Genomic DNA, 57,671 nt, shown 5'->3' with positions numbered 1-57,671 from the left:
GCCACGACGGCGTGCGCATCGAAACCGAGACCGATGACGAGCAAATCGGTGCCCACTTCCTGCACCTGCTGCACGGCAAGGCGCCTTCTGCCCTGCACGCCCGGGTCATGGATGTGTCCCTCATCCTCTACGCAGAGCACGAGTTCAATGCCTCTACCTTTACCGCCCGCGTCTGCGCCTCAACCCTGTCTGATATGCACTCTTGCGTAACCGGTGCCATCGGCTCACTGCGTGGCCCACTGCACGGCGGCGCCAACGAAGCGGCCATGGAACTGATTCAGGACATGCGCGACGAGCAGCACGCCCGCGACGTACTGGCCGGTATGCTGGAGCGCAAAGAGAAGATCATGGGCTTTGGTCACGCCATCTACCGCGAGTCCGACCCTCGTAACGCCATCATCAAAGAGTGGTCTGAAAAGCTCGCCAAGGAATACGGCGACGACCGTCTGTACCGTGTTTCCGTGGCCTGTGAAGCCTTCATGTGGGAACAGAAGAAGCTCTTCTGTAACGCCGACTTCTTCCATGCCAGCGCCTATCACTTCATGGGCATCCCCACCAAGCTGTTCACCCCCATCTTCGTATGTTCACGGGTCAGCGGCTGGACTGCCCACGTGATGGAGCAGCGCAGCAACAACCGCATCATCCGCCCAAGCGCCGATTATGTGGGTGTGGAACTGCGCAGCGTGACCCCAATCAGCGAGCGCGGCTGATAACAGCGGGGCCGACGAGCAGTCGGCCCCAATAACGCCCGCCGCACAAAAACAACAGCCACTCACTATTCGCGCCCCTTTGCCTGTCTGGAACGCCGTTATGAACACTCAATTCCGCAAGCCGCTGCCCGGTACCAATTTAAGCTTCTTCGACACCCGCGAGGCGGTGGATGCCATCGCCCCCGGCGCCTTCGACAAACTGCCCTACACCGCCAAGGTGCTGGCCGAAAACCTGCTGCGCAAGGCCGAGCCTGCGCGCTTGAACGACTTTTTAAGCCAGCTGATTTTCCGCAAGCAGGACCTCGACTTCCCCTGGTTTCCGGCTCGCGTGGTATGCCACGACATTCTCGGCCAAACGGCCCTGGTTGACCTTGCCGGTCTGCGTGATGCCATTGCAGCCAAGGGCGGCGACCCGGCCAAGGTGAACCCTGTGGTGCCAACCCAGTTGATTGTGGACCACTCGCTGGCGGTGGAGCACGGCGGCTTTGAAAAAGACGCCTTTGAGAAAAACCGCGCCATCGAAGACAGACGCAACGACGATCGCTTCCACTTTATCAACTGGACCAAAAAGGCCTTCCGCAATGTGGACGTGATTCCACCGGGCAACGGCATCATGCACCAGATAAACCTGGAAAAGATGTCACCTGTGATCCAGGTGCGTGACGGCATCGCCTTCCCCGACACCTGTGTCGGCACCGACAGCCACACCCCCCACGTGGATGCCCTCGGCGTTATCGCCATCGGCGTGGGTGGCCTTGAGGCCGAAAACGTGATGCTGGGCCGCGCCTCCTGGATGCGCCTGCCGGATATCGTCGGCGTTGAGCTTACCGGCAAACCAAATCCAGGCATTACCGCCACCGACGTGGTGCTGGCGCTGACCGAATTTTTACGTAAAGAGCGGGTGGTGGGTGCCTACCTTGAGTTCTTTGGCGAAGGCGCCAAGGCGCTGACTCTGGGTGACCGCGCCACCATCTCCAACATGACCCCCGAATATGGCGCCACCGCCGCCATGTTCTATATCGACGAGCAAACTATCGACTATCTGCGTCTCACAGGCCGCGACGAGCAGCAGGTGCAGCTGGTTGAAAACTATGCCAAAACCACAGGCCTGTGGGCGGATGCCATGACAGGTGCCGACTATGGCCGGGTACTGACGTTTGACCTCTCCAGCGTGGTGCGCAACATGGCGGGGCCTTCCAACCCCCATGCCCGTTTGGCCACCAGCGATCTGGCCGCCAAGGGTATTGCCGCCGACTGGCAGGAAGAAGCAGGCAAGATGCCCGATGGCGCTGTGATCATCGCCGCCATCACCAGCTGTACCAACACCAGTAACCCCCGTAACGTGATTGCCGCGGGTCTGATTGCCCGCAACGCAGTGCAAAAAGGTCTGGTGCGCAAGCCCTGGGTGAAAACCTCACTGGCCCCCGGCTCCAAGGCGGTTGAGCTGTACCTGAAAGAAGCAGGTCTGCTGCCGTACCTTGAACAGCTAGGCTTCGGTATCGTGGCCTTTGCCTGCACCACCTGTAACGGCATGAGCGGCGCGTTGGACCCAGTCATCCAGCAGGAAATCATCGACCGGGATCTGTACGCCACCGCCGTGCTCTCAGGCAACCGTAACTTCGACGGCCGTATTCACCCCTATGCCAAGCAGGCGTTTCTGGCTTCGCCGCCTTTGGTGGTGGCCTACGCCATCGCGGGCACAGTGCGCTTCGATATCGAAAAAGATGTGCTCGGCAAAGATGCCGATGGCAACGCGGTAACCCTTAAAGACCTGTGGCCAGAAGATGCGGAAATCGATGCCATCATCAAGTCATCGGTGAAGCCTGAGCAGTTTCGCGCTGTCTACGACCCCATGTTTAATCTCGCCGTGGAATACGGCACCGAGAAGCCACTTTACGACTGGCGCCCACAGAGCACCTACATCCGCCGCCCGCCTTACTGGGAAGGCGCCCTTGCCGGTGAGCGGACTTTAAGCGGTATGCGGCCACTGGCGGTGCTGGGTGACAACATCACCACCGACCACCTGTCACCCTCCAACGCCATTCTGGCAAGCTCCGCCGCCGGTGAGTATCTGGCCAAAATGGGCCTGCCGGAGGAAGATTTTAACTCCTACGCCACCCACAGGGGCGATCACCTGACAGCCCAGCGCGCCACCTTCGCCAACCCCAAGCTCTTTAACGAGATGGTGAAAGACGCAGACGGCAAGGTGAAGCAGGGCTCACTCGCTCGCCTCGAGCCCGAGGGCAAGGTGCTGCGTATGTGGGAAACCATTGAAACCTACATGGAGCGCAAGCAGCCGCTGATCATAGTGGCCGGTAAGGACTATGGTCAGGGCTCCAGCCGTGACTGGGCCGCCAAGGGCGTGCGCTTGGCTGGTGTTGAAGTGATTGTGGCCGAAGGCTTCGAGCGTATTCACCGCACCAACCTGGTGGGCATGGGCGTGTTGCCGCTGGAGTTTATGCCGGGTGAAACCCGCATGACCTACGGCATCGACGGCACCGAGACCTTCGATGTGAAGGGCGAACGCACCCCGGGTGCAAGCCTGACCCTATTGGTGCATAAGACAAATGGCCAAACCCTGGAAGTGCCGGTGAAGTGTCGCCTGGATACCGCCGAAGAAGTGTCCATTTACGAAGCAGGAGGAGTTCTGCAACGCTTCGCCCAGGACTTTTTGGCTAATTCATAACACGGCCTGTTGCACCCAGGGCTTTGTTGGCCGTGCTCATGTAGGGTTCCCTACACTGCGCGCGGCGGCCTCGCCCCAATCGTTTTTGGGAGATTAAAATGTTTAAACCACAAATCCGCATTCCTGCCACCTATATGCGTGGCGGAACCTCCAAAGGGGTGTTTTTCCGCCTCGACGATTTGCCTGAGGCGGCACAGGTGCCGGGAGCAGAGCGTGATGCGCTGCTGCTGCGGGTGATTGGCAGCCCCGACCCTTACGGCAAGCACACCGACGGTATGGGCGGCGCTACTTCGAGTACCAGCAAGTGCGTGATCATGAATAAAAGCAGCGTGCCCGGCCACGATGTGGATTACCTCTATGGTCAGGTGTCCATCGACACCGCCTTCGTCGACTGGAGCGGCAACTGCGGCAACCTGTCCACCGCCGCCGGTGCCTTTGCCATTCACGCGGGCTTGATTGACGCTTCGCGGGTGCCTGAAAACGGCATCTGTGAAGTGCGGATTTGGCAGGCCAATATCGGCAAAACCATTATCGCCCATGTACCTGTGACTAACGGCGAAGTGCAGGAAACAGGTGACTTCGAGCTCGATGGAGTGACCTTTCCGGCCGCCGAAATCGTGCTGGAGTTTGTTGACCCGGCGGATGGCTCTTCTCAGGACGGTGGCGAAGACGGCGGCGCCATGTTCCCAACCGGCAATCTGGTGGACGAGCTGGACGTGCCCACCGAGGTGCACTTAAGCGGCAAAATTCAGGCGACCCTGATCAATGCCGGGATCCCAACCATTTTTGTCAATGCCGAAGACCTTGGCTATCGCGGCGACGAGCTGCAGGAAGCCATCAACGGCAACCCCGCGGCCCTTGCCATGTTCGAGCAGCTGCGCGCCCACGGCGCCATCAGGATGGGGCTTATCAAGAGCCTCGATGAGGCCAAGACCCGCCAGCACACCCCCAAGGTGGCCTTTGTAGCCAGGCCCATGACCCATGTGGTGTCGAGCGGCAAGACGGTTGAAGCGGATGACGTCGACCTCCTGGTTCGGGCGCTGTCCATGGGCAAGCTGCACCACGCCATGATGGGCACAGCCGCTGTGGCCATAGGCACGGCGGCCGCTATTCCCGGCACCCTGGTGAATCTTGCCGCCGGTGGCGGTGAGCGGCAGGCGGTACGTTTCGGCCACCCATCCGGCACCTTGCGCGTAGGCGCCGAAGCCAAACAAGTAGACGGCCAGTGGACTGTCACCAAGGCCATCATGAGCCGCTCGGCGCGCATCCTGATGGAAGGCACAGTACGGGTGCCCCAGGACTGATGCTGCAACTTAAGCCAGCAGTACTGATTACCGGCTCCGGCCGGGGCATAGGGGCTGCCACCGCAAGGCGCCTGGCTCAACTGGGCTGGCGCATTTGCCTTAACTACCGCAGCGACAGCGCTTCTGCCGAGGCGCTGACCAAGGAGCTTTCGGCCATCACCGAGGTGATTTGTGTACAGGCCGATGTGGCCGATGAGGCGCAGGTGCTGGCTCTCTTTGGTCGAATCGATGAGGCATTCGGTGGCCTCACCCATCTGGTGAATAACGCTGGTATTTTGCTGCCGCAGATGCCGCTGCTGCAGATGGATGCAGAGCGCATCAATCGGGTGCTCAGCACCAATGTCACCTCGCAGTTTCTCTGTGCCCGTGAGGCGGCAAAGAGGATGTTAACGCTGGATAAGGACGTAAATCGCGCCATCGTCAATGTGTCCTCCGGCGCGGCGCGCACCGGCAGCCCGAACGAGTATGTAGACTATGCCGCCAGCAAGGGCGCCATCGACACCTTTACCAAGGGGCTGTCTATTGAGCTTGCCCCCGCCGGTATTCGGGTTAATGGCGTGCGCCCCGGGCTTATCCATACCGACATCCATGCCGATGGCGGTGAGCCCGGCAGAGTGACCCGATTGCAAAGCCTCATTCCCCTTGGCCGGGGCGGCGAAGCCGACGAAGTGGCCAGTGCCATCGTCTGGCTGCTCAGTAATGATGCCAGCTTTGTCAGCGGCAGCATTATTGATGTAACCGGAGGCCTGTAGCTTGTTTGAAGCCTTATCCTTGCTTGCATTTGGGATATTTTCGCAGGCCCAGGGAATGCCCCAGCTGAGTCAATAGCAAATATTTCATCGAGGCATGGCAGCGCTGAAATACCTCATTCAATTCGGTTTTTGAAGGCTCCGCTTATTCCCTTCCGGCGGGGCCTTTTTTCTTTTTATCGTTTTACGTTACAAGCAAATTGACACCCCCGACCCGGGCGCTAGAATCTAACCACTTACAACAAAAAAACAACACTCATACCCTGTGAGGAACATAAGGGCATTCAGGCAGCAGCGAAGAATGCCGAATAATAATCCTGGCCGGAAAGACGCAGCTCACTGCGCACAGGCCTTCCCTTGCAAGATTGGAGAAGCATGTTTCGAGCACTTTTTGGCTCCTTGTCGATTCTGATCCTGGGTCTTTGCCTGTCTGTGGCAAGAGCCGATCACGGCAGTTATCACTACCATAACACTCTGGAATTTCAGCATTTCAGCAGCAGCGACGGGCTTAATCAGAACACCATCACCAGCCTGTATACCGACAAAGCCGGTATGCTGTGGATTGGCACCCAGGACGGGCTGCACTATTTTAACGGCCAGGAATTTGGCCTGTTCCTCCCCAACCCCAACGATGACACCAGCATCTCAGAAGGCTACCTCACCGACATAGTGCAGGATCCGGAAGGCTTTCTGTGGGTCGCCACCTACACCCAGGGCATCAACCGCCTCGATCTGAAAACCGGTAAATTCACCCGCTTTGGCAGCGAGTCCGGCCTAGCTGAGCTGAGGGTGACCCAGCTGGCTGTCATTGGCGACAGCCTGTGGATTGGCACCGAAAAGGGCCTGTTCGCCATGCAGCGTAAAAGCGGCCAGATACGTCCAATTCCACTGGGAAATGCTCTGCATCCGAGGATCACCGCCCTTGGTAATGTGGCCGATGAATACCTGCTTGTTGGCACCCGCGAGCACGGCACCTATGCGGTCAGCAGCAACAATATCGTCCGGCTGAAATTACCTGCAGATCAGCCGGTGAACCGCATCCGCAGCCTCAATGGCAACGCCTATCTGGCCATTGGCAAAAGCCTGTGGCGTTACGAGCTGGACACCCACATTGCCCGCGAACTTTGGCAAAGCGAACCCCAGAGCTTTTTCCAGGGCGATCTGCGCGACTTTACCCTTGCCTCCGACACCGAAATCTGGGCCATTGCCCCCGGCGCCGGTCTGATTGAGTTGAAAAACACCGACCGCTGGCATGCCCGCTACCACAGAAACGATTCCCGCAGTTTCCGCGATGTCAGCGACAACAACCTGATGAGTATTCTGCTGGACCCCAACGGCGTACTCTGGCTTGGCGGCAGCTATTCGGGGCTGGATAAAATCAATATTCAGCGGCAGTACTTCGAGCATCTGTTCGACAACAACATTGCTTTACCCAAGCAAATCAATATGGTGCGTGCGATTCACCAAACCCCCGATGGTACCCTGTGGATAGGTACCGAAGGTGCCGGGGTGAAAACCTTAAATCCCTATGAGGATGGCTACCATTATCGCAACGACCTCTTTGCCAACGCTCTGGGAGTGGCGCAGGAATCATTCTCACTGGTGGTGCGGGACATCCAGGCCGACGATAGCGGCACCCTCTGGTTCGCCAGCAACTTTGGTCTTGGCAAGCTGGCGCAGGATGGCAGCTTCTCGCTGTTTCAGCCTGAAAAGCTGCATGGCCAGGGACGCTCCCTCGCCTTCGACGGCCGCGGCAATATCTGGATGGGCTCAGATGAAGGCCTGTACAACATGCCGCTGAACGGCGACAAGTTGCAGACCTTCCACCTGGAAGCCCTGCTCGATGGCCGCCTGCCACTAAGCCAAATTCTGGTGCTCAGATTTATCGATGACTGGCTGTGGATTGGCACCCTCGATGGCCTTATGCGCCTCAATCCGGTCAGCGGCGCTATCGAAACCTTCACCCACCTCGCCAACGATACCAACAGCCTCGGCAATAACCGGGTGCGCGATATCTATCAGGCCGCCAACGGCGATATCTGGGTCGGCACCCACGGCGGGATCAGCATTTTCAGTCACAGCAAAAATGGCTGGAAGATAAGCCATTTGAACGCCGAGCAGGGCGTGCCCAGCGACACAGTTTACGCCATCCTCGAAGATAAGCTGGGTCAGTTCTGGTTTTCAAGCAACGCCGGGATCAGCCGCTACATTCCCGGAGAAGAGCGGGTGGTCACCTTCAATAAGTTTGAAGGCTTACAGGAGCAGGAATACAACGGCGGCGTCAAACTCGCCGGAAAAGACGGCTACTTCTGGTTTGGCGGCATCAACGGCATTACCCGCTTCCGCCCCGAGCACATTCCCAAGGTGCGTCACGAACCGGCCATGGCCCTGACCAGCTACAGCATCGGCGGTAAACGCACCCGGGTTTTGGACCTCAGCGCGCCACCGGAAGTGAACATGGAATATGACGACAAGGTCGTCAGCTTCGAGGTCACCTCACTGGATTTCTCCTACCCGGGCGAAGACAGGTTTGCCTTCTTCCTGCAAGGGTTTGATAACCAATGGCGCAGCGCCCAGGCCCTGTCGCACATCACCTACACCAACCTGAGCCCCGGCAGCTACCTGCTGCGGGTGCGTCACGGCCTCAATGCCAATCCACTGGGGCATCAGGTAATGACCATCGCCCTCAACGTCAACGCGCCCTTCTATCGTACCGCCCCGGCCTACGTGGTCTATGCGGTGTTGCTGCTGGGGATCCTTGGCTGGTTCTGGCGCGAGCGTCAGACCAAAAAGGCCCAGCGACTGGAGTTTGAAACCAGCATCCGTACCTCGGAAGAGCGGCTGAAACTGGCACTGTGGGCCTCCGGCGATGGCATGTGGGACTGGAATATCCCCAGCGGTAAGGTGTTCCGCACCCGCATGCATCCCCATATGGAGCAGCAGGTCGACGGCCCTGTGCTGTTTGAAAAAATCCATACCGAAGACAAAGCCAAGGTGCTGCAGGCGGTGGATAAACACATCGACGGCGAGCGCGCCTTCTATGAGGCCGAATACCGCATTGAGGAAACCCCCGGACAGTGGATTTGGGTGCTGGACCGCGGCAAGGTGGTAGAGCGCGATAAAGACGGCAATCCGCTGCGGATGGTGGGCACCCACAAGGACATCACCAACCGCAAGAACATCGAAAACGAGCTCAGACTCTCGGCCCAGGTGCTGGCCAGCATGAACGAAGCCGTAGTGGTGGGCAGCCTGGATTATCGGGTGGCCTCGGTGAACCCGGCCTTTACCCTCATCACAGGTTTTACTCCGCAGCAGGTGGAAGGCAAACACTTCCTGTTCCTCGCTCACGATCGCGACCAAAGATTGCTGTACGAAGCCATTGAGCAGCAACTGCTGCGCAGCAAACACTGGGCGGGCGAGCTGAAAATCCGCACCCGGGATCAGCGCGCCATTCTGATTTGGCTCGAGATCAATCAGGTGCTGGACACCAAGTCAGAGGCGAGCCACTTTGTGGCGGTGTTTACCGATATCACCGACCGCAAAAAGGCCGAAGAAGACCTGCGCCAGCTGGCCTCATTCGACCCCCTGACCCAACTGCCCAACCGCACCCTGTTCCAGGACCGTCTGGGCCACGCTCTGGCGCAGGCACACAGGGCCGAGAGCATGGTGGCGCTGCTGTTTTTGGATCTCGACCGCTTTAAGCACATCAACGACTCCATGGGCCATCACATCGGTGACTTGCTGCTGAAATCCGTGGCCCACCGGCTGCAAAATTGTGTCCGCGAAGGCGATACGGTTGCGCGCCTTGGTGGCGATGAGTTCACCATCATTCTCGAAGGGGTGCACAAAACCAAGGCCGCCACCGTGATAGCCGAAAAGCTTATCCGCGCCTTCCAAACGCCCTTTATTCTGGAAGATCAGGTACTCACCATCTCGCCTTCCATCGGCATCAGTCTGTATCCATTGGACGCCGAAGACAGTGCCTCGCTGATCAAGTTTGCCGATACCGCCATGTATCACGCCAAGTCGCTGGGCAGAAACAACTTCCAGTTCTACACCTCACGCCTGAACGAATACGCCATGCGCCATGTGCAACTGGAAGCAGGGCTGAAACAGGCCATCGGCCGCCGCGAACTGAGCCTGGCTTTCCAACCCAAGTTCAGGGTCAGCGATGGCCGCATCACCGGCTTTGAAGCCCTGCTGCGCTGGCACAGTGGTGAGCTGGGGCCCATCTCCCCGGCGGAGTTTATCCCCCTTGCCGAAGAGATTGGCGTGATTAATCAGCTCGGGCACTGGGTCGTCAACGAAGCCTGCAGCCATATGGCCAATTGGGCCCAGCAAGGCTTCGATAACCTGCATGTAGCGGTCAATCTGTCGGCACGTCAGCTCAAGGCGGATATTCTGTCCACCATCGAAGTGGCGCTGGCGGTGGCGGGACTGCCCGCCAAATGCCTGGAGCTTGAACTGACCGAGTCGATGATCATGAAGAGCCCGCAGGAATCGGTGGCGGTGCTGCAACGGCTCAAGGCGCTCGGGGTGTCATTGGCGGTGGATGATTTCGGCACCGGCTACTCGAGTCTGGCGTACCTGAAGCGCTTCCCGCTGGATACCCTGAAGATTGACCGAGAGTTTGTGCGCGACATCAGCACAGACCCCGACGATGCCGCCATCACAGGCGCGATTATCGCTCTGGCGCACAGCCTCGAGCTGAATGTGGTGGCAGAAGGGGTAGAAAACGAAGCGCAGCTCGAGCACCTGCGCCGCCACGGCTGTGATGAAGTACAGGGCTTTATGCTCGGCAAACCTATGTCAGCCAGCGAGGCGCTGGCGCTGCTGAGGGAGAAAGCCACCTCAGAACAGCCCTGAAGATAAAAATCAAGCAACAAAAAAGGCTCCTGCGGGAGCCTTTTTGATGCCAGATTGGCAGTGGGTTTTGCTTAGCCGCGGTGCTCGACTTTGCGAACCCAACCTTCGGGGGCGGGGCGCAGGCCTTTTTGCATCTCGGTATACACCTTGTAGATGTGACGGATACGGTCGCCTACCAGCCCGTCACCCACGGTGACGATGCGGCCATCTTCGAAGATGTAAGAGCCAACCGGCGATACCACAGCGGCAGTACCAAAACCACCGGCTTCAACGATTTCACCGGCTTCGATATCGGCAATAAAGTCGCTCAGCTTCACGGTTTCCTGACGCACTTCGCAGCCCAGTTCTTCACCCAGCGCCAGAATCGACTCTGAGGTGATGGAGCGCAAAATGGTGTCGGTGAACTCAGGAATAATCAGGGTGCCATCTTTGCGGATATGGAAGTGGTTCATGGCGCCCACTTCTTCGATGTACTGATTGGTTGCATCCAGATACAGCACCTGGGCTGCGCCATGCTCGGCGGCAGCCTTACCGGCACGCAAGGATGCGGCATAGTTACCGGCGGCCTTGGAAGCCCCTGTGCCACCGGATACGGCCCGGTGAAACTGAGTGGTGATCAACAGGCGAATGGCATTGAGGTTTTTGCCATAGTAGGCACCGCTTGGGCTCAATACCACACAGAAGGTGTACTGGTTCGCCGGGCTTACCGACAGGCGGTCTTCAGTGGCAAATACAAAGGGGCGGATATAAAGACAGGCGCCTTCCTGACGTGGAAACCACAGACGGTCCACATCAATCAGGGCGTTGATGGCCTCAAGCTGCACGGCTTCCGGAATATTCGGAATACAGACAATGTCAGCCGAGCGATTGAGACGCTGGGCGTTTTTGTCCAGACGGAAGGTGTAAATTTCACCGTCGTCATGCATAAAGGCTTTGGCGCCTTCAAAGATAGACTGGCCATAATGCAGCGACATGGCGCCGGGCATCATTTCGAAGGGACCGTAGGGCAAAATACGGGCGTTCTGCCACTGGCCATCCTTGTAGTCCATCATAAACATATGGTCGGTTCTAAGCTTGCCGAATCCCACGTCTCCCTGAGGTTCAAAGGGCTCAGTGCGGCGCTCCGATGCGGGTTTTAAATTGTACTTTATATCCATTGCATACCACCTTGATGACTGACCTTGCAGACTAGGGAGCAGCAGAGATAAAGTCAATAGCGGCGCAAATTCCAACAAAAAGATGCTGTAAACCGTTAAGGAAACTCCATGAAACAACCGCTCAAAGGCCTGCGGGTACTGGATCTCTCCCGGGTGCTGGCCGGTCCCTGGTGCAGCCAGTTGCTGGCCGATATGGGTGCCGAGGTCATCAAGATTGAACATCCGGACGGCGGCGACGATACCCGCCACTGGGGGCCGCCCTATGCCGGGGGCCACACAGAGGGGGATGCAGCCTACTTCCTGGCCGCCAACCGTGGTAAAAAATCCCTACTGCTGGATTTGAAAAATCCTCATGATGTGGCACAAATTCAAAAGCTTGCCCGCCACAGCGACATACTGCTGGAAAACTTCAAAGTGGGTGGGCTGGCAAAATACGGCCTGGATTATGGCAGTCTCAAGGCGATGACCCCCCGACTGGTGTATTGCTCAATCACCGGCTTTGGCCAGAGCGGCCCGGACGCGCCCCGGGCTGGCTACGACTTTATGATCCAGGCCATGGGCGGGCTGATGAGCCTCACCGGCGCGGCTGATGTTGATGGCGGCGAGCCGATGAAAACCGGCGTGGCTATTACCGACCTCTTTACCGGGCTTTATGCCGCCAACGCCATTCTGGCCGCCATAGTGGCGCGCCAGTCCTCAGGCCTTGGCTGCCATATCGATATGGCGCTGTTTGATGTGCAGCTCGCCATGCTCGCCAATCAGGCGCAAAACTTCCTCGCCGCTGGCACCAATCCGCCCCGGCTTGGCAACGCCCACCCCAATATTGTGCCCTATCAGGCCTTTGCCTGCGCCGATGGCCACCTGATTTTAGCGGTGGGCAACGATGGCCAGTTTGCCCGCTTCTGCGAATTGGCAGGATTACAGGAGTTGCCCAGTGACAGCCGCTTCGCCACCAATGCCGGGCGGATCAGCCACCGCGAGACGCTGCTTCCGCTGATAAAGGCCGCCATGCTGAGCAAAACCAAGGGCGAGTGGCTTACGCTTTTAAACGGCGCCGGGGTGCCCGCCGGGCCGATAAACAATGTCGCCGAAGCGCTCGATGAGCCCCAGGCCAAACATCGGCAGATGCAAATTGTGCGCGACTTTAACGGCGAAAGGCTGCCCTTTGTGGGCAGCCCGCTGAGAATGGATGGTGAGGCGCTTAACTCGCCGCTGCCACCGCCACGGCTTGGGGAACATCAGGCCGAACTGCTGGCCTGGCTCGATACCCTCGAATAACCTTGAATCAGGCGTTAACGATTGAGCCTAGCAGCCTGTCTGCGGCCTCGCAGGCAGGCACCCAGCGCCAACAGGGCCAGCGCACCGGCGCCCAGGCTGCCGCCGCCATCCACCTCAATCACCACATCCTGTTCGCGGTCATAGTTGGCGCTCTCCAGCGGCAGGGCGTACAAATCATCGGTATCGTCCGAGCTGATGGTAGCCACCACGTCGCTGTAACCCACTTCATAGAGATCAATCAGCACATCGTAGTGGTCGGTGCCATAGCCGTCGGCCAGAGTGGTCACCACCTCGTAGTCGTCCAGCTCGTTGGCGCCGCGAATATAAAAGGTCTCGGTGGTGAAGTAACGCACCCAGTCGCCGCCATTGCGGCTCAAATACAGCTCGGCATAAACGGGCACAGACTCATCGGGATAGTTGGAATACACGTCCGCATCAAAGGTCACCGAAAAGCTGCGGTGAAAGCCATCGTAGTCCCTGTCTTCAAACAGGCGGGCAAAGGCATCGTAGAAGCTGAAGTCATGGTAAACGCCATAGCTTTGCTGACGACTGCGCTGCAGTTTGGAGGTTTTTTGTTTTTGCGCCGCCACCTGCTCGCGGGTTTTGGGCTCGGCGGCCACGGCCTGAATTTGCTGAACCCGAGTCTTAAGCTCGCTGGCCACAGTTTCATCCACATAGCGACTGCTGTCTGGCTTATCACTGAGCTGAGTCCCCACGGCGGCAATCTTCGGCGTCCCAATGGGCGTACCAGTCACCTCGTCTGAGGCATAAGCCGAGCCGCTCGCCAGCACTGTGGCTGCCACCAGGGCCTTAATGCTGAAACAAGAAACTGTGCCTTGGAATAATGTCTTCATAGTCGCGTCCTCGTACTGACTTGTTGAAGCCATTAAATCCGCTTCGCCATGAACGCTTCCTGAACGCTGTTTTTTACCCCTTTCAGCCAATGTTCAGCCGCTAACCGCTATCAATATGCCAACGGATTTCCAGAGGCGCCCCCGGATGGCACAAAGCATCCTGCGAGTTAAGTCGCTGTTCGCACTTTCCTTTCACGCGGGGGATCTTTTACACTGGCACCATTGATACGCAGAGATAAAAGACATGAAATACCGGATCTTGCTGACAATATTGCTTGGTGCCTGTTTGCAACTGGCGGCGCCGGGTACTGCCATGGCACAGGCCTATGCCCAGATGAACAATCAGGGGCAGCAGGGGCTTAAGGTTACCAGTGGCGATCAGGCCGCCGGCATGGCCGCAGGCCGCTACCCGGGGCGGGTACTCAAAGTCAGCCGCAGCCAGGTGGGCGGCAACCCGGGTTATCGGGTTAAGATGGTCAGCAACGACGGCAAGGTCTTTTACGTATCTGTGGATGCCCGTACCGGACGGGTTGGGAGAGACTGACAATGCGCCTGTTACTGGTTGAAGACGATGCGGCCCTGGCCGCCAATCTGGGGGATCACCTCAGAGAAAACCTCTACAGCGTGGATCTGGCCGCCGACGGCGAGCTGGGGCTGTTTCAGGGGCTGGAATACGACTACGACGCCGCCATTATTGACGTGGGCCTGCCCAAGCTCGATGGCATCAGCCTGGTGACCAAACTGCGCGCCGAGGGTCGCGAGTTCCCTATTCTTATCCTCACCGCCCGCGACAGCTGGGAAGACAAGGTCGAAGGGCTGGATGCCGGTGCCGATGACTACCTCACCAAACCGTTTCACCCACGGGAGCTGGCCTCGCGCTTAAAGGCACTGATTCGCCGCAGCGCAGGTAAAGCAAGCCCCATCATAGAAAACGGCCCTGTTACCCTCAATACCGCCAGCGGCGAAGTATTGCTTAACGGCGCACGGGTCAGCCTGTCGGCCTCCGAGTTCCGGCTGCTGCAATTTTTGATGATGCACCGCGGCGAGGTACAGTCCAAAACCGTGCTCACCGAGCATATTTACGATCAGGACTTTGACCTCGACTCCAACGTGATTGAAGTCTTTATCCGCCGGCTGCGTAAAAAGCTCGACCCGGACAACCAGCTCGGGCTGATTGAAACCCTGCGCGGTCAGGGCTACCGGCTGAACCTGCTCAGCTGATGTCAGATTCAGCCTCTATATCAAAGCCTGCGTCAAAATCTGCGCCCGAGCCGAGGCCTACCTCAGGCGTTATCGACCGCTTATCGCTGAAGACGCGCCTCTTCGTCAGTGCCGCCATTCTGGTGGCCCTGCTGCTGCCCGCCCTTGGCATAGCCCTGTTTCAGGCGTTCGAGCGTCAGGCGCTGGCGGGCAGTCGCGACGAGCTTGGCGCCCTGATTTACTCGGTGCTGGCACAAACCGACGTGATAGACGGCAAGCTGGAAATGCCGCCTTTCCTGAGTGAACCCCAATTCAATGTCGACGGCTCAGGTCTGTATGCCGAGGTGCGCTCAGGCGATGGTGACGTGCTGTGGCGCTCCGGCTCCCTGATTGGCCACGGCGCCATCGATAAGCTGCCCAGCCCAGCCCCCGGCGCCGATGCCAAGGTGTTTGGCGAAACCCGGCTTAACGACGAGCCGCTGTTCGTGATGAGCTTTACCGCCCTGTACGAGAGCAAGGGCGTGGATGTGCCCTTAAGCATTCATATTCTTAAATCCCAGCAGCGCTACCGCGAGGCGCTCACCGAGTTTGAATCCAGCCTGTGGCGTTATCTGCTGCTGGCGCTGGCGCTGCTCGCCGTGGTGCTGGGGCTGTGGCTGCGCTGGACCTTAAAGCCGCTGTCACGGTTCGAGGCCGAACTTAAGGCCGTCGAACACGGCGACAAGGAGCGCATCGATGATAATTACCCGGCGGAACTTGGGCCGCTGGTGCATCAGCTCAATTCGCTGTTAACCACTGAGCAAAACCAGCGCAAGCGTTATCGCAATGCCCTCTCTGACCTGGCTCACAGCCTGAAAACCCCGCTGGCGGTGCTGCAAAGCCAACCGGGGCTGGATGAAGCCGTGATGGAGCAGGTCGACAGCATCAGCCACAGCATCAGCCATCAGCTGAAACGGGCCCAGAGCGCCGGCGCCGCCTCCTGGCACCAGGGGGTAGAAATACTGCCCCAGGCCGAACGCTTAAGTCGCACCTTAAGCAAAATCCATGGCGACAAGGGCATCGACTTCGAGCTTAAACTCACTCCCGAGCTGGTATTCAAGGGCGATAAGGGTGATTTAACCGAGCTTTTGGGCAATCTTCTGGATAACGCCTGCAAGGCCGCCCGCTCACGGGTGTGTTTATCCGCCGCCAAGCAAGATGGCAGGCTGCGGCTTATCGTAGAGGATGATGGCCCCGGAGTGGATGAGTCGATGCGGGATAAGATTTTTGAGCGCGGTATTCGCGCCGATACCTACGACAAGGGCCATGGGATTGGCCTTGCCATAGTGCAGGATCTGACCGATGCCTATCAGGGACGCTTGCTGCTTGGACGCAGTGATTTGCTCGGCGGCGCGAGGTTTGAAGTGTCATTTCCTCAATGATGTGAGGATCGTATGCAGGAGGCCGCTAGACTTAGCGACGGGAAGTTTTTGAAGTCGTTTTTCAAACGACGAAAGTGAGTTTGTTGCTCTTCGAGCAACGAGAGATGAAAGTCGCTTTGCAAGCGACACAAATCGAAGCCTTCCAGGCTTCACCGGGGCAAGGTGCTTTGCTCGTCCAAAGCCCCTTGCAACCCAAAGGACGCCCCAAACAGTGCCGAAATCCCCTCGGGTTTATGGAGTTGGTCTTGCTACTGGTTCGGACTCACATCCCTGTTCGACCGAACCAGCCTCGACGTCCTTGTCTCGACTACGCGCCCAATTCCAACACCCTCAGCGGCACCGAAGGGGGAATGAAAGTAAGGTGCCATCCGCAAGTGAAGTGTCCTAAGTGTCCGGACTTTTCGTCAGGGGCACCTCACAAGTGAACTAAGCGCATGGCCAAGCCCGAGCACTTTGTCAAAACATCAGCTCAGAGCAACACCATTTAAGTCATTCATCAGCAAACACACCGACAGGGTGACAGGCAAGGCGTGCATCGGATGGCTATCCGAGGGCTAAAAACACTTAGCATCTGTGGCAGCGTCCATATATGTCTTTGTTATTTTACTATCTTCACTTTTACATCAAAACTCAACTTCATAGTATGTACGAGATGATTTAAATAACTCGGATTTTTTATCTAATCGCGCAACAGCATCAACTGAAACAGTCTTAAAAATTTTAAAATTAGCTACTATTTTAGCAGTCTCAATTATATTTCGCTGAGCATCTGTGCTCACGTCCAACTTAAATGTACTAGCTTGATTCCCTCTATCAAAACATCCTTTGACAAATTGAACTAACATATCATCATGCTGAAGCCACTTAGACTTTCTTAATAATTCCTTATCAGGAGAACTGAAGCTGGCAACAAACCTATTAAACTTACTTTCATTACCACCTTTAAAAGTAAACTCAACTGTTTTATTACCAGACTCCAACAAAAAATCTGACGCGTTTTTATCTAAACTAGCACCGTTACCTTTAGCACCTAATGAACACTCGACTGTTGAAGATCGAGTCTCAGAACTTGAGTCACTTCTATAAATCTTTACCTTTTTGGCACCTGCAATTCTTGCCACATTCACCAACTCAGAGTCCTGACTTATTACAAATGAATCCTCAAATAATTCGTCGATTGAAATCAGCTCTTTTATATCGGATTTAATATGTGCAGGATGACATATTAAAACATCATCATTGGTTAAATTTTCAAGTATAAAATTCTTATTACTTCTGTGTACGTACTCTATCGAAGGGGTGTTCTTGATGCTATGTGAATCCGTAATTTTATAAATTTCTTGATCTGGAAGCCCATTCAGCATCAACTGGGTTCTAAACCAAAATGCCTTTTCACCATAAGTAAACTCTGCGTCAGCACGTATCACACTCATTATTATGGGACTAATTAAATCTTTCACCTTTTGTTTAGAAGAGTCTTCTAATGCATCCCAACGATTGTGAAGTTTTCTAAAGTCGATGTATTCATTCTTTTTATCTTTAAGGCTGCTCCTTATGCTAACAAGGTCTTCTGTTTCTTTATAAACTTCCAGTAACCTATCAATTTCAAGATCAATTTCTTTACGTTCCTCATCACAAAAGTTTCCATCAGAGTATGCCGCAACTGCAGTTAGACACACTATGAATTCATACTCTTTCTTTTGAAGCTTAGTGATTTCAGGTTTTTCAGGCTTTTCATTATTCTCACCCCCCTCAATATCAGCGACTGCTTTACCACCTTTGTTTAAGATGGCACTCGTCACGGCGCCGAAAGCAATACCGGCAACTATAAATGGCAATGGCATATTTAAATCTCCCTTTATAACTAACTATTTCCTTAAGAACGTCAATAATATCTCATGGTTTGCAGCTCTTCGCTGCTTGAGACCTTTGCTTTGGCATTTTTGGCATTCACTAAAATGCTCATGCGGCATCCTGAGATCACTTTTAGGAGCAAGAGTATAAGTCCAACCACACTTTTCACAATAGTAAGTCACAGGCTTCGGTTTGCACGGCATAAATATTAAATTTCCTATCAGTTAGAATAAATAACTCCGTTTCACTTTGACGACTATCTTGAACAACGACTATAAAGACACCCAAAATTATCTCACGACCGAAGCAGTCTTGACGTCCTTGTCTCGGCTACGCGCCCAATTCCAACACCCTCAGCGGCACCGAAGGGGGAAAGAAAGTAAGGTGCAATCTGCAACTGAAGTTTTATTGCTGTTCTGACTTTTCTGCAAGAGCACCTTGCTAGTGCACTAAGCGCATGGCCAAGCCCGATCGCATTGCTAAAACATCAGATCAGAGCACCACCATTTAAGTCATTCATCAGCAAACACACCGACAGGGTGACAGGCAAGGCGTGCATCGGATGGCTATCCGAGGGCTAAAAACAGCTTGCATCTGTGGGAGCGTCCATATATGTCTTGACTCTTATTTTGTCACTTTACTCAATATTCGTAGATCCTATCGAAACTATTACGCTCAATATAATCAGTCAAATCCTCGTCAACATAAGAATCGGTATACAGCTCATCGACCAGATCAAGTTTTGCAGTCTCAACTATCATTGACTCAATAATTTTACGTCTATTTGGGGCAGTATGTTTAGCCATTTCTTTAAAGGTTATTTCGGAACCTCTAATGGAACCGAATTTTTGATATACCTCATTAATCAAAAATTCAATATCATTCTCTTGGGCGTACAAACACAGCGTACCACGCCACCAATCAGAATCAGTGAGTTCAGATATTTCTATTCCTCTATTATAAGTTAACTCCTTCGCAGCGAGATGTTCCTGGAATCTAAAATGACCAAATGACAGCCTATGAGTATATCGATCTAAAATCAAAATATTACATGGATCAATTAAGTCATTTACTATCGATTCTATTAGTTCTTCACTATACCTTGATTTGTACTCCTTAGAAAGTGAGTTAACAATCTCTATCTTACTTAACTCTCTCACTCTTCTTTTATGCATTAGATAAGCCAAACGACTGGCTACTTTTCTTAGTAACTCTCCAGAGTTGGTTTGCCTTTCAATATTTTTTACTTTGTCATATTCACCAGTCAACAAGTTTAATCTCTTGTCATATATTTCAGTCTCAGAAGATGGTGCATCAACCCCTTTTTCCACAAGACTACATGTAATGGTAAGCATAAGCGGCGTCTTAACATATTCGTATAGATTCTTACTGTAAATGCTAGTAAGCAACTCATCAGCCAGATTCACATCAGTGGCAAACCATCCTCTCACAAACCGATTAATCTGCTCAGCAGAGAATGGTAAAAGTGTAATCCCTAAGAAATTAATTTTATTCAAATAGCTCACACAATCTCTACTTGAAACAATTAACTGCGAGTTTTTATGTTTCTCTTTAAAATTATTAATACTCTCAAAAAATTTAGGGATCGTATTATATATTTCGTCAACCCCATCAAGAATCAGTGTAAACTTATCACTATTCTCAATTAAGTCTACAAGCTCTGAAATATTACCTGAATTAACTTCAACTTTCATTGTTGCTAGAATTAGCCTATATACTAACTCAGAAGGATTAACGTGATTTTCACCATTATCATTTACTGAATGAATGATTAATGGAGATTCACTTATAGAACTTACAAGCCTATTTAGTTGAACTAATATTATAGATGAGTCAGCGCCACTAATAGATGAATCGTAATAAGCTTCAAGAGTTGTCGTTTTACCTACCCCAGCAGCTCCATATACAGCAATATCATGCCCTGTTGCAAAGACGTCTAGAGGTGAAATAGATACTCGATCCTTTGCTTTAACATGATTTACTCTTTTTATCAGTTTGGCTAAACTAGGAGTTCGTAATACGTATAAAAAGCTTAAGGTTTTTTCCGTTTCCGTTAAAAAATTTTTTGTTTGTATAAAATTATATTCTTTTTTATTGATTGCTTCTACACTAAGCCTATAGGAATCTTTTTTCATCCTAATGCTTTCGGATAACTCAACCGCATTTGCCTTAACTATATAACTTGGACTTATTAGAATTATTTTAGCTAACTCCTTAGCTCTCTCTTCATAAAATCTAATTTCTTCTGACAGACCTTTTATATTTGACAAATTCAACATTAGATTTTTATGATGATTAGGATTAATGCTAAATAGATTTTGAGAGATATTCATAATATCGTAGGTAATCGATTCCGAGTATTCAGATCTTAAATCCTGTAACATCTCGCTAATAGTCTTTAAATCGCTTACAACGTCACCTTTACTTGAAATAATAATTTTTGAATTTAAAGAAATGGTATCTTTAAATATATTTGAAAGCTGATTTTTTAGCGAGACCAAATTATCAACAATCTCTCTCTCCTCAATAATCAGCCTTTGATTATTTTCAGAAAGATAACTTTTTTGCTTTATTTCAAACTCAGACTCAATTGCCTCTATACTTTTATGAAGAATATAAATCCCGTGTTCTTCATCTAACTTTATTACTATCTTCCTTAACTCAATCCACTCATCTTGTGAAAGCTCTATTTCCGTATCCTTTAGCTCAACTTCTAAATGCATTAGAATATTACTATCTAAAGAACCAACAAAAAAGCTAAGATCACTATAAAACTGCTTTACATCAACATTTTTCCTAACTGATTTAAGGGCATTTAGAAGATCCTGATTGCCATTTGTAACTCGTATTTTATTCGTTATCTTATCTTTTATCGAATTTAGTTTATCTAATAGGGTGGGGCAGTAATGTCTAATACTATCAATAATATCAGAACCATCCATGACATGGATCGGTATATTTACGGAGTTAGTGAACTGGCCAGACAGTTCATCATGAAATCTTTGAGTGATAATGTTGGGTGTTGTGATGTATATTTCCGTTGGCATCAGTTTTTTATTATCTAATGCAGAGAAAAATCCGACATCACAACTTTGTCTTATTTGATGCCCTAAATCTGAGATTTCTCTAGTACCCGCCCTATGTTGATTCTTAATTTTTTTTGATTGGATATAAATGACCTTTGGAAGTTTATGTGGTGGAATTCTGATCGTTGCAATCGCGTCCCTTCCTCTTTCAAATGGTCCTCCATTAAACTCTACTCTTTGATAACCCATAGACTCAAAAAGAGGGATAACTATTTCCTTGGTAAAATCGTCTTCCTTGAACGACTCCATTTTCTTAATATAGTGGCTTATTTCGTATTCCATGTTGCACCTTTTAACTTAACCTTTCGCAAAAAGAGTGACGACACCCATAACTATTTCCTTCAACACAGTACCCAAAGGTTTCGCTTTCTATTTTCTCCGCGTGAAGGTCTGCGGGAAACGCTAGTGAGATGAAACTGTTCATCTCACTGTCTGACGACACACTTATTCCCCTTCGAAGCCGCTTTGGGTGTTTGGCTGGGTGAAACGAGCGAGCCGAGACAGGGGCGAGTGTCGCATCGCGACAAGCTAACGAGCGCGAGGCAGGATAGCCGAGCCGGGAGTGAAGCATAGGGATATGCTTCGTCGAGGCAGCGTCAGTCGAATCATGGATGAGCGTCTGACGCGGTGGTCGTTTTCAGCCCAAAAGGCCAAAGTGCTCGGCGTCGTCTGGGGTCGCAGGGGGATTGGATAAGGGGGCCTGTCGAAACGGTCCCCTTTCCCCGGGTGTGGGTCGGCGACCCACTACTTTCGCCAAACGCAGTTTGGCCATTTGGAAGCACCAGCTTGCGTGAGCGGCGGCAGATTTGGCATTCCACCAAAAGCCCTGTGTTGGCGCTAAACACCCAACATTCAGGAAGGCTACCGCACCGGCACTCGCAGCCTTATTACGTTCCCAACCAACAGATTTTGTTTAAAAATTAACTTTACTACGCTAACAGTCTGGGCTGAATCAAACCTTGGGCTGGTTCATGTTTTGTGCGATGAGGGAAAAGCTGAAGGGGGAGCTGGCTTGTCGCCTAACTGGCGCTTGCGTCGCGAACGCTTGGCTGGCGCTGTCCCTGCTTTGCTGGCCGTGCATTGAAGGCGTGGCTGAGCGGTTCTTCCCTGATCTGCATACTTGTACTGCTGATGAGCAGCCGCGGTGGCCGCTGGCGCTCCTTTATTTAGCACCTGCTGAATTAACGCCTGTAATTCATCATCTTAGGGTTAAAAAAGCCTTGTCAGCAACAAGTTGGACAAGCGTACCGTAAACAAATCAACTGGGCAACAAACGCATCCTTAATCAGTGCGGCACAAGGCGTGGTGGCTGCGGTAAAAAATACCCCACAGCGCTCTGGCCGGATGCGCTGTGGCTACATACTAGCTGGCTCAGTTGTTGTGTTTTACCAGCGCGGCCAGGATCTCGGGGACCCGTTCTTCAAAGCTTAGGCGGGCAATCTCTTCGTCTGATTTGCCTGGCGAATTACGGAAGATGATGTTTGAGCGCACCATAATATCCTCCAGCACTTCGAGCTTAAATATCGTCCTGTCTTTATTGATATAGTAGGTGGTCGGAAACTCCGTGGCACGCAAGCCATTGATGATATAACCAAGATCATCGTCAGCCGTGTCTACTTCGTCTTTATTGAAGTAGACCAGCTTAGCCTGTTTGGCGTACTGAAATGGCGTACATTCTTTTTCCGACTTTGCCCTGTAGAGCTTTGATGAACACATTGGGGATATTTCCCGCTCCCGATTGGTCAAAAATATAAAGTCTATTTTGTCACTGTACTGTGCCACCATCGCATTCAGATGCTCCCGCTCATATATCGAGTGGCTGTATTCATTTGACAGGATCTGAATGACCAATGGACGTTCGAGATTTTGCAAAGCAATCTGACCGCCTTCGCTGTCAACAAAGGACATGGCAGGCAAGACTTGCTGCTGAAGGCTTTTGTCCAGGCAGATGCGTACTGGATTTTCAAAAAAAAGTATCCCGCCCTTCTGTCTGGCGACTTCCCGGGCTTCCTTTATACATTGGGTGATTTTTTGGGAGTACTCAGGCTCATTACTGCTGCAGCCCGTCAAAGATAACGCCCAGGCAAATACAAGCACGCAGCTTACGGTGATGTTTTTCATTTTAACTCTCAGTTTGAAGCGATTCAGGTAAAGCGGCCCCTTAAGGCCGCTTTACCCAGCCGATTGTTCTAGTTAGTGCTATCGCTGAAGCAGCCTTGATAGTCGCAATAATTCAACCTGTTGTGTTTTACAACTATGGCTTCGAGCATGCGCTTATTGGCCTCTATACGTTCAATCTTACGGGGCTGAAGGTAAACCAACTCGTTATAACGGCTTTTCAGGTTTTGCAGTTCGATTTGAAGGTCGGCACGCTGCTGATTGGTCAGCTCGGTGCGTTTCAGTTTTTCTTCGGTAGAAGCAATGGAGCTTTCAGTAGCGGACGCTTTACTGCGGTTGTCTTCCAGCTCTTTAATATCGTCATCAACCGCTTTCTGGGCCTTGTAGTATTCAGTGCCAGCCTGATATCCCTTAAAGAATGCCGTTTCATCCAGCTTCCACTCTTTACAGCTTTGCTGGTAATAACCGCCCTCTTTGCCAAACTTGTAACCACTGATGCTGGTACAAAATTCCTGAGTGCCCTGGTAATGGCCGCTGGTGTAATCCGCTTTTGGAGGAATGACCCCGCCCAGCTCTTTACATTCCTGGGCGTAATAGTCATATCGTTTCAGTGAGAATCCTGCTTTGGCTTCGCCATAGCCCTGTTCCTTCCAATCTGTGTTGGCGCAATCTTCAACCGATAAAGATGAACAGCCAGTGAGTAGAGATACCAGGGTTAGCGCCATTATTTTTTTATGCATTGCCATTCCTTACGCAATTTTTAAGCCTGAACCTTTTGGGCCAAACAGATACAAACAAGACCCAATAAAAACACAAAATAGCCTCAGACTATACACATTTACATCTAAGCAAACCTTAAACAACCCAGATTTTGTGCTAAAAAAGCAGCAAATAAGCATCAAATAAGCATCAAACATTAGGCACATTACCGAACATTGCCCCCAGATCCGCTCGGCCTTGCCGCAGGAACACCACCGAGTCTGAGGGGCACACTTTGGTTATCCGCCATCAAAGCCGCTTTGGGCGCGGCACACTCAGCGCCAGTTGGCTCCAGTTGATGATTTGCGTGGGCCAGTTAGCGGCGGTGGATAAGCGTAACAACCCAGGCCGCGACGGCGCATCCAAGCAGCACCCAACCAAGGTGCTCCACTACCCCGGCCAGTGCCAGACCAGCGCCAATAAGCAGGTAGTACAGCAGGCCAAGCAGGGCTCCAGCACTGCCTGCATACAGCTTATAGTCACTCAGGGCCATACTCAGCACATTGGGAATAGCCACCCCGAATGCCATCACCACCAGGCACATAGGCAGCACAAACCAGACATTGCCCTGCAGCAGGAACAGGGAAGCCGCACCCAACAGCAGCAGGGTAGCCGCCACCACAAGCCGTCGCTGCAGACCGACCTCATTGGCAATCAGCCTGCTATTGAGATAACTGCCGACGCAGGATCCCAGCCCCAGCAGCAGACCGCTGTAACCGAACTGCTCTGGGGTCAACCCCAGCCGGGCAAAGGCAAATCCGCCCAATTGGTAATAGCTGAACAAGCCGATGTTATAGATGGCGACCAGCAGCGCCGAGCGCCAGATGTGCCAGTCGGCAAGCATTCGCTTTGCCAGCGCCGATAAAGGAAACGACTGCTTCGCGCCCTGGATCCGGGTAGCAGTTTCGGGCAACGTCTCCGGTAAAAAACGCACACAGCAGCCCAGCAGCACCCACGCCATGATAAACAGCAGTGAAAACACAGCGCCATGGCCACCAAGCTGCACCAATTGGCCACCGGTAAACATACCTATGACGGGACTCAGGGCGATACCAAGCCCCATCAGGCTGAATACCTTGCCAAGGGATCCACCGTCAAAGCTGTCACGCAGCATGGTCTGGGTGACTATTGAGCCAACCGCAATGCCAAAGGCACTGCAGGCTCTGGCCAGCATCAGCACGCCAAAGCTGTCGGTTTGCATCGCCACCAGCGCCGCTAAACCATATATGCCCAGCCCCAATAACATGGTCGGCCGTCGGCCCCAGAGATCGGCCACTATGCCCCATACCGCTACCCCAAGGGCAAAGGCAATAAAGTAAATCGACAGGGTTTGTGCTGCCCTGGCATCAGAAACAGCAAACGCCTGCGAAATAGAGGCTAACGCCGGGCTGTAGAGGGTTTCCACTATCTGGGGAAACATCAACAGCAGTAGCATCAGCCACAATGAAGGTTTGGTTTTCATCTGTGGCTCCCACGCAAAAAATCACTGGCGGGCAGTGTAGAACCGAATCACAATATCCAATTAACGACATTAAGACTAAAAACATCAAAATAGGGACATAATGGCTTTTTTGCAGCAAGGTATGGCCTTCGACGTCGATGCCTTTTCGGCCAGTGTCATCGGCATCGCAGCCAATGTCGGCCGGCACGATTCGGGCTTACATCAGCACAATCGGGGGCAACTCTTGTATGCGCCGCAGGGCTGCATGAGCTTTGAGCTGGAACAAGCCATCTGCATTCTGCCGCCCACCAAGGCGGTGTGGATCCCTCCGCATACGCCTCACCGTGCCGTGATGACCAATGTGGTTGCCTACCGCTCGCTGTACTTTGATTGCAGTCGATTCAGTACCCCAACCGAACTCACCATGGTGGACGTTAACCCACTGTTGAAGGCGCTGATAGATAAGATGGCACACTGGCTCTGGGACACCCCCGAGGCGCAAATGAACCATAGCTGCGCCCTATTCTGGGAGGAGTTTTATGCAGCTACAAGCCATTCGTTTAGACTGGCAATCCCCAGCGATCGCCGCTTCCACGGCTTTCATCAAGAGCTGCTTACCCCCGACTTTTTACCGCCGGACATAGGCACACTGGCGCAGACGATAGGTGCCAGCGCCAAAACGGTCACCCGCCTGTTCAGGGCAGATACCGGCATGTCGTATCAGGAATGGCGCCAGCAGTGGCGCCTGCTCAAGGCCATCGAATTATTGTCCAGCCCCCTTCCGGTGACTGAGGTTGGCTTTCGGCTGGGCTTCTCATCCGACAGCGCTTTTATAGCCTTCTTCAAGCAGCACACAGGCCAGACACCTCGAAGCTTTATCCACGGCTAGCCGCCTGGGTGCCGCGCTCGGCAGCTGAACCTGAATATCCGCGTGGCGGGCCTGAGGCCCTTCGGCTCAAAACTCATTTTAGATAAGCAAACGACAGAACAGTTTCTGTCGTTTGCCTTGCGGCCGTTTTCACCCTTCAGCCTTCGTTCATCTTCACCCCTGTAGCCTGTGATCAAACTGGCGTTGTGCCGGTATGAAACAGTCAAGGAGGCCCTATGAACAGGTCTATCAGAATACAACTTGTGTCGGCCCTGATGTGTTTGCCCCTGTTTTCCGGCTGCACCTCGGTGGCTCAGGCCGAGCCGAGTGAATACAGCAGCAGTATCCGCGCCGAGCGCTTCAGCGAAGCTGAGCTGGCACGGCTGCTGGCGCCAATTGCCCTCTACCCCGACACCCTGCTGACCCATATCCTGATTGCCTCCAGCTATCCGCTGGAAGTGGTGGAAGCAAGCCGCTGGCGCGAGAAAAATCGCAAGCTCAGCGACAAAAAGCTGATGGATAAGGCCGAGAAGCAGGGCTGGGACCCCAGCGTCACAGCGCTGATTGCCTTCCCCAATGTGCTCGAGCGCATGAGCGATGACCTTAACTGGACCCGGGACCTGGGAGACGCCTTTCTCGCCGATGAAGAAGCTGTGCTCGATAGCATTCAAATGCTGCGCCGCGAGGCCGACCGCGCCGGTAACCTCGATGGCGGCGACAATCTGGTAGTGAAACGCCAGCCCACCCAAATCATCATCGAGTCGCCCAGCCCTGAAATCATCTATGTGCCTTACTACGACCCCCGCGTGGTGTATGGTCACTGGCGCTGGAACCGCTATCCACCTGTGTACTGGGCGCCCTTCCCCGGCTATGCCCACTACCATCGTCATTTCGGCTGGCACTCGGGGGTGAGTATTTCGTTTAACTTTTACTTTTCCAATTTCCATTGGTACGACAGACACGTGATTGTGCATCACCACCATCACTATCGTCGTCCGCCGGAGCCCAGATACGCCATCAGCCACGGTGCCCAGCGCTGGCGCCATGACCCCGGCCATCGCCGCGGTGTGGCCTATCGCAGTGCCGATATTCGCCAGCGTTACCATGTAAACGCCCCAAGTCGTATCGAGCGTGATCATCAGCGCAAACAGGAGTTTAGCCGCCACAGCCGCGAGTTCGCCCACAATGACCGCAAGGCCGAGGTGCGCAGCCGCGAGTTCAGTCGCGAGCTCAATAACAGCCGCGAACGCGACTTCAAGGCCCGTATGGAGCGCAGTGAAAACCGCCTTCAGGCCGATGGTCGCAACCGTGAGCCCATGCTCAGCCGTGAGCGCACCGAGCAAAGCCGTGAGCGAATTGACAACCGCGAGCGCAGCCTTCAGCGCAGTGAACAAAGCCGAGAGCGACTGGAACAGCGCAGTCAGCCACAGCAGCGCGAACTGCAAAACCGCGAGCGCCAGCGCACCGAACCACGGCAACAGATAGAAACAAGGCAGCGCCCCGAGCCACGGCAACAGGTCGAGCCTAGGGAGCGGCAGCAACGTGAACCTCAGCCCCGCGAACGGGCACAGCCACAGCGCGAGCGTCACAACGAGCATCCCCGCGAGCGTCACCTGTAACGGCTTCAACATACTGAAGCCCCCTATCGAGGCAGAGCAGGTTTTGATAGCCGCCAAAGGCAAATAAAAAAGCCGGTCACTGACCGGCTTTTTTAACTCTAAGGCTCAGGCTTATTTACAGTTACGGCCCTTGCAGGTACCGCCGGTGTTACCACCGCCACTGTTGTTACCATCACAGCCGTAGGTGGTCAGGTAATCCACGGCGTCTTTGGCCTTCACCAGACCATAGCCGTAGGAATCATCACGACCGGCTGCGCCCAGATCTTCCGCTGTGGCACGCAGGGCCGAACGGATTTGGGTGTTGGAACACTGGGGGAAGTGACTCCACACCAGCGCCGCCACACCGGCTACGTGTGGGGTAGCCATGGAGGTACCGTCGAAGTAGGCGTAGTTACCGGCGCCAATGTTCACGCTGGCATTACTGCCAACCTGCGCCAGCATGGCGGCGCCGTCAACATCGCTCACGCCCACGGATGGGATAGAGGTCACCACATCGCCCATGGTGCCGTTCAGGGCGCCGGCGACATTGTTGTAGATGATGGCCGCAACACCACCACCGTTTTCACAGGCCTGCACCTTCTCGGCAAAAGAGATCACGCCGCGCTGGATGAGACACACCTGGCCGTTGGCGTTACAGGCAGATTCGCCTGTGCCACAGTCAGCCAGCATGCCGGAAGCATTGCCGGTGGGTGAGCCTTCCATACCAATGGCTTCATAACCTGTGCCGCCCACGTTGGTGGTGGCCACCAGCGCAGTGCCGGTAGGAACAGAAGAAAGCACGCCTACGCCCGGGCCAGAGAGTTCAACCTGGCTGGTCTTTTGCGAGAAGTCGGCAACCAGCTTGTTGCTGTCGATAGCAGCAACAGACACTACCGAGTTGTAAGACGCAGGATAAGAGTGGCGGGTGTTGCCATCGTTACCGGCAGCAGCAATGGACAGTACGCCACGGCTTTCAGCGGCGGCGAAGGCAGAGTCTTCGGCACGGCTTGCACGGCTGCCACCCAGACTCATGTTGATTACCTTGGCACCAGCCTGCTCACACTTGTCGAGCGCCGATACCAGTGAAGAGGAATAGCCCCAGCCATCGGCGTTAAACACCTTGATGATATGCAGGTTCAGGTTGCCATTGGGGTTTACACCCACCACGCCTGTGTTGTTATTCAGGGCGGCAATGGTGCCGGCTACGTGGGTGCCGTGGTGGTTTTCATCTGTGTACCAGTTGCCGGTACCGGCATCGTTGGTGCCGGTTACCTGATTACCGGCCAGATCTTCGTGGGCCAGCTCGTAGCCTGAATCTATGATACACACGGTCATGTTGGAGGTGGCGGCGTCGCTCAGCTGATCAGCCTGCACCATAGGGATGCCGTAAGGAACCACCTGCGCCGAAGGGTAGCGCTTGGCGTCCACTTCAACGTATTCCACGTTGGGGTTGTTTTGCAGACCTTTAACTGCATTGGCAGGCAGCATAAAGGCAGCGGCATTGTGGCTACTCAGATCCAACGCCATCTTGCCGCCCTGAGCCTTCATCTGGGCCATCACGCTTGGGCCCTTGCCTTCTTTGAATTTAACGATGTAACGCTCTTGATCGGCAGCGTAAGCGCCAGAACACAGAGCCAGGGTTACCGCAGCGGCCAGTGGTTTATAAATGGATTGCATTGCTTACTCCTGTGCATATTCAAAGAGGTCATCTTATGGAACGACAAAAGCCACTCAGACCTTGTTATTATTTTTGAAATTATTTGTAACACTTTTGTATCGCAAGCAATCGTTATACGCACAATCAACGGCAAACACAAGCGGGTGCAGGCAAATATCCTGTATACCGTCCTGCCGACGCTACACCTTAGCGAACGGCTTGAAATCCCCCTGTTCTGTTTGTGTCAGGCTGAATACATTCGGATGGATGTGCCGGGTCAGGATCACATCCAGCATCAGGGTTTCATCGGCCCTCAGATAGTCTGCAATAGCCGCCTCGCAGTGAAACTCCACCGCCCGGTAATGGACAAGACCGCTGTCTGGCCTAGGCAAAATCCGAAAGCCCCAACAGCCTTCGGCGGTTTTCAGCATGCGGTCGTGGTTCAAATACAGAGTCAGGGCATTACCGATGCGCTGGTTTTTCTGCCGGTCCTGAAAAAAGCCCTTGGGCAGTTTGCCGGGGTCATAGTCCGGCCCCGCCAGCAGCAGAAAATCGAAGTCTTTCAGCGGCTCGCCTTCGCTGTCCCACAGCCGCACCACCAGTTGGGTGAATCGCGCCCCCTTGGCAGGCTGGCTTTGCTGCTGGCACAGAGCCTTGAATGCGCTTGCCGAGCCAACCTGCAAACAGGCCAGAATACTGCTCACCACCGGCTTGGGATTGGCACTCTTAGCGTTGACGGATGCCATAATGCCAAGCTTGCTACCGCTGTGGCTGGCCTTGGGCAACACCTCAAAACCACAGCTTGGGGAGCGCTGATCCCGGCTTATGGTCAGCGGCAGCAAGCCCTGGTCGTCCGGCGCAGCGGACTCCTGCAACACCAGCGCACGATAGTTGAGATTGGCGCCAGCCAGGCGCACTACCCCATCACTGCCGGGTTCGGCGGTGTAGCTATTGAGGTAGTCATATAGCTGGCGGTCTATGGTTTCGCCGCTGATCACAAAGGGATAAAGGCCATCGGCCACGGGGTTTTGCGTCAGCCAATACTGATTGAGCTTATGCTGCCCCAGGCTGCCAAGTTCAAGCCAATCAAGGATTTGCTGCCCAGGCTCCACACCTTCAAACCAGGACTTTATGCGCCCCAGGCGGGATTTCCCCAGCTGCGCCAGCGCCGAGCCATGATTGGCGGGTGCCAGCATAATCAGGTGGGTCAGTGGGCACTGGTCAAGGCCTTCGGGATAATAGCGGGCAAGCCAGCAGCGCATCACAGGGGCGCCGGTGGAATGGGTAACCACGGCGAAAGGTTCATCGCCCAGAGTTTCGCGGCGGGCACGCTCAAAGGCCTGGGTCAGGTCGTCCATGCGCACTTCATCGACAAAGCTGATGTAGCGGCCAAGATAAATATGGGTGATATCGAGGGCAAGTTCTGGCGGAGCCCATTTGGCCAGAGCCTCGGGCAGACCGCCGTATGTGTCTGTGCTGGTGACGCTCCAGCCGTGCACCATCAGGAGTTTCATCGGCTATCCTCCGTGATATGAATAACCGTCCTAGCTCATCATAAAGGTCATGCCGACACAAGTTACCGCTGCGCCATTTTGGCGGCCGAAGAGCCTGATGCAATAGCCGCCGGTTCGGTTCAGGGCGTTAACCAGCCGCCAACTGCCTGTAACGGCTGCATATCCTCTTCCACCCAGGCCACCAGCGCCAGCCGTGGCGCTCGGCGCAAAAGCGCGTCCATATCCAGTTCAAGCTCACCGCCAAAACGGCTGACATTGGCAATATCCGACTGATTATCAAACTGATACAGCGACAGCACTGCAAAGTCCTGCTGCAGTGTTTTGCCGCGATTCTCCCCCTTGGCTACCGGGGTGTGAATTCCCACACCCACAATGGCCAGATTCAGCCGCGGCGCTTGGGCGCCATAATCGGCGTTGAGCCGTTTATCTTTCAGACTGAGGCTGAGAGGTGCAGCAGCGGTGGCTCGGTGCAACTCACCTCCACGATCTTCACCGCCACGATCTTCACCGCCACGCCACTCATCGCCGCCGATAAAAATCTGTGGCGTGTACACGCCCTTACTGTGCTTGCGATTCCAGTGCGCATACTGGCGCTTGCCAAAACGTTTATCTGCTAAGGGATCTTTCCAGCCCAGGTAGTCCCAATAGCTGACATGAAATGCCAGCGGGAAGTATTTGTGCCAAAGGTCTTTCTCTTTGGCAAACGCAGACAGCCATTCTTCGGCGGGCGGGCAACTGCTGCAGCCCTGAGAGGTATAGAGTTCGATAATAATGGGATCGGGATTCTCGCTGCGGGCACTGAATTCCACGGCCGACAACGGCATGGCCAGTAAGGCTGGCAAGACAAACAACCAAAGCAGACGCATACTGAGACTCCGGTGGTGGGCGGTTAATCAAACAGACCCGCCGTTCGAAAAAGCAATTTCAAATACTTGCTTGAAAATCGTCAGCCAGCGACTAAGGTTTTTACAGTGCGTTATTTCATAAAGTGATAAAGAGAATAAGACTTATGCAAACCTATCAAGGTATCGCCTGTGATCGTTATGACTATCTGGAGCTTGCGTGTATCCGGCGTTACCCCTTGTTATTGGAACTGAAGGAAGAAGGCCGTATCCACGGCCGCGCCGTGACCACAGAAACCCGCGCCGATAAGAGCGAGTGGCTGCTAGTCGACACAGCCACCCAACAAAGGGCCATCCGCCTCGACCGCATCATTGCCATCACCCCGGATATCGAGGGTGCCGAGTTTGGCCGGATCCTGATAAATCCTTAACCCTTCAGCGCCGCAACCACTGAGATTTCAACCAGATACTCTGGCTCGGCAATGGCTGCCTCCACGCAGGCACGCGCTGGCGCATGGCCCTGTGGCACCCAGGCATCCCACACCGCATTCATGGCGTCGTAATCGGCCATGTCTTTCAGATAGATGGTACAGCTCAGCAGATGCTCTCGACTGCTGCCTGCCTGCGCCAGCAGAGTATCCACCTCTTCCAGCATGGTTTGTGTCTGGGTGGTGATGTCGCTGTACTTGTCTTTGGCCACCTGACCACACAGATACACAGTGCCCTGATGGATCACTATGCTGCTCATACGGGTGCCTGTGTCCATGCGAACTATGCTCATGGCAATTCCTTATATCGCTTGTCGAAAAGGTCGATTGTATCCCGGCCGCATGCCCCAGGCTAACCGGCCCAGATGAAAATTACTCTAGTGCCCGCGTCAGAGGCTCAGGCCTGTGCCCTCTCCGCCTTTAGTCACTGCCGCCTTTAATCACTGCTGCCTTTTGTCTCAGTTGCCACAGCCACAGCAGCGCCGCGGCCACCAGCGACATCAGCCCCAGTGCAGCAGCGGCCGCGAGCCCCAGGTTCAGCGCCTGAAACGCCAGCAAGGCGGCAATGGCAGCCATCAGGGCAAAGGGCAGCTGACTGGTCACATGGCCCTGCACCTCGGCGCCACTGGCGGTCGCGCTCAAAATCGAGGTGTCTGAAATGGGCGAGCAGTGGTCACCAAACACAGAACCTGCCATCACAGCAGCCAGTGCCGGCAGTAATAATTCAGGTTGCAGCGAATGCGCTACCTCGGCGCACAGCGGGATCATAATCGCGAAGGTGCCCCAGCTGGTGCCGGTGGCAAACGCCATCACGGCGCACAGACCAAAAATGCCCGCCAGCATATAGTCTGCCGATAGCCACTCGCGGGCGAGATTGGCTATCCGGGCGCCAGCCCCCAAATCTTTGATAAGCTGGCCAATCATCCAGGTCAGCAGCAAAATCCCCACCGCCAGTGCCATGGATTTCAGCCCCACCAGCAAATCGGCACCGAGCAAGCTGCCACGACCACGCCAGAGGCTGCCCACCATGGCAACCAGCACCGCCAGGGCGGAGGCATCGCGCATGGCCGCGCCTATGTCGGCGGCGGTGAGCATGGCACCAAGGCCCGGCTCGCCGGCAAGACGACTGCCTGAATAGAAGGTAAAAGCCACCGAACTGACCAGCAGCGCTGCCAGCGGTAAAAACAACGGCCAGGGCGAAGCATTAGCCAGGTCATCTGCCGCTGTATCGATCGTCGGTTCAGGCTCTCCTGACCAGCCCCAGTTCAGCCAGGAGCCCAACAGCACCAGCAGCAGGGCGCCTATGGCGTAAAAGTTCACTGCGGCAATGCCAATAAAGGCCTCCAGCGGCGACACCGGCAAAAAGGCAATCCCCGCCAGCAGCGCCATCACGTAAGGCCCCCAACTGGCCACCGGCACCAGAGAGCACAGCGGCGAGGCGGTGGTATCCACCATGTAAGCAAGGCGATTGGCCGAAATGCCGTAGTGCTGTGCCAGCGGCCGCCCCACACTGCCCACCGCCAGACAACTGAAAATGCCATCAATAAACACCAGAAAACCCAGCCCCACCACACCGAGGCGTGCCTGGCGGCCGTCGCGGATACGCCGCGATAGCCAAACACCAAACTCGGCCACGGCGCCACTGCGTCCAAGCAGACTGGTCATAATCCCCAGCAGCAACATGGCCGCCAGTACATTCAAATGCCAGCTCTGCCAGGCCCCATCCTGATAAAACAGCCCTTGAATACCCCGGCCAAGGTAGCTAACCGAATCCACCGGCGCGAAATCATTGAGGATAAGGGCGCCGCAAAGCACACCGGCCCCCAGGGCAATTAAGGTGCGCCGCAGTAACAGCGCCAGAGAGAGCGTAAGCAGCAGCGGAAAGAGTTCAAGCAAAACAAGACATCCCGGTCAAAGAGTGCGGTCATTGAGGCCCAGCATACCCGCGGACCACCCAGCTGCAAAGTCCGTGCTGTTAAATTGCGCTAACGAAAAATGCCCTCGAACGGCCATAAAAATCGTACCTAAAAGGGGCTTGTTTGGGGGAGAGAAAGCTGACGGTCAGTTATGCTCGCTGCGGCGTTCTTGCCGACCAGGTAAACTTACCGCTGAATTGGCATAAATTGCGCATTTGCACTAGGTGCGCCGCCTTGACCCTGCTAGAATCTGGGCTCCATCCAGAACCCTTTTTACAGGACCTTTCCCATGAGCCTTGAACTATTGTCCCAACTGGAAACCAAAATCCAAGCCGCACTGGAGTCGATTGAACTTCTGAAGCTGGAACTCGAAGAAGAGAAAGAGAAGTCTGCCAACCTGGCTGAGCAAAACCAGCAACTCAAGCAGGAGCTTGGCTCCTGGAATGATAAGATCACCGGTCTGGTTGGTTTGCTGAGCAACCAGGTTGACTGACTGTTCGGACGCTATGCCTCAGGCTGTCTTGGCCTCTTGATTCTGAGCTTCAATCAGCTCGTTCAATTCCAGAATCGCCTGCTTAACCTGAGGCAGGCTCTTCCGGGGCAGTAAAAATTTTCCTTTTTCAAACTCCAGCCGTCCCAGGTCTTTCACCCAGATAGCCCCCGTCAAAAAGATCCTTACATGCTTGACGATAAGCTTGGGAGCATAAACAGGAAAAACTCTCACGTGACCCTCCTGTGTTTGTTTTCTTGGGTCAGTGCCAACAAGTCCTCAGTTTGCCCCCGCTGAGCAGGTGCAGAACCTGTTAGTACCTTCCCTTATTATTGATTACAGTAGTTCGACCCTTCTTTTACCAGTCAAGTTTCATCCGTCGAAGCAGAAATTTGTAAATATTGACTTCCCTTGACGTAAGCTGCTGATTTACCGCCCAACCAAACAGTCTTTTTTTTAACGTCAATTATCTGGCGCTTGCCAAGCTTATGACGAATTGCTACATTTACCGTGTTACTCAGGGTAAAACTGAGCCTTGTGGCTCTATACCGTGCTTCTTGCGACCAGGGAGTACGGTTTTTTTTTGCCTGGATTTTCCGGCATCAGCGAGCCCATTGGCAAACTGCCATAAAAAAAGCGCCCCTTAGGGCGCTTTTTTGCTATCGAACAAACACTTAGTCTTTCTTGGTCGACAGATAGAAAGCAATGTCGAGCATCTCGTCGTAGCTCTTGATAGAGTCGGTCAGCACCTTGTACTTGCCGTTCACTACCAGTGCAGGCACACCAGACAGCTTGGCGTTTTCGGTGTCACGCTTCATCTTGGACATTTGCGCGTTCACCATGAATGAATTGGCAGCAGAATCAAAGTCTTTGCCGTCTACGCCGTTGGCCACGAACAGGGCACGCACGTCGTCACGGGTGGTGAAGTGTTGCTTCTTGTCGTGGATGGCGGCAAACAGGGCCTTTTCCATTTTCTTTTCGACTTTCAGCTGGTGCGCCACGGCGAAGGCTCGTGACATTTCCACACCCATTTCACGACCGATAAAGTCAACGTGAGCCTGATTGAAGGTCACACCTTCAGGCTTCTTCTCTTCGATCATAGGCACCACAGTCTTGGAGAAGTTGTAGCAGTGTGGGCAGTAGAAAGAGAAGAACTCGGTGATCTCAGGCTTGGCGCTGCCAGGACCTTCGTTGATCACTTCGTAATGCACACCTTCTTTAAAATCGGCGGCCAGAGACATAAAGGGCATTGCCAGCAGAGCGGCAGCCATCAGAAGCGCTTTTTTCATCTTGTTTCCTTGGTTTTCAGGTCCAGCGGACCAATTCAACTTGGGCGAAGCCTAAACTAATATGCTTTTTGATGCTATCTCAAGTCCATAGTTCAACTTTGTGTTACAAAACACGTCAAAAGGGCTGCAGAGTCAAGGGCGGCAGGCCGATTTGCTGTACCTGAGCCTGCATATCCCTAATCTGCCGCAGCCAGTAAGCCTCGTCGGCAAACCAGGGGAAATACATAGGAAAGGCTGGGTCTTGCCAGCGGCGGCCGATCCAGGCCATATGGCTGAGCATCCGCAACCCCCGCAGCGGCTCAATCAGCGCCAACTCCTTCATATCAAAGTCGCAAAACTCTTCGTAAGCGCCAAGCAAGGTATCGAGCTGCATGCGCCGCTCATTGTCGTCACCCGCCAGCATCATCCACAAATCCTGCACCGCGGGCCCACTGCGGGCATCATCCAAATCAACAAACCCGGGACCATCCGGGGTCCAGAGAATATTGCCCGGATGCAGGTCGCCATGCAGCCGCAGGCTTGTCGTCTCTATCCAGGCCTGCTCAATGGCGCTCACCAGCGCCTGGCCTGCCGCCGCAAAATCGGCGCGCAGCGCCTCGGGCACATGGGATGATGACAGCAGCTCAGCCAGCGCCTCAGCAGCCATGGCGGCTGTCAGGGTCTCACGGGCTGCAAACTGTCCGCCCTTACCAACCTGATGCAGACGGCCTATAAAGTGGCCCACGGCCTCCAACTGGTCGAGGTTGTCCATCTCGAATGGCCGACCGCCGATGGACGGAAACAGTGCAAAGCGGAACCCATTGAAATGAAACAGGCTCTTGCCATCCAACACCACAGGGGCCGCCAGCGGCACCTCGGCATCGGCCAGTTCAAAGGCAAAGCCGTGCTCTTCAGCAATCTGGGCATCAGTCCAACGCTCGGGGCGATAGAATTTGGTCACATAACGGTTGCCGCGGTCACAGCGGAACTGATACACCCGGTTCTCAAAACTATTCAGCGGCGTAAGACCGGTTTCTGGATAGATACCCACAGATTCAATAGCATCGAGTATGGTATCCGGCGTGAGCGAATGAAAATGAAACGCGGCGCTCATTGGGCATCCCCCTGGACCAGTGGAGCAAGCAAACCAGCCAGGAAGGCCAGCACTTCGAGGTCTTCTTCCCGATCGCTGGCAAGCCAGGCTACGTCGCCGTAAAACTCAAAATTCAGCCACAAGCGGCAGCCTTCAAAATCGAGCAGCCACTGATGGCGGTCGGCGCCCCATTGCCGCTCCAGCACCCGGCAGTCGAGGGCGGCAGCGAGCGGCTCGGCAAATTCGTCAAAGCGGTCAAAATCTATGTCGCCGCGAACGGCAAGGCTGATGGCCTCTTTATCGAGGCTGATGTGTTGGATATTCATTGGTTCTCTTGCGCGCTGGGGAATGATGTCGAAGGGGCAATCAGGGCGCAGCTGAGCAGGCCCTGCTCGGCCTCGCATTGCTGTGCGCACTGATACTGACCTGTATCACCGGCGAGGCGCCGCAAGCCTTCGCCCTTGGCCTGACATTGCTCGAGACTCGGGTAGTAACCGGCAATGTCGCTGAATTGCCACTGGCCCTGCACTGGCGTTTGCCGAAAGGTGAGTGTCCACTGATCCGCCTGGGTACAGGCGCCGAGCAACAGGGTAGCAAGCACGCTTACGATGAGACGTTTCAACCACAACTCCCAATAAAAAAGCGGTGCCAACTGCACCGCCTTGTATTTTATCCCGCTTGGGCAGGCCCTTGCCAGTCTGGACTAGCCGGCAGCCTTGTCGCGGGCCTTTTCGATACGGGTAATACGCCCTTCGAAGCCGGTGACTGTACCGTCGGACAGACCGTGGTCAAGTGCCTGGCGACAAATGTCGATGGCGCCGTTGAAGTCGCCCTTGTCATTGAGCAGGGTTGCCAGCTGCATAAAGCCGACGCCCTTGAGCGGCTTGCCCGAACCCAGCACCTTGATGGCCAGCTTGGCATAGTCGTCAGCAAGACCGGCACCAAAGCCGAGGTGCGCGGCGTCCTTGCGCTGCTTGTAGCATTCATTGATGGCCGCCAGCAGGCTTTGATGCTTCAGCTCATCGCTGCCAGCGCCATTGAATTCACGGATGGCACGCGCCAGTGGCTCGGCAGCAAAATCAGGCACCGCCAGCCCTGTGACAACGGCAGCGGGAGTGTCGATAATTGGCTCTGGCTCTGGCTCTGGCTCTGGCTCTGGCTCTGGCTCTGGCTCTGGCTCTGGCTCTGGCTCTGGCTCTGGCTCTGGCAGTTTAGCTGCTACCACCTCGGCCACCACTTCATTGGCAGGCTCGGCTGCAACTGCTTCAATTTTCTGGGTCGCTTCAACGTCCTCTGCAGCGGCCACGTCGTCCACAGCGGCTTTGTCCGATACTTCTGCTTCCAGCACTTCAGCAGTCTTTTCCTGTACTTCAACGGCCTTTTCTGGCTCTACTTCGGCGGGCGCGTTGGATTTTCCGGCCTCAGGGCGGTCACTGCGACCATATTGCTCTTCGGTAGCCAGACGCTTGGCACGTATGTAAAGGAAGACCCCAGCCAGCACCAGCAGGATGAGTACAACGATTTTCATGGTGTGTATCCTGTTTCTCTTGGCAGCCTCGCCGCCATTCCCCAATGTCCGGCATCCTGTCGACGCCGGGAGCAGTGGTTATTATTAGAGCATTTCACCTGTTCAAATCAAGTATTTATGCACCTTCCGTGGCATCGGGCATCAAAATTTACCTATGGCATAAAAGGCTCTTTTTGTGCGCACCTTCATGCTTTGACGATCCACTTTTGAGTTCACTGGTCACGGGGACTAAGATAAAACCAAGTAAAACACTTGGGTATTTTCCATGGCCGAATCCATCATCTTAAGCGGTAATCTGGGGCGGGAGTTTGCCACTATCAGCGCCATGGTTGCCATCTACTGCCGCGATCATCATGGCTGCAAGAGCCCCTGCGATGAGTGTCAGGCGTTTCTGGAATACGCCAAAACCCGTCTGGACCGCTGCCCCTATGGGCAGGACAAGCCCACCTGCAACAAGTGCCCGGTGCACTGTTACAAACCTGAGCCACGGGAGCAGGCCCGCACCATAATGCGCTATGCCGGACCGCGGATGTTGCTGCCCCACCCCATTCTTGCCATTCGCCATCTGTTGCTGGAGCGTAAAGCGGCGCCGGGCAAGCCGCCCAAAAATCTCTCAAACCGTCATCAGCGTTTACAAAAGGCAGCATCAGAATAAGGCAGGATTGCCACCGCAGCGCGCATGGGCTAAAACAGGAGTTCGAACGGTAACTTTTTCAACAACATGAGTGCGCGCCCATGACGGAGTTTCTGGAGCAAACCTTTAAGTGGCTATCGCTGCTCGGCGGGCTCCACTGTTTGGGACTCGGACTCTATCTGCGCTACCTCTACCATGCTAAAAGTGGCAACCACCGGCTGCTGGCGGGGATCTTTTCGCTGGTCTCGCTGACCTTTTTCAGTGGCCTGCTCACCCGCCATACGGTGTCATTGCCGATGCCACTGATCTACAGCCTGTTTATTCCCGGCTACTTCCTCCTGATGCCGCTGCTGTATCAATATTGCCACCAGGCGCTGTGCAAACGCCGGGGCCATTTTTGGTATCACTATTTGCCCGCGCCTCTGATTGCCATTGGGGTAGCCGTCGACCAGATGCTGCGCCCCGGGCTGATGAATCCCAGCGACGGCGACAAGCTTTCCCTCGCCGACTACACCCCGCTCACGGCGGTGTTGACCGTGCTGCTGTTTCTGCAAACCTGCATGTATTTCATGCTGATTTTCAGACTCTTACTCAGCCATCGCGGCCGCAGCGCCCGCGCCCATGAAGAAAACCTGCAGGACATCCGCTTTCGCTGGCTGATGACTTTGTGCCTGGCGCTGATGTTCAACTGGTTACTCAGGGTCGTACTTACCCTGATCCCGATATACTTCGGCGATGGCGCCAGTGAACTGATGCTGATGCTGCCACGGATGATTTTACTGCTCAGCCTGTACCTGCTGGCCTTTTACGGTTTGCATCAAATTACCCGCGCCGCCTACCTTCGCGGCAAGCTCACTCTGCCGAGCAATATCAGCCAGAAATCCAGCAGCCAACTGCTGAGCGCCGATGAACTCAACTACCTGCAAGAGTTGTTGCAGGAGGAAAAAAAGTAAGCTTTTTCATGGTGTTTTTATAACCAAGACGTTAAGGTGAACCTCGTTTTCAACTACGGGGGAATTGTTGATGTCACCGCTTTACCAACGTCTGCTGATGGCCGGATTACTGGCCGCGCCTGCCGCCATGGCCGCACCATCCCATCAAATTACCATCGATGATTTTTTCAGTATCGCCAACATGGGTTCTGTGGTTATCAGTCCCGACGGTAATCACGCGCTCTGGCTCGAAAGCCGCTGGGATAAGGAACTCGACAAGAGCCAGGCCGAACTGTGGCAAATCGATCTGCAAAATCGGGCGCCAGTGCGTCTCACCTTCACCGACGAGAGCGAGTCCCGCCCGGTCTGGAGCCCCAACGGCCAGTTCATCTATTACATAGGCAAAGAAAAGCGTGAAGGCGCCAAGGCCCCCTACAATGGCAAGCCGCAGGTGTTCCGTATTGCCAAAGGCGGCTCAGAAGCCGTGGCCATGACCCGTGAAAAAGACGGTGTAAACGCTTTTGAGCTGTCCAAAGACGGCGCTGCGCTCTACTTCCTCGCCAACAAAGAAACCAAAGACAAGGATACCTGGGCCGGCATTCGCGCCAGCCACAGTGCGCCTCAGTATGGCCATGGCAAGCGTGACACCAACCCGCTGTACAGGCTGGATCTGCAAAACTTCCGTCAGGAACTGCTGCTGGACGACGACAAGGTAGTGTGGGACTTCAGTGTCAGCCCCGACGGCAAGCAAATCGCCCGCATCACCACCGACGATAACGAGCTGGTGTACCTCGAAGGCTGGTCGCGGGTTGAAGTGTTCAATACCGCTGATAAACAAAACCGGGTACTGGAAGACAAGGCCTGGCGTGAGCAGGCGGCCTCCCCCTATGGCTGGCTCGAGGGTCTGGCCTGGGACACCAGGGGCGAGCGGCTGGCATTTCGCATCGACTTTGACGGCCACCCGGGGCGTCTGTTTGTAGTGAATACCCAGGGTAAGGGCCAGATGGAACTCACCCGCCCCGGCAAGGTCACCCTCAATGGTGCCGATATTCAATGGCGTCCGGGCAGCGATGAGCTGTGCTATCGCGGCGCCGAAGCGGCTCGGGTTAAGCTGTTTTGCACTGAAATCAATGGCCTCAAGCAGGGCGACACCCGCGCTGTGGTCGGCGGTGATTTGGTGATGGGCGGTTACAGTTTCGACAGCCGCGGCCAGCGCCTCGCCTTCAGCCACAACGGTTTGAGCCACTTTAGCGATCTCTTTGTTGCCGATGCCGATGGTAAAAAGGCCACCCCCAAGCGCCTGACCAATATCAACCCCCAGAGCGCCGACTGGCAGCTGCCACAAATCAGCATTTACAAGTGGCAGGCGCCGGACGGCACTGAGGTGGAAGGCATTCTGGAACTGCCCTTTGGCTGGGATAAATCCAAAGGCAAGCTGCCACTGGTGGTGCAAATCCACGGCGGCCCCACCGCCGCTACGCCGTACTCGCTGCAACATCGCAGCTATGGCCGCGCCAGCTTCCCGGCCCAGGGCTGGGCCCTGCTGTCACCCAACTATCGGGGCTCCACCGGCTATGGCGACAAGTTCCTCACCGATCTGGTGGGCCGCGAACATGATATCGAAGTCAAAGACATCCTCTCGGGCGTCGATAAGCTGATTGCCGATGGCATTGTTGATGGGGACAAGCTGGCGGTGATGGGCTGGTCCAACGGCGGCTATCTGACCAACGCGCTTATCAGCACCACCGACCGCTTCAAGGCGGCCAGTTCAGGCGCTGGGGTGTTCGATCAGCGTTTGCAGTGGATGCTCGAAGACACTCCGGGCCACGTGGTCAACTTTATGGAAGGCCTGCCCTGGGAAAAAGCCGATGCCTACACCCATGGCTCGTCCCTGAGCCACGCCGACAAAATCAAAACCCCAACCCTTATCCACATCGGCGAGAAGGATGCCCGGGTGCCCCTTGGCCATGCCCAGGGTCTGTACCGGGCGCTGCACAACTATCTGGGTGTACCGGTGGAACTGGTGGTCTATCCCGGCGAGGGCCATGGGCTTTCGAAGTATCAGCACCGCAAGGCCAAAATGGAGTGGGATCTGAAGTGGTTTAACTATTACGTTTTGGGGATTGAACCTTAACCCCGGCTGACATCTGAGCAAAAAAGGCGTCCTTTCGGACGCTTTTTTACTGAATGCTATTCACTTTTTTTAGCCTGAGCCTATGCTGGTGTCTGTCAACCACTCCACCCGAATTAGGAGAGCACCATGAAATCATTGAAGACTTTGTTGCTTGCAACTCTGATGCTGCTGGGTATCGGCCAGGCCACTGCGGCCGAGGATGACGCCAAATATCAGGATGCGCTGGCCACCTTCAGACAAGCCAGTGAAACCCACAAGTTTTTCGACACCGCCTACGGCTATGCCCTGTTCCCCACCATTGGCAAGGGCGGCATAGGCATTGGCGCGGCCTACGGCAAGGGCCGGGTGTTTCGTCAGGGCGCCTATGTGGGCGACTCCAGCATGACTCAGGTGTCCATTGGCCTGCAGCTGGGCGGCCAGGCCTACAGCGAGATCATTTTCTTTAAAGACGAAAAAGCCTTCCGTGACTTTACCAGCGGCAGCTTCGAGTTCAGTGGTCAGGCATCGGCCGTGGCCATCAACGTCGGCGCCAATGCCCAGGCTGGCACCACAGGCAACTCAGCCGGTGCTGGCCAGTCAGGCGGCGCCCAGAACGCCACCGCGGCCTATATCAATGGCATGACAGTGTTTACAGCCGCCAAGGGCGGGCTGATGTTTGAGGCGGCACTGGCCGGACAATCCTTCACTTTTGAAGGCAAGTAAGTTCTGTCAAACTCGTTAATCCAAAACAAAAGGCGACCCCAGGGTCGCCTTTTTGCTGTTTGCCTGCCGCAATGCGCTTATTGGTGTCCCCAGGGCGCAGGTGGCTGTTCGATGGGGCGGGTCAAATCAAACTCCACCAGAAAATCACGATTCTCGCGGGTTAGGCGATAACTGAAACTTTGCCGATTCAACCCCAAATGCCACACATTGGTGACCGACTGGGTCAGACCGTTGTTGTTGAAATTATTGATGGAAAAGCTATCCACCGGGAACGACTGCCAGCGGGCGCTGCCCACATCGGCGGTATCGCCGCCGTATTGGGTCACCTTGTGCTCGCGGCCATCTTCATATCTGTGGTCGTGCTTGAGACGCAGTCCAGTGTCGGTTTTGCTGATCACCCAGGTACGGGATCTGTCTTCACCCACATGGAAAGGCACCTTGATTTGATTGTCGCTGCACTCACGCACATGCATCACCAGCCGCGATGAGGCAAAGCCATCGTCGCTGGCATCGCTGCGGGTAACCTTGCCTTCAAATGCCTTGCCGCACAGGGCGCTGAGGCTGTCGAAAAATTGCAGATGCGGCGGCGCAGCCACGGCCGAGCTGCTGACCAGCAGCAGGGCGGGCAGCAGAGTCAGTTTATAGTTCATTGTTATTCTCCCCCGGAAAACTTTCAGACTAACAACCGAGGGTGAAATCAGCCTTAAGGATGGGCAAACCACACCAGCAAACCATTACCAGCCGATGTAACTGCGGGAGCGATCGCCGAGCTTTGCCTTGATGGCTTTGGCGGTCAGCACGCTGCCAACCAGCAAAAAGACAAAAATAAACAATGACAAAGCCAGCGACGTCCACATATTGCCGGGGGCCAGTTTAAAGCGCAGCAGACCGGTTATAACCCCAAACACAATGGAAAACAGCGGGTGAATAAAGAAGATGGCAAAGCTCATTTCCGCCAGCGAACCCAAGGCCTTGTTGGCGCGCTCAGACAGCGTTTGCTGTGACATCCACAGACACAGGCCCACCGCCAGCACGCACAGGCTGAACTTCTGCACAAACTGCCAGTCCACCCCGCCAAAGGCCAGCGCCGCCTTGTGATAATTGCCAACATGGCCAGACACATAAGTTTGCATATACAGACTAAGCACAGTGCCTACCAACGCCGCGCCAAGCAGCGGCAATGCATGACGGCGCAGCCAGTCTTCATGGGCGGAATAGAGAATACCCATCAGATAGAAGGGAGTGAAATACACCACCGAATGCAGCACATTGATATTGCCTATGGGCCGGTGAATATACACGGAAACCAGACACATGGCGGCGAAAATCAACCAGCGGGCAGTGGCACTCAGGCGAATATAAGCCGAAAACACCGGCGAGATGGCAAACACTGCCATGATGAAGGGAATATACCAGTGCGGGTAAAGCACGTAGCCATTTCGCACCGTGTAGTAGATGCCCTTGGCCACCTCGGACAGCGGCCGGTCGTACATCAGGCTCCACTGGGTCGCCAGCATAGCAAGCCCCACCAGCGACACCCATAAAAACGGCACCAGCACATTGCGCACCTTGGCGCTCATAAACTCTTTGTACACCATCCGCGGATAAAAAATGCGGTGATAAAAGTAGCCCGAGATAAACACAAACAGCGCCGTACCGCCTCTGAGCAGGTTTTCCAGCCCCAGCGGAAATCCCTGTCCCGAGTTATAAATACTGTGCCCGGCCACAATCCATAAAATGGCAATGGCGCGCATATAGGTAAATTCGAGCTGTTGCTTACGCATGCGTCACCCGACCCGTGGACTTGGCCGCATTGGCAGGTGGTGAAAAAGGGATCATGGGGTTTCTCGGCAGGACTGCTGGGATCAGCGTGGCAACACTATATCGCCACGCCCGAAAAACCGGAATAGGCCAGAAAAAGAATATTTTCAGCCTTTGTGAAACTGATGAAATAGTATTTCAATATCAATCAGTTGGCTTATCGGCGCCGAACCAGTTATCCAGCTTGTCGGCGGCTTTGGCGCGGGTATCCTCATCGATATACACAGCTACCATGGTCAGCGCAGCAGCCAGGGCGCCCAAATCATCGGTAAAGCCCAGCAATGGCGTGAGATCCGGAATCGCATCCACCGGGGTAATAAAGTAGCCCAGGGCGCCGAAGATAATAGTTTTGGCCCAGGCAGGGGTCTCCGGACGCTGGGCGGCATAGTAGAGCCAAAGCGCCTTTTCTATCACTTCACGACCCGCTTGCTTGGCAAAATCCTTCACCTTTTGCCAAAAACCGCTGTCACTGTATTCGCTGTCTGCCATGGCCATGCTCCTCTGCCTCAGAGCGTTTACTGTACGCGAAAAGCCTTCGAGTGTCAGTGATGATGAAGTATTATTCATCCAAACTGATTAAATAAAGATTCCAGGCCACTTTTATAAAATTAACATGCATATCACGATTATCCATTTTAATAATTGAGTGGCCATTGAATTAATATCACGTAAATTAATAAAAATAATTACACTGATTACATGGGGTTACATTTTTTAACAGAGTTTATTTTTTATGATTCAGTTCAAATTATCTTTGCTGATGCACGGATAAAATCACCCTGCCAAATGAGGCATTTTCTTCCACTGGTTTCTTTATATTCGTAATGGAGTTGTATATGAGAAAGAAATCAAAGATCATGGCGCATATTCGCCGAACGAGGCATATCATGATGCCTGAGCAACGCGACTACTTCGACTATTCATTCTTCTTCCTGCTTTAATCCTGCCTTCGCCGGACGCCTTGGGCTATCTGTCGCCCGAGAGTCTATCGCATAAAAAACTAAATTTATCTGCCAGCCTGGACTGACTCTGTCAGGGAAACTCTGCGCCTTTTTATTAATTCGCAGTCCTGATTTGTCAGCACCCATTCGGCTGCCCGGAATTTACCATGTCGATTTATTAAATATTGGCAGGGGTCCGGCTAACCAAAATTAATCAGGTTAATTATGAATTCGTTAAAAATTGCTGCCAGCTTATCTGTTCGTGCCTGTTTTGATACTAAACGGGAAGTCATCAACGTATTAACCACAGACTTTTGTGACGTGGGTGCAGCCGTTGTTTCTGTTACTGATGTAAATAATGGCATTGTCGACAAAATTAAAAATACCGGTTTGAATTTACCGATATTTGTTTCTGTTTGCTGTGAAGAAGCCTTCCCCGATGATTTTTGCGATGCCATCACCGGGGTATTTGAACTCTGTAATGCCAAAACCGACTTTTATGGCAAACAGGTCGAAACTGCGGTGCGCCGTTATCAGGAATCCCTGCTGCCGCCCTTCTTCGGCACCCTGAAAAAGTACGTTGAAATGGGTAACTCCACCTTTGCCTGCCCAGGGCATCAGGGTGGCCAGTTCTTCCGTAAACATCCCGTTGGCCGTCAGTTCTTTGATTTCTTTGGCGAAACTGTATTCCGCTCGGATATGTGTAATGCCGACGTGAAGCTCGGTGACCTCCTTATCCACGAAGGCGCCCCCCACGACGCCCAGGCTTACGCCGCCAAGGTGTACAACGCCGACAAAACCTACTTTGTATTGAACGGCACGTCCGCCTCCAACAAGGTGGTGTGTAATGCCCTGCTCGCCCCCGGCGATCTGGTGCTGTTCGACCGCAACAACCACAAATCCAATCACCACGGCGCCCTCATTCAGGCAGGTGCCACTCCTGTTTATCTGGAAACGGCCCGTAACCCCTTCGGCTTTATCGGCGGTATCGACTCCCACTGTTTCGATGAAGCCTACCTGCGGGACGAAATCGGCAAGGTGGCGCCAGACCGGGTACAGGAAGCGCGCCCCTTCCGCCTCGCCATCATCCAGCTTGGCACCTACGACGGCACCATCTACAACGCCCGTCAGGTGGTGGATCGCATCGGTCATCTGTGTGACTACATCCTGTTTGACTCGGCCTGGGTGGGCTACGAGCAATTCATTCCGATGATGAAAGACTGCTCGCCGCTGCTGTTGGAACTCGGCGCTGACGATCCCGGCATTATCGTTACCCAGTCGGTACACAAGCAGCAGGCCGGGTTCTCACAAACCTCGCAAATCCATAAAAAAGACCGCCATATCAAGGGACAACAGCGCTACTGCAACCATAAACGTTTCAACAACGCCTTTATGATGCACGCCTCCACCAGCCCCTTCTATCCGCTGTTTGCGGCGCTGGATGTGAACGCCAAGATGCACGAAGGCGCCAGCGGCCGTTATCTGTGGCGCGAGGCGGTAAAAGCCGGTATCGAAGCGCGTAAGCTGCTGCTGAAAAAGTGCAAGTACATCAAGCCCTTTATCCCAACTACTGTGGAAGGCGAGCCCTGGCAGAGCTTTGACACCGAGAAAATGGCCGATGACCTGCGCTTCTTCGAGTTCGAACCTGGCCTCAAATGGCACGCGTTCGAGGGCTACGAGAAGGGCCAGTACTTTGTCGACCCCTGTAAGTTCCTGCTCACCACCCCCGGCATCAATGCCGAGACCGGCGAGTACGAAGACTTCGGTATCCCGGCCACCATCCTTGCCAACTTCCTGCGTGAAAACAACATCATCCCAGAGAAGTGCGACCTTAACTCCATCCTGTTCCTCATGACCCCCGCAGAAGACATGGCCAAGATGCAGCATCTGGTGGCCCAGATAGCCCGCTTCGAGAAGCTGATTGACGAAGACGCGCCCCTAAGCGAGGTGCTGCCCAACGTCTATCGCGCCAACCGCGAGCGTTATGAAGGCTACAGCATTCGTCGCCTGTGTCAGGAAATGCACGACCTCTATGTCAGCCGAAATGTGAAGCAGCTGCAAAAAGAGATGTTCCGTGCAGCTCACTTCCCCAAAGCGGTGATGAATCCACAGGAAGCCAATATCGCCTTTGTGCGCGGCAAGGCCGAGCTGGTGCCGCTCAGCGAAATCGAAGGCCAAATCGCGGCCGAAGGCGCCCTGCCTTACCCACCCGGCGTGCTCTGTATGGTGCCCGGCGAGGTTTGGGGCGGCGCGGTGCAGCGCTATTTCCTGGCACTGGAGGAAGGCATCAACCTGCTGCCGGGCTTCGCCCCCGAGCTGCAGGGCGTGTATCTGGAGCGCAGCGACAGCGGTCGGGTACAGGCCATGGGTTACGTGCTCAAGCATTGATAACGGCGGGGCGGCCAAGGGACGCCGCCCCTTAAAACCAAAACGAATCGAGACACTATTATGAGTAAATCAAACAACAAGATAGGCGTGGTTCAACTCACCATTCTCACCATAGTTAACATGATGGGCTCGGGCATCATCATGCTGCCGACCCAGTTGGCACAGGTGGGCACCATTTCGGTACTCTCATGGCTGGTCACGGCCGCCGGCTCCACAGCGCTGGCCTTTGCCTTCGCCAAATGCGGTATGTTCAGTAAAAAATCCGGCGGCATGGGCGGCTACGCCGAATACGCCTTCGGTCGCAGCGGCAACTTTATGGCCAACTACACCTATGCGGTATCGCTGCTGATTGCCAACGTGGCCATTGCCATCTCGGCGGTGGGCTACGGCGCCGTGCTGTTTGGCGTGGAGTTAAGCCCCATCGCCACCTGTCTGGCCACCATAGGTGTACTGTGGCTCGCCACTGTCGCCAACTTCGGCGGCGCCCGCATAACGGGTCAGGTGTCCAGCATCACTGTGTGGGGCATCATCCTGCCGGTGATTGGCGTATCCATCATAGGTTGGTTCTGGTTCGACTTTGACCTCTACAAGTCAGCCTGGAACCCACACAATCTGCCATTCTTTGAAGCGCTGGGCGGCTCCATCGCCATGACTCTGTGGGCTTTCCTGGGGTTGGAATCGGCCTGTGCCAACTCAGAAGCGGTTGAAAATCCAGAGAAGAACGTGCCTATCGCGGTAATGGGCGGCACCCTGGGCGCGGCGCTGATTTACATAGTTTCCACCAACGTGATTGCCGGTATTGTGCCAAACGGCGAGCTGGCGCTGTCGAACGCGCCTTTCGGTCTGGCCTTTGCTCAAATGTTTAACCCCACCATTGGTGCCATCGTCATGGCCTGCGCCATCATCAGCTGCACCGGCTCGCTGCTGGGCTGGCAGTTCACCATAGCTCAGGTGTTCAAGGCCTCTGCCGACGAAGGCTTCTTCCCCAAAATTTTCTCCAAGGTCACCAAGGCCGAAGCGCCTGTGCTGGGCATGCTGACTATTGTTTCAATCCAGTCGGTGCTGAGTCTGATGACCATCAGCCCCTCGCTGAACAAGCAGTTTGAAGCCCTGGTGAACCTGGCGGTGGTGACCAACATCATCCCTTACATCCTGTCGATGGCCGCCCTTGGGGTAATGCAAAAGCAGATGAACATTCCGGTCAGCAAGGCCCGTGTCGCCAACTGCATGGCGGTAATGGGGGCGCTCTACAGCTTCTACGCCCTGTACAGCTCAGGTGAAACCGCGGTGATGCTGGGCTCCATCGCCACCTTCTTCGGCTGGACCCTGTACGGCGTTATCTCCAAGAAAAACGAATTGCGCCTGCAACAGGCCTGAACACAACACAAATAAGGCCTCGCCACAGAGCGGGGCCACGACAAGCATTTCAAAGGTGGAATCATGAAAAAATCATACCTGGCACTGCTGCTGCCACTGCTGGTTGGCGCCAGCACAGCTAACGCCATGGAGCTTTACAACGACAACAAGAACAGCCTTGGCCTCACCGGCTGGCTCGGCTTCAACGCCCTCTACGATGGCGACGAAACCGCCGTAAACGATAACCTGTCGCAGCTGCGTTTTACCTTCGAGCGCGAAGAGCGCAACGGCTGGCGCGCCTATGCGGTCACAGAATGGGGCGTGAATATCGTCTCCGGCAACGAAGATCTGGTGATGCAGGGCGGCAAACTGAGCGCCGAAAAGAGCGGCGACTTCCTCAATAACCGTCTGGGTTATGTGGGCCTGTCACACGATAAATACGGCAGCCTGACCTTCGGCAAGCAGTGGGGCGCCTACTATGATGTGGCCGGCACCACCGACCTGCCGAACGTATTTGCCGGTTACAGCGTGGGCGCCTACGGCTTTGGCGATGGCGGCCTCACCGGCACCGGCCGCGCCGACAGCGCCTTCCAGTATCGCAACAGCTTTGGCCCGCTCTCAGTTGCGCTGCAGTATGCCGCCAAAAACAACGGTGATATCAGCGTTACCGACAGCGATGGCAACCAGATTGACGATGCCAAACTCAGTTTCGACAACAGCTACGGCGCCTCTATCACCTGGGCTGTGACCGACAAATTCAGCCTGCTGGCGGGCATGAACCGCGGCGACATTACCGGCCACATTGGCAACAGCCAAATCGATGAAGCCAACCAAATCATCGGTATAGGCGCCATGTACGGCAGCTATTACCACTATGCCGATGAGCGCAAAGCCGACGGTCTCTATGTGGGCTTCAATGCCCACAAGAGTGAGAATAACGAGCAGGTAAACGGCGATCTGTACGATGCCACCGGCGCCGAGCTGATGCTGGCCTGGCAGGCCGATAACGGCTTTGTGCCCATGGCAGTGCTGAGTTATCTGGATCTGGATACAGACCAGAGCACGCCCATCAGCGGCAACTGGACCCGCCGCTTCGCCATGGTGGGGCTGCACTATCGCTACAGCCTGGATACAGTGATGTTTTTCGAAGCCAAACTCGACTTCTCCGATATGGACGACAAGTCGCTGGAAGCACTGGAAGACAACCAGTTCGCGGTGGGCATTAACTACTTTTTCTGATCCTCAGGAAGCTGCGTGACACACACGCCTTGATGACCGCCAATTCCGGGAGCATTCGCCATAATGGCCCGGACTATCGGCGCCGACCTCCACTTCCTCCGGCGCCGCGGGTTTGGTCATAACCTCAGTGCCACGGCCCCTTGCCGTGGCGCTTTTTTGCTTTATCTACACCCGCACGTTTTTAAACTGCCAGGCGTAGTCGTCATCCACATCTTCCGGGAACAGCTCGCCGCGCTCATACAGCGGGGTCCAGTCGGTGTACTCCCCCACCACAGGCCCAAGGTAAGGCCCCATGATCTCCAGGTTGCGGCGATAGTCCATCTCGTCCGACTCCACCACCCCGGCATTGGGGTTTTCCAGCGCCCAGACGATACCCGCCAGCGCCGCCGAAGTAACCTGCAGACTGGTGGCGCCATTGAAGGGCACCAGCGCCCGCGCCTCCTCGATAGACAGCTGCGAGCCATACCAGTAGGCATTCTTCTTGTGGCCCGCCAGCAGTACGCCCAGCTCATCGATGCCGCTGACAATCTCGTCCCGCATCAGCCGCTGCCGTGATTGCAGCTGGAAATTTTTGCCATTGAACTCATGCAGCGACATCACCGCATCGTCGCAAGGGTGATAGGCGTAGTGGCAGGTGGGGCGATACACCAGCTTGCCATCCTGCTTTAGGGTGAAGAAATCGGCGATGGAAATGGCTTCGTTGTGGGTGATCAAAAAGCCGTGAAAATGGCCATAATTTGGCGTCCAGGTGCGCACCTTCACCGTGGCGCCGGGGCGCTTTAAGTAAATGGCCGCACCGCAGCCCTCGTCGTGGCGACCGCCGTCCCGGGGGAAGTGCTTCTCGTGGGTGCCCCAGCTAAGTTCGGCGGGCTGAGCGCCTTCGCTGACAAACCCATCGCAGGACCAGGTATTCACAAACTCATCCATGGCCTTGGCCTGATTGGCCACCTGGGTATCACGCTCTGCGATATGAATCACCTCGATATTGAGATCATGGGCGAGCTTGGCCCATTCATCGCGGCTCTTGGGCTCGATATGGGTGCCGAGTATGTCCTGCTGCAGGTTCATCAGCGCCTGCTTCACCAGATGGGACACCATGCCCGGGTTGGCCCCTTGAGCCACCACGGCGGTGGGGCCGCCGCGATACTTGTCTTTCAGTGCCAACACCCGCTCCCGCAGCGCATAGTTCGAACGCGCCGCAAAAGACTTGCTGGGGTCGGTATAGCCGCCAGCCCAGGGCTCGATGCAGGTATCTATGTAACGGGCACCACGAGCCTGACAAAATTCGATCAGCGCGATGGACGATACATCCACCGATAGATTCACCAAAAAGTCATCCTTGCCCAGCAGCGGCGTCAGCTCGCTCTGGTAGTTTTTGCGGGTGAGAGGCAATTCGATAAAGCGAATGCCGAGCTTGTCGGCCTCTTCGCGGCCGCGGTCGTCGGCTGTGATGATACTGATGTTTTTGGGGGAGATATCTATGTGACGCAGGATAAGCGGCAACAGGCCCTGACCTATGCTGCCGAAGCCGACAATCAGAATGCGGCCGGGGGCTTTGACGTACTTGATTGGCTCTATCATGTCGATGGGAAACCTCCTTCAGCTCTGCCCCAATAGCCGGGGCAATCGCGTGTTCATTCAAAAATGAACCCTATGCTGCCAAGCAGCAAATCACCCAGGCGGCTATAACCAGCGCCTCACCCGGGCCTTATAGTCGCTAAATGCGGCACCAAAACGCGCCTCCACCATGGCCTCTTCGGCGGGAATACGCTGGCCATTCATCAGCACATAAAAGCACAGCGGCGACAGCAACACCACAGCTCGGCCCAGTAAACACACCTCGGCCACCAGCAGCAATAACATCCCAAGATACATGGGGTTACGGGTAAAGCTATACAAGCCGTGGGTCACCAATGCATCCGGCGACTTGGTTGGGTCTACCGTGGTGCCAACCCGCCGAAAGAGTCCTGCGGCGACTAACAAAAGCAGGGCACCCGCCACCCCCAGCGTCACGCCAACAAATAACAACAATCGATTTGCACTGAGCCAGGGCTCGCCATCCAACAAACTGAATAACGCCATTACCGCCAAGCCGAGCATTAAAAACAGTGGGTACCGGGTCAGCGCCGCCAGACAATGATTGACCATTCGGACTCCTGCTGGAATTGGTGAAACTGTTATCCGAGTGTAACATCTTAAAAATTAAAGGATGCTTGAAATTTGCCCGCCACCGGAACCCTGCCATGCCAAATCCGCCAGACAATCTCAGCCAGTGCCGCAGCCAGTGCCTCAGCCAGCACCACAGCAAAGCCGCTGAATTCGATGCAAAAAATTGCGCTGTACGGCTGATACGCGAGGAGGATGCCAGCGCGGTGGCAGACTACTTTTGCCGTAATCAGGCCCACTTCTCGCCCTGGGAGCCGCTGCGGGCGGCGGATTATCACAGCACTGCCCAGTGGCAGAAGCGCATTGAGGCATCGCTGGTTGAAACCAGTAATTGCAGTTATCTGGTGCTGGCAGGCCCAGCGCATATTTGGGGCATGGCCACCCTCAGTAATCAGGTGCACGGCCCGTTTCAGGCCTGTTATCTGGGCTACGGTATTGATCAGGCTTTGCAGGGCAAGGGCCTTGCCACCAAGCTGTGTGAAGCCGCCCTCACCTATGCCTTCGATGAGCTGAAACTACACAGGGTAATGGCCAACTATATGCCATCCAACCACAGATCCGCCGCCCTGCTGCAGCGGCTCGGCTTTGAAAAAGAAGGCCTCGCCCGCGCCTACCTTCAAATCAACGGCCAATGGGAAGATCATGTATTAACAGCAAAAATCGCGCAGGAGCCTTCGGCTCAGACCTAAACCCAAGGCGCCTTTAGCCAGGCCAGGCATTGATTCTTTATAAACTGGTCGACTCACCCATAACCCCGAATACCTGGGTTTAGCTCTGACTGCAAAGCCCCGGTTATCAAGCAAAACTTCACAGTTTAAAAATTATGCTTGCCACATCGATTACATTTGTAATAGGTTTAATATTACATCTGTAATCAAAAGTGCAGGCATGGCCATGACTCAACCAGAATTAAAAGACATCAGCCCCACCGAACTGGAAGTGCTTAAGGTGCTGTGGCAACAGGCGCCCCTCAGCGCCAACGACATAGTCGAGGCGCTTAACCAAAGCGGCGAATGGCATGAAAAAACCGTTAAGACCCTGATAAACCGGCTGGTTAATAAAGGCGCGCTGGGGTTTGAAAAGGATGGCCGCGCCTATCTGTACTTCCCAAAGCTTGCGGAGCATTCCTACCAGCGTAAAGAGAGCCAGAGCTTTATCGAGCGGGTGTTTGGCGGCAAGTTGGCACCACTGGTGGCGGGCTTTGCGGGCAACAACAAGCTGACCCAAGAGGACGTTGCCGAGCTTAAGCAGCTAATCGATGCCTGGGAGAAGGAGCAAAAGCATGATTGAGCTCATTCTCAGGCTCACGCCGCCACTGACGCTGCTGCTGGCCCTGCTTTTGCTGCTGCGCCCCTGGGTACTGGAGCGCTTTGGTGCCCGCTTCCAATACGGCCTGTGGCTGAGTGTGCCGGTACTCTTGCTGGCGCTGCTGGTGCCTATGGCAAGCCCCGTCAGCAACAGCGCCATGGCAACCTATAGAGTCACTCTGGGCGAGCTTTCCCACGGCGCCAGCAACACCGATTGGCTGAGCGCGGCTTATGCCACAGGCCTCTCGATTGCGCTCGCGGCTATCGGCTTAAGTTTACTGCGCCTTACCAAGCTCATCAGACTCGCCAAACCTGCCGCAGACACCAGGAGCACAGGCGCACGTTTGCTGACCTCCACCGAAGCCGAAGGCCCCTTTGTGTTTGGCGTTTTTCGCCCCACTGTTGTGCTGCCTGAAGGTTTTGAGGCGCGTTTCAGCGATAAAGATCAGCAGCTTATCCTCGCCCACGAGCTCAGCCATTGGCGCCGGGGCGACTTGCATTGCAACTTACTTGCACTGGCGCTTGTGTGCCTGTGCTGGTTTAACCCCCTGTGCCTGCTGGCGTATCGCCGCTTCAGACAGGATCAGGAAATGGCCTGCGACGCCGATGTCACCATTGAACTCAGCCAGGCCGACCGCATTGCCTATGGCCGCGCGCTTATTGGTAATGCCGCCACGGTTGCCCGGAGTTGGCAGCCGCTTTCACACCACTATGGAGATAAACACACCATGAAACAAAGACTCATCCAGCTCAAACACAGCAAGGGCTTCAGCGCCGCATCACTGCTGACACCACTGGCACTGGTAGCCGCACTCGGTATTTGGGCCCAGGCTCCGGCCATGGCAGGCGACAGTGCTGAACTCAGCAAACCTGTGGTTCGCATTGAGCCCAGGTACCCTATTAACGCCGCCAAACAGGGTATCGAAGGCTATGTGCAGGCAAGGTTCGATATCGATGCCAAGGGCACTGTATTCAACGTGGTGATTTTTAAATCTGAGCCCGAAGGCGTGTTCGATAAGGTATCAATCGATGCGTTGAACCAATGGAAATACGAGCCAAAGGCCAGTAAAGGGGTTGAGGTACAACTCGACTACAGGCTGGCGCCACCAGAGCCCATCAGCCAAACATCAACTGACGATGAGCGCGAGCGCATCGCGGTGCTGCCCCACAACGAAGCAAAACACTGATATCACAGCTCCAGTAACACCCCTGATTTTCCGGCAATTGGCCAAACTGCCGGTTAAGCAGGCAAGCTGCAAATCCACAAGCGGGCCGGCCCTTGTGGTATTGCCAGAATACCTTCCCCCTGTTGCTCGCCATGGTGGCCATGGCCAAAGAAGCGAGCGCTCGAAAGCCAAAATACGCTTTACGGGTCTTTTGAATAAACCATGGGGGTTTCTATGCCACAAAAGACACGCTGCAACCCAACACTCGCTTCGAACCCAAATAAACCAACGGCAGATGTTGCTGCAACTCAGCCGGGCTGCGCCTTTGCCCAAATTACTCTGGGAGGTGGCTGCCACTGGTGTACCGAGGCTGTGTTTCAAAGCCTGAGCGGGGTAATCAAGGTCGAGCAGGGCTTTGCACGCTCTACGCCGCCCTATGAGAGCTGGTCAGAGGCGGTACGGGTGAGTTTTGATCCCGAAAAGATAAGCGAAGAGCAACTTATCCGGGTGCACCTGCATACCCACGCGGCCACCAAGGCACACTGCATGCGCGGTAAATATCGCTCGGCGCTGTATTTTCGCAATCACAACCACAATCACAACCACAATCAGCAGCAAAGCCTAGCTGAGATATTAACTGTGCTTGGCAACGAATTCCCCGAGCCCCTCATCACCCAAATTTTGCCCCTCGAAGGCTTCAAAGCCTCACCGGCCGAATACCAAAACTACTATCAAACCGACCCCGAGCGCCCCTTCTGCCAGGTGGACATAGCCCCCAAGCTTGAAAAGGTGCAGCGGCTTATCAATAACAGCTTGCCGCTGCCGAAGGGTAACGCCTGAGCTGGTTATTCACCGCCAGGCTGCCATTGGTGATGCCAATTCCAAAGCAAGCAACTCAGCCTTCTTGAGCGCTTCGGCAACTGACTTATGGTGCCGCTCGTCGCCAAACTCCTGATATTCAGCGGCAACATGGAAAAACCGGCTGGCGCCGAGGTAGCGACTTAGCAGCTGAATGTGGGCGCCGAGATGGTCTTTGTGGGCCTGGGCGCCACCGGGCTCAAAGCCGGATTCGCCGCAGGAGCTCAGCAGCACCAGAGTTTTACCGCCAAAAATCGGCTCTATGGGGCAATCGCCACGGGCCAAATCGAAGGAAAAGGTTTTATTGATACGTATGACCTGATCAAACCAGGCCTTCAGCGCCGCCGGCATGCCGTAGTTATACATGGGCGCCGAAATCACTATCAAATCGGCTGAAGCCACCTCATCTATAAGTTCGTCAGAAAGCGCCAATACCTTCGCCTCTTCATCGCTAAGCTCGGTCTTCTTAAAACAGGCTGCAATCCAATCTACGCTGATAAAATCCGGCGGTGTCATTGCCAGGTCACGCTGAATATATCCAGTGTCCGGCTGCTGTGCCCGATAGCTTTTCACAAAGCAATCAGCTAATTTTCGGGAAATGGATTGATGCTGTGACTTTTCAGGGTCAAAGCTGCGGGCGCTGGAGTCGATTTGTAATAGTGTGGCCATGGGCATTCCTTGGTGTAATTAAGACCCTGGCATTTTTGCAAGCACCACCTTGACGGACAAACGAGAAAGCACGCACTATAACTTAGCTTACCTCATCTATGGCACTCACCATGTTTTCACAGTTACCCTCGCTGAATAACCTTAAAGCCTTTGCGGCCGCGGCCCATTTCAACAGTTTTAAAGTCGCTGCCGAGGCACTTAACGTCACGCCAACCGCCATTTCTCATCAAATAAAGCATCTGGAGCAGTTTTTGAATGTTCGCCTGTTCGAGCGGCAGGTGCGCCAGGTGGTGTTAACCGCCGAAGGTGAAAAACTGGCAGCGACCACAGAGCGGATGTTCAGCGAACTCAGTAACACCCTGACAGAGCTGACCAAGCCTGCCACGCAAATCACAGTGTCCTGCTGCACCTCATTCGCCACCCTGTGGCTGGCGCCAAAGCTTGCAGATTTTCTGCAGCGCTATCCAGACATCGACGTACAAATCCTTGCCAGTGACAGCCTGCAAGACTTCAGCGCAGCTGCGCAGCTGGATATCGCCCTGCGCTACGGTAAAGGGCTGAATGAGGGGGAAATCCTACTCGCGACCGAGAC

50 protein-coding genes (2 of these 50 only partly in view) are annotated in these 57,671 nt (G+C 54.6%); 26 read left to right on the top strand and 24 right to left on the bottom strand.

The window, feature by feature from the left end; genetic code table 11:
- The 5 genes from prpC to MJ923_RS13765 form a co-directional block, all read left to right on the top strand.
- Positions 1 to 710, top strand: the 3' portion of a protein-coding gene (gene prpC / locus MJ923_RS13785; protein ID WP_240591594.1) for a bifunctional 2-methylcitrate synthase/citrate synthase. The gene continues 427 nt to the left of window position 1, outside the view; only the last 710 of its 1,137 coding nucleotides appear in the window; the start codon falls outside the window, past its left edge; the stop codon is at positions 708 to 710.
- A gap of 100 nt (positions 711 to 810) precedes the next feature.
- Positions 811 to 3,396, top strand: a complete 2,586-nt coding sequence (gene acnD / locus MJ923_RS13780) for a Fe/S-dependent 2-methylisocitrate dehydratase AcnD (RefSeq protein ID WP_240591593.1) — start codon at positions 811 to 813, stop codon at positions 3,394 to 3,396.
- A 98-nt stretch (positions 3,397 to 3,494) separates the two neighbouring features.
- Entirely contained in the window at positions 3,495 to 4,700 is a 1,206-nt protein-coding gene (prpF, locus tag MJ923_RS13775) for a 2-methylaconitate cis-trans isomerase PrpF (protein WP_240591592.1), read from the top strand.
- A gap of 2 nt (positions 4,701 to 4,702) precedes the next feature.
- Entirely contained in the window at positions 4,703 to 5,452 is a 750-nt protein-coding gene (locus MJ923_RS13770; protein WP_420854486.1) for an SDR family oxidoreductase, read from the top strand.
- Between the two features lie 372 nt (positions 5,453 to 5,824).
- Positions 5,825 to 10,315 carry an EAL domain-containing protein gene (locus tag MJ923_RS13765; RefSeq protein ID WP_240591590.1) on the top strand — a complete coding sequence of 1,497 codons (4,491 nt, stop codon included), beginning with the start codon at positions 5,825 to 5,827 and terminating at the stop codon, positions 10,313 to 10,315.
- A gap of 71 nt (positions 10,316 to 10,386) precedes the next feature.
- On the opposite strand, the gene MJ923_RS13760 is transcribed toward MJ923_RS13765, so the two are convergent.
- Positions 10,387 to 11,472 carry a branched-chain amino acid aminotransferase gene (locus tag MJ923_RS13760; protein WP_240591589.1) on the bottom strand — a complete coding sequence of 362 codons (1,086 nt, stop codon included), beginning with the start codon at positions 11,470 to 11,472 and terminating at the stop codon, positions 10,387 to 10,389.
- A 108-nt stretch (positions 11,473 to 11,580) separates the two neighbouring features.
- Between MJ923_RS13760 and MJ923_RS13755 the strand changes: the two genes are divergently transcribed.
- Positions 11,581 to 12,750, top strand: a complete 1,170-nt coding sequence (locus tag MJ923_RS13755; RefSeq protein ID WP_240591588.1) for a CaiB/BaiF CoA transferase family protein — start codon at positions 11,581 to 11,583, stop codon at positions 12,748 to 12,750.
- Positions 12,751 to 12,764: 14 nt separating this feature from the next.
- Here the strand turns inward: MJ923_RS13755 and MJ923_RS13750 are convergent, their stop codons facing one another.
- A complete protein-coding gene (locus tag MJ923_RS13750; protein WP_240591587.1) occupies positions 12,765 to 13,604 on the bottom strand; it encodes a choice-of-anchor H family protein in 840 nt (279 codons plus the stop codon).
- A 244-nt stretch (positions 13,605 to 13,848) separates the two neighbouring features.
- Here MJ923_RS13750 and MJ923_RS13745 point away from each other — a divergent pair, with 244 nt between their 5' ends.
- The 3 genes from MJ923_RS13745 to MJ923_RS13735 are packed head-to-tail and all read left to right on the top strand — an operon-like array spanning position 13,849 to position 16,225.
- A complete protein-coding gene (locus tag MJ923_RS13745) occupies positions 13,849 to 14,148 on the top strand; it encodes a PepSY domain-containing protein (RefSeq protein WP_240591586.1) in 300 nt (99 codons plus the stop codon).
- A 2-nt stretch (positions 14,149 to 14,150) separates the two neighbouring features.
- The gene (locus tag MJ923_RS13740; protein WP_240591585.1) at positions 14,151 to 14,825 is read left to right on the top strand and encodes a response regulator transcription factor; all 675 of its coding nucleotides are present in this window, start codon (positions 14,151 to 14,153) and stop codon (positions 14,823 to 14,825) included.
- Positions 14,825 to 16,225, top strand: a complete 1,401-nt coding sequence (locus MJ923_RS13735) for an ATP-binding protein (protein WP_240591584.1) — start codon at positions 14,825 to 14,827, stop codon at positions 16,223 to 16,225. Before MJ923_RS13740 ends, MJ923_RS13735 begins: the two co-directional genes overlap by 1 nt.
- A 623-nt stretch (positions 16,226 to 16,848) precedes the next feature.
- Here MJ923_RS13735 and MJ923_RS13730 read toward each other — a convergent pair.
- From MJ923_RS13730 to MJ923_RS13710, 5 genes are all read right to left on the bottom strand, one after another.
- Positions 16,849 to 18,069, bottom strand: coding sequence for a hypothetical protein (locus MJ923_RS13730; RefSeq protein WP_240591583.1), 1,221 nt, complete (start codon positions 18,067 to 18,069; stop codon positions 16,849 to 16,851).
- Positions 18,070 to 18,720: 651 nt separating this feature from the next.
- On the bottom strand, positions 18,721 to 21,468 hold the full coding sequence (locus tag MJ923_RS13725) for a hypothetical protein (RefSeq protein ID WP_240591582.1): 2,748 nt from the start codon (positions 21,466 to 21,468) through the stop codon (positions 18,721 to 18,723).
- Between the two features lie 1,089 nt (positions 21,469 to 22,557).
- Entirely contained in the window at positions 22,558 to 23,307 is a 750-nt protein-coding gene (locus tag MJ923_RS13720; RefSeq protein WP_240591581.1) for a hypothetical protein, read from the bottom strand.
- Between the two features lie 68 nt (positions 23,308 to 23,375).
- Positions 23,376 to 24,044, bottom strand: a complete 669-nt coding sequence (locus MJ923_RS13715) for a DUF2799 domain-containing protein (RefSeq protein ID WP_240591580.1) — start codon at positions 24,042 to 24,044, stop codon at positions 23,376 to 23,378.
- Positions 24,045 to 24,379: 335 nt separating this feature from the next.
- A complete protein-coding gene (locus tag MJ923_RS13710; protein ID WP_240591579.1) occupies positions 24,380 to 25,525 on the bottom strand; it encodes an MFS transporter in 1,146 nt (381 codons plus the stop codon).
- Positions 25,526 to 25,625: 100 nt separating this feature from the next.
- Here MJ923_RS13710 and MJ923_RS13705 point away from each other — a divergent pair, with 100 nt between their 5' ends.
- Positions 25,626 to 26,393, top strand: a complete 768-nt coding sequence (locus MJ923_RS13705) for an AraC family transcriptional regulator (protein WP_240591578.1) — start codon at positions 25,626 to 25,628, stop codon at positions 26,391 to 26,393.
- Positions 26,394 to 26,608: 215 nt separating this feature from the next.
- Positions 26,609 to 27,991 carry a DUF3300 domain-containing protein gene (locus tag MJ923_RS13700; protein WP_240591577.1) on the top strand — a complete coding sequence of 461 codons (1,383 nt, stop codon included), beginning with the start codon at positions 26,609 to 26,611 and terminating at the stop codon, positions 27,989 to 27,991.
- Positions 27,992 to 28,102: 111 nt separating this feature from the next.
- Here MJ923_RS13700 and MJ923_RS13695 read toward each other — a convergent pair whose 3' ends face one another.
- The 3 genes from MJ923_RS13695 to MJ923_RS13685 all read right to left on the bottom strand — a co-directional run bounded on the left by MJ923_RS13695 (position 28,103) and on the right by MJ923_RS13685 (position 32,007).
- Positions 28,103 to 29,647: a S8 family serine peptidase gene (locus tag MJ923_RS13695; RefSeq protein WP_240591576.1), complete on the bottom strand. Its 1,545-nt coding sequence runs from the start codon at positions 29,645 to 29,647 to the stop codon at positions 28,103 to 28,105.
- A gap of 180 nt (positions 29,648 to 29,827) precedes the next feature.
- The gene (locus tag MJ923_RS13690) at positions 29,828 to 31,141 is read right to left on the bottom strand and encodes an esterase/lipase family protein (RefSeq protein WP_240591575.1); all 1,314 of its coding nucleotides are present in this window, start codon (positions 31,139 to 31,141) and stop codon (positions 29,828 to 29,830) included.
- Between the two features lie 119 nt (positions 31,142 to 31,260).
- Positions 31,261 to 32,007: a DUF1223 domain-containing protein gene (locus MJ923_RS13685; RefSeq protein ID WP_240591574.1), complete on the bottom strand. Its 747-nt coding sequence runs from the start codon at positions 32,005 to 32,007 to the stop codon at positions 31,261 to 31,263.
- Between the two features lie 143 nt (positions 32,008 to 32,150).
- Here MJ923_RS13685 and MJ923_RS13680 point away from each other — a divergent pair, with 143 nt between their 5' ends.
- Positions 32,151 to 32,414: a Rho-binding antiterminator gene (locus MJ923_RS13680; RefSeq protein ID WP_126168493.1), complete on the top strand. Its 264-nt coding sequence runs from the start codon at positions 32,151 to 32,153 to the stop codon at positions 32,412 to 32,414.
- Here MJ923_RS13680 and MJ923_RS13675 read toward each other — a convergent pair.
- A complete protein-coding gene (locus MJ923_RS13675; protein ID WP_240591573.1) occupies positions 32,411 to 32,764 on the bottom strand; it encodes a RidA family protein in 354 nt (117 codons plus the stop codon). The genes MJ923_RS13680 and MJ923_RS13675 overlap by 4 nt on opposite strands.
- Before the next feature lie 127 nt (positions 32,765 to 32,891).
- A complete protein-coding gene (locus tag MJ923_RS13670) occupies positions 32,892 to 34,367 on the bottom strand; it encodes a Na+/H+ antiporter NhaC family protein (protein ID WP_240591572.1) in 1,476 nt (491 codons plus the stop codon).
- A 309-nt stretch (positions 34,368 to 34,676) separates the two neighbouring features.
- Between MJ923_RS13670 and MJ923_RS13665 the strand changes: the two genes are divergently transcribed.
- Positions 34,677 to 34,880: a cell division protein ZapB gene (locus tag MJ923_RS13665; protein ID WP_126168496.1), complete on the top strand. Its 204-nt coding sequence runs from the start codon at positions 34,677 to 34,679 to the stop codon at positions 34,878 to 34,880.
- An 18-nt stretch (positions 34,881 to 34,898) separates the two neighbouring features.
- Here the strand turns inward: MJ923_RS13665 and MJ923_RS13660 are convergent, their stop codons facing one another.
- The 6 genes from MJ923_RS13660 to MJ923_RS13635 all read right to left on the bottom strand — a co-directional run bounded on the left by MJ923_RS13660 (position 34,899) and on the right by MJ923_RS13635 (position 38,766).
- Positions 34,899 to 35,111: a DUF1107 domain-containing protein gene (locus MJ923_RS13660; protein WP_126168497.1), complete on the bottom strand. Its 213-nt coding sequence runs from the start codon at positions 35,109 to 35,111 to the stop codon at positions 34,899 to 34,901.
- A gap of 440 nt (positions 35,112 to 35,551) precedes the next feature.
- Positions 35,552 to 36,166, bottom strand: coding sequence for a thiol:disulfide interchange protein DsbA/DsbL (locus tag MJ923_RS13655; RefSeq protein ID WP_240591571.1), 615 nt, complete (start codon positions 36,164 to 36,166; stop codon positions 35,552 to 35,554).
- A 115-nt stretch (positions 36,167 to 36,281) separates the two neighbouring features.
- Positions 36,282 to 37,259, bottom strand: coding sequence for a serine/threonine protein kinase (locus tag MJ923_RS13650; protein WP_240591570.1), 978 nt, complete (start codon positions 37,257 to 37,259; stop codon positions 36,282 to 36,284).
- Entirely contained in the window at positions 37,256 to 37,564 is a 309-nt protein-coding gene (locus MJ923_RS13645) for a DUF3630 family protein (protein ID WP_240591569.1), read from the bottom strand. The genes MJ923_RS13650 and MJ923_RS13645 overlap by 4 nt, the downstream gene beginning before the upstream one ends.
- Positions 37,561 to 37,860 carry a hypothetical protein gene (locus MJ923_RS13640; RefSeq protein ID WP_240591568.1) on the bottom strand — a complete coding sequence of 100 codons (300 nt, stop codon included), beginning with the start codon at positions 37,858 to 37,860 and terminating at the stop codon, positions 37,561 to 37,563. Before MJ923_RS13640 ends, MJ923_RS13645 begins: the two co-directional genes overlap by 4 nt.
- 81 nt (positions 37,861 to 37,941) lie before the next feature.
- Positions 37,942 to 38,766: a hypothetical protein gene (locus MJ923_RS13635; protein ID WP_240591567.1), complete on the bottom strand. Its 825-nt coding sequence runs from the start codon at positions 38,764 to 38,766 to the stop codon at positions 37,942 to 37,944.
- Positions 38,767 to 39,031: 265 nt separating this feature from the next.
- Here MJ923_RS13635 and MJ923_RS13630 point away from each other — a divergent pair, with 265 nt between their 5' ends.
- The 4 genes from MJ923_RS13630 to MJ923_RS13615 all read left to right on the top strand — a co-directional run bounded on the left by MJ923_RS13630 (position 39,032) and on the right by MJ923_RS13615 (position 43,168).
- Complete coding sequence (locus MJ923_RS13630; protein ID WP_240591566.1) at positions 39,032 to 39,421, top strand: nitrous oxide-stimulated promoter family protein; 390 nt, start codon at positions 39,032 to 39,034, stop codon at positions 39,419 to 39,421.
- Positions 39,422 to 39,501: 80 nt separating this feature from the next.
- Positions 39,502 to 40,353, top strand: a complete 852-nt coding sequence (locus MJ923_RS13625) for a hypothetical protein (RefSeq protein ID WP_240591565.1) — start codon at positions 39,502 to 39,504, stop codon at positions 40,351 to 40,353.
- Between the two features lie 70 nt (positions 40,354 to 40,423).
- Positions 40,424 to 42,466 carry an alpha/beta hydrolase family protein gene (locus MJ923_RS13620; RefSeq protein WP_240591564.1) on the top strand — a complete coding sequence of 681 codons (2,043 nt, stop codon included), beginning with the start codon at positions 40,424 to 40,426 and terminating at the stop codon, positions 42,464 to 42,466.
- A 126-nt stretch (positions 42,467 to 42,592) separates the two neighbouring features.
- Positions 42,593 to 43,168: a YSC84-related protein gene (locus MJ923_RS13615; RefSeq protein ID WP_240591563.1), complete on the top strand. Its 576-nt coding sequence runs from the start codon at positions 42,593 to 42,595 to the stop codon at positions 43,166 to 43,168.
- Positions 43,169 to 43,245: 77 nt separating this feature from the next.
- Here the strand turns inward: MJ923_RS13615 and MJ923_RS13610 are convergent, their stop codons facing one another.
- The 3 genes from MJ923_RS13610 to MJ923_RS13600 all read right to left on the bottom strand — a co-directional run bounded on the left by MJ923_RS13610 (position 43,246) and on the right by MJ923_RS13600 (position 45,478).
- Positions 43,246 to 43,818, bottom strand: coding sequence for a hypothetical protein (locus tag MJ923_RS13610; RefSeq protein ID WP_240591562.1), 573 nt, complete (start codon positions 43,816 to 43,818; stop codon positions 43,246 to 43,248).
- 84 nt (positions 43,819 to 43,902) lie between these two features.
- The gene (locus MJ923_RS13605; RefSeq protein ID WP_240591561.1) at positions 43,903 to 44,952 is read right to left on the bottom strand and encodes an acyltransferase family protein; all 1,050 of its coding nucleotides are present in this window, start codon (positions 44,950 to 44,952) and stop codon (positions 43,903 to 43,905) included.
- 181 nt (positions 44,953 to 45,133) lie between these two features.
- On the bottom strand, positions 45,134 to 45,478 hold the full coding sequence (locus MJ923_RS13600; RefSeq protein WP_240591560.1) for a YkvA family protein: 345 nt from the start codon (positions 45,476 to 45,478) through the stop codon (positions 45,134 to 45,136).
- 347 nt (positions 45,479 to 45,825) lie between these two features.
- Between MJ923_RS13600 and speFL the strand changes: the two genes are divergently transcribed.
- The 4 genes from speFL to MJ923_RS13580 all read left to right on the top strand — a co-directional run bounded on the left by speFL (position 45,826) and on the right by MJ923_RS13580 (position 50,913).
- Complete coding sequence (gene speFL / locus MJ923_RS13595) at positions 45,826 to 45,930, top strand: leader peptide SpeFL (protein WP_011761440.1); 105 nt, start codon at positions 45,826 to 45,828, stop codon at positions 45,928 to 45,930.
- Between the two features lie 225 nt (positions 45,931 to 46,155).
- Positions 46,156 to 48,318: an ornithine decarboxylase SpeF gene (gene speF / locus MJ923_RS13590; RefSeq protein WP_240591559.1), complete on the top strand. Its 2,163-nt coding sequence runs from the start codon at positions 46,156 to 46,158 to the stop codon at positions 48,316 to 48,318.
- A gap of 60 nt (positions 48,319 to 48,378) precedes the next feature.
- Entirely contained in the window at positions 48,379 to 49,695 is a 1,317-nt protein-coding gene (potE, locus tag MJ923_RS13585) for a putrescine-ornithine antiporter (protein ID WP_240591558.1), read from the top strand.
- A 63-nt stretch (positions 49,696 to 49,758) separates the two neighbouring features.
- The gene (locus MJ923_RS13580) at positions 49,759 to 50,913 is read left to right on the top strand and encodes a porin (protein WP_240591557.1); all 1,155 of its coding nucleotides are present in this window, start codon (positions 49,759 to 49,761) and stop codon (positions 50,911 to 50,913) included.
- A 165-nt stretch (positions 50,914 to 51,078) separates the two neighbouring features.
- On the opposite strand, the gene MJ923_RS13575 is transcribed toward MJ923_RS13580, so the two are convergent.
- Positions 51,079 to 52,494 (bottom strand): homospermidine synthase, encoded by a 1,416-nt coding sequence (locus tag MJ923_RS13575; RefSeq protein WP_240591556.1) that lies wholly within the window; start codon positions 52,492 to 52,494, stop codon positions 51,079 to 51,081.
- 102 nt (positions 52,495 to 52,596) lie between these two features.
- A complete protein-coding gene (locus tag MJ923_RS13570; RefSeq protein WP_240591555.1) occupies positions 52,597 to 53,061 on the bottom strand; it encodes a methyltransferase family protein in 465 nt (154 codons plus the stop codon).
- 95 nt (positions 53,062 to 53,156) lie between these two features.
- Here MJ923_RS13570 and MJ923_RS13565 point away from each other — a divergent pair, with 95 nt between their 5' ends.
- From MJ923_RS13565 to MJ923_RS13550, 4 genes are all read left to right on the top strand, one after another.
- Positions 53,157 to 53,768, top strand: coding sequence for a GNAT family N-acetyltransferase (locus MJ923_RS13565; protein WP_240591554.1), 612 nt, complete (start codon positions 53,157 to 53,159; stop codon positions 53,766 to 53,768).
- A 205-nt stretch (positions 53,769 to 53,973) separates the two neighbouring features.
- Entirely contained in the window at positions 53,974 to 54,369 is a 396-nt protein-coding gene (locus tag MJ923_RS13560) for a BlaI/MecI/CopY family transcriptional regulator (RefSeq protein WP_240591553.1), read from the top strand.
- The gene (locus tag MJ923_RS13555) at positions 54,362 to 55,573 is read left to right on the top strand and encodes a M56 family metallopeptidase (protein WP_240591552.1); all 1,212 of its coding nucleotides are present in this window, start codon (positions 54,362 to 54,364) and stop codon (positions 55,571 to 55,573) included. Before MJ923_RS13560 ends, MJ923_RS13555 begins: the two co-directional genes overlap by 8 nt.
- A gap of 213 nt (positions 55,574 to 55,786) precedes the next feature.
- Positions 55,787 to 56,392 (top strand): peptide-methionine (S)-S-oxide reductase, encoded by a 606-nt coding sequence (locus MJ923_RS13550; RefSeq protein WP_240591551.1) that lies wholly within the window; start codon positions 55,787 to 55,789, stop codon positions 56,390 to 56,392.
- Between the two features lie 9 nt (positions 56,393 to 56,401).
- Here MJ923_RS13550 and MJ923_RS13545 read toward each other — a convergent pair whose 3' ends face one another.
- Complete coding sequence (locus MJ923_RS13545; protein WP_240591550.1) at positions 56,402 to 57,079, bottom strand: FMN-dependent NADH-azoreductase; 678 nt, start codon at positions 57,077 to 57,079, stop codon at positions 56,402 to 56,404.
- 110 nt (positions 57,080 to 57,189) lie between these two features.
- On the opposite strand from MJ923_RS13545, the gene MJ923_RS13540 reads away from it, so the two are divergent.
- Positions 57,190 to 57,671, top strand: the 5' portion of a protein-coding gene (locus MJ923_RS13540; protein WP_240591549.1) for a LysR family transcriptional regulator. 382 nt of this gene lie beyond the right edge of the window; only the first 482 of its 864 coding nucleotides appear in the window; its start codon is at positions 57,190 to 57,192; its stop codon lies beyond the right edge, outside the window.

It is taken from the genome of Shewanella zhuhaiensis (assembly GCF_022484835.1).
GTDB lineage: Bacteria > Pseudomonadota > Gammaproteobacteria > Enterobacterales > Shewanellaceae > Shewanella > Shewanella khirikhana.
The sequence above is the reverse complement of the archived record's forward strand: the minus strand, read 5'-3'. Positions and strand labels throughout refer to the sequence as shown.

Excerpts from the sequence above, each read along its gene's own strand:
- acnD (WP_240591593.1), top strand. The coding sequence starts at position 811 with ATGAACACTCAATTCCGCAAGCCGCTGCCCGGTACCAATTTAAGCTTC.
- prpF (WP_240591592.1), top strand. The coding sequence starts at position 3,495 with ATGTTTAAACCACAAATCCGCATTCCTGCCACCTATATGCGTGGCGGA.
- MJ923_RS13765 (WP_240591590.1), top strand. The coding sequence starts at position 5,825 with ATGTTTCGAGCACTTTTTGGCTCCTTGTCGATTCTGATCCTGGGTCTT.
- MJ923_RS13760 (WP_240591589.1), bottom strand. The coding sequence starts at position 11,472 with ATGGATATAAAGTACAATTTAAAACCCGCATCGGAGCGCCGCACTGAG.
- MJ923_RS13755 (WP_240591588.1), top strand. The coding sequence starts at position 11,581 with ATGAAACAACCGCTCAAAGGCCTGCGGGTACTGGATCTCTCCCGGGTG.
- MJ923_RS13750 (WP_240591587.1), bottom strand. The coding sequence starts at position 13,604 with ATGAAGACATTATTCCAAGGCACAGTTTCTTGTTTCAGCATTAAGGCC.
- MJ923_RS13745 (WP_240591586.1), top strand. The coding sequence starts at position 13,849 with ATGAAATACCGGATCTTGCTGACAATATTGCTTGGTGCCTGTTTGCAA.
- MJ923_RS13740 (WP_240591585.1), top strand. The coding sequence starts at position 14,151 with ATGCGCCTGTTACTGGTTGAAGACGATGCGGCCCTGGCCGCCAATCTG.
- MJ923_RS13735 (WP_240591584.1), top strand. The coding sequence starts at position 14,825 with ATGTCAGATTCAGCCTCTATATCAAAGCCTGCGTCAAAATCTGCGCCC.
- MJ923_RS13730 (WP_240591583.1), bottom strand. The coding sequence starts at position 18,069 with ATGCCATTGCCATTTATAGTTGCCGGTATTGCTTTCGGCGCCGTGACG.
- MJ923_RS13725 (WP_240591582.1), bottom strand. The coding sequence starts at position 21,468 with ATGGAATACGAAATAAGCCACTATATTAAGAAAATGGAGTCGTTCAAG.
- MJ923_RS13720 (WP_240591581.1), bottom strand. The coding sequence starts at position 23,307 with ATGAAAAACATCACCGTAAGCTGCGTGCTTGTATTTGCCTGGGCGTTA.
- MJ923_RS13715 (WP_240591580.1), bottom strand. The coding sequence starts at position 24,044 with ATGCATAAAAAAATAATGGCGCTAACCCTGGTATCTCTACTCACTGGC.
- MJ923_RS13710 (WP_240591579.1), bottom strand. The coding sequence starts at position 25,525 with ATGAAAACCAAACCTTCATTGTGGCTGATGCTACTGCTGTTGATGTTT.
- MJ923_RS13705 (WP_240591578.1), top strand. The coding sequence starts at position 25,626 with ATGGCTTTTTTGCAGCAAGGTATGGCCTTCGACGTCGATGCCTTTTCG.
- MJ923_RS13700 (WP_240591577.1), top strand. The coding sequence starts at position 26,609 with ATGAACAGGTCTATCAGAATACAACTTGTGTCGGCCCTGATGTGTTTG.
- MJ923_RS13695 (WP_240591576.1), bottom strand. The coding sequence starts at position 29,647 with ATGCAATCCATTTATAAACCACTGGCCGCTGCGGTAACCCTGGCTCTG.
- MJ923_RS13690 (WP_240591575.1), bottom strand. The coding sequence starts at position 31,141 with ATGAAACTCCTGATGGTGCACGGCTGGAGCGTCACCAGCACAGACACA.
- MJ923_RS13685 (WP_240591574.1), bottom strand. The coding sequence starts at position 32,007 with ATGCGTCTGCTTTGGTTGTTTGTCTTGCCAGCCTTACTGGCCATGCCG.
- MJ923_RS13680 (WP_126168493.1), top strand. The coding sequence starts at position 32,151 with ATGCAAACCTATCAAGGTATCGCCTGTGATCGTTATGACTATCTGGAG.
- MJ923_RS13675 (WP_240591573.1), bottom strand. The coding sequence starts at position 32,764 with ATGAGCATAGTTCGCATGGACACAGGCACCCGTATGAGCAGCATAGTG.
- MJ923_RS13665 (WP_126168496.1), top strand. The coding sequence starts at position 34,677 with ATGAGCCTTGAACTATTGTCCCAACTGGAAACCAAAATCCAAGCCGCA.
- MJ923_RS13655 (WP_240591571.1), bottom strand. The coding sequence starts at position 36,166 with ATGAAAAAAGCGCTTCTGATGGCTGCCGCTCTGCTGGCAATGCCCTTT.
- MJ923_RS13650 (WP_240591570.1), bottom strand. The coding sequence starts at position 37,259 with ATGAGCGCCGCGTTTCATTTTCATTCGCTCACGCCGGATACCATACTC.
- MJ923_RS13645 (WP_240591569.1), bottom strand. The coding sequence starts at position 37,564 with ATGAATATCCAACACATCAGCCTCGATAAAGAGGCCATCAGCCTTGCC.
- MJ923_RS13635 (WP_240591567.1), bottom strand. The coding sequence starts at position 38,766 with ATGAAAATCGTTGTACTCATCCTGCTGGTGCTGGCTGGGGTCTTCCTT.
- MJ923_RS13630 (WP_240591566.1), top strand. The coding sequence starts at position 39,032 with ATGGCCGAATCCATCATCTTAAGCGGTAATCTGGGGCGGGAGTTTGCC.
- MJ923_RS13625 (WP_240591565.1), top strand. The coding sequence starts at position 39,502 with ATGACGGAGTTTCTGGAGCAAACCTTTAAGTGGCTATCGCTGCTCGGC.
- MJ923_RS13620 (WP_240591564.1), top strand. The coding sequence starts at position 40,424 with ATGTCACCGCTTTACCAACGTCTGCTGATGGCCGGATTACTGGCCGCG.
- MJ923_RS13615 (WP_240591563.1), top strand. The coding sequence starts at position 42,593 with ATGAAATCATTGAAGACTTTGTTGCTTGCAACTCTGATGCTGCTGGGT.
- MJ923_RS13610 (WP_240591562.1), bottom strand. The coding sequence starts at position 43,818 with ATGAACTATAAACTGACTCTGCTGCCCGCCCTGCTGCTGGTCAGCAGC.
- MJ923_RS13605 (WP_240591561.1), bottom strand. The coding sequence starts at position 44,952 with ATGCGTAAGCAACAGCTCGAATTTACCTATATGCGCGCCATTGCCATT.
- MJ923_RS13600 (WP_240591560.1), bottom strand. The coding sequence starts at position 45,478 with ATGGCAGACAGCGAATACAGTGACAGCGGTTTTTGGCAAAAGGTGAAG.
- speFL (WP_011761440.1), top strand. The coding sequence starts at position 45,826 with ATGAGAAAGAAATCAAAGATCATGGCGCATATTCGCCGAACGAGGCAT.
- speF (WP_240591559.1), top strand. The coding sequence starts at position 46,156 with ATGAATTCGTTAAAAATTGCTGCCAGCTTATCTGTTCGTGCCTGTTTT.
- potE (WP_240591558.1), top strand. The coding sequence starts at position 48,379 with ATGAGTAAATCAAACAACAAGATAGGCGTGGTTCAACTCACCATTCTC.
- MJ923_RS13580 (WP_240591557.1), top strand. The coding sequence starts at position 49,759 with ATGAAAAAATCATACCTGGCACTGCTGCTGCCACTGCTGGTTGGCGCC.
- MJ923_RS13575 (WP_240591556.1), bottom strand. The coding sequence starts at position 52,494 with ATGATAGAGCCAATCAAGTACGTCAAAGCCCCCGGCCGCATTCTGATT.
- MJ923_RS13570 (WP_240591555.1), bottom strand. The coding sequence starts at position 53,061 with ATGGTCAATCATTGTCTGGCGGCGCTGACCCGGTACCCACTGTTTTTA.
- MJ923_RS13565 (WP_240591554.1), top strand. The coding sequence starts at position 53,157 with ATGCCAAATCCGCCAGACAATCTCAGCCAGTGCCGCAGCCAGTGCCTC.
- MJ923_RS13560 (WP_240591553.1), top strand. The coding sequence starts at position 53,974 with ATGACTCAACCAGAATTAAAAGACATCAGCCCCACCGAACTGGAAGTG.
- MJ923_RS13555 (WP_240591552.1), top strand. The coding sequence starts at position 54,362 with ATGATTGAGCTCATTCTCAGGCTCACGCCGCCACTGACGCTGCTGCTG.
- MJ923_RS13550 (WP_240591551.1), top strand. The coding sequence starts at position 55,787 with ATGCCACAAAAGACACGCTGCAACCCAACACTCGCTTCGAACCCAAAT.
- MJ923_RS13545 (WP_240591550.1), bottom strand. The coding sequence starts at position 57,079 with ATGGCCACACTATTACAAATCGACTCCAGCGCCCGCAGCTTTGACCCT.